Raw genomic sequence first — 57,671 nt, forward strand, 5'->3', positions numbered from 1 at the left:
TCCATATCTCTTTTTACATCGGCAGTAGCTTTTTCTTGATCGGGGGTATCTTCGTAGATGAAGCTGGCTTCCAATTCATTCTGAAGATAAGAATCTGGTGCAAAGGCAAATCCCCGTGCCGATTTTCTTTTGGCATAAAGTTTTATAAGGTCAAAAGCGATTTGTTTTACTTTGGCTTTAGTCTTGTTTTTAAGATTTTTCCACGCTGGTGAGCCTAATTTGGAAAGTGTGATTTCTCTACCTTCCGGTGGGTTGTATTTAGAGATCTTGTGCAAGGCGTGGATGCTCACATAGAGCAGGTCGCCGTTTTTGTAGCTTAGCTTAAAGCATTCCTGCACCTTACCATTATTATTCACTTTTACCAATCCCATGAATTTACCAATCCCGTGGTCTATATGCGTGATAAAATCTCCTACTTTCAGCGACATCAAGTCTTTTAAGGTCAATTGTTCGGATTTTGCAAAGGCATTTTTGGCTTTATATCGTTGGTATCGATCAAAGATTTGATGGTCTGTATAAACTGATATTTTGTACTTAGTATCTACGAAACCGGCGTGGAGTTCAGACTTAAAAGATTTGAACGGAACGATTTTCTTTAATTCTTCAAAAATATTTTTTAGGCGTTCTTCTTGTTTTTCCGATGAAAATGATATCCAAATGTCATAGTTGTCTTTAAGTTTTTGCTCCAAATCTTCGATAAGCATCTCGAAGTTTTTGTGAAAGATCGGTTGCGGAGTTTGGAATAATTGAATTTCTTGCCATTTTGATTGCAATGGCTGTACAGTAAAATCTATAATCCGAAAATTCTTTAGCTTACTAAGAAATAAGTCTTCCGAAATAAATAATTCCTCTGGTGTACGGTGCTTGATATCTTTATTCAGCTCGGTATATGCTTGTTCGGCTTTTTTATAAAAATCTCTGATATATTCTACGCTTAGGAACGCTTCTTTTGTTGTGATAATGCTGTTTTTTGGGAGAATATCAAAGAAAGAAACCTTAGTGCTGTTTGGTTTGAAATTCATATTAGAAACCAGCTGCATTTGATCTGTTTTTTCTACGGAAAGCTGGGTATCAATGTCAAATATTTTGATGCTTTCCACCTCATTCCCAAAGAAAGAAATCCGATAAGGGTGTTCGTTGGCATAAGAAAAAACATCTACAATACCACCTCTCATGGCAAACTCTCCAGGTTCCGAAACAAAGTCTGTTCGGGTAAATTGAAACTGATGAAGCAGCTCCTCCGTAAAATCAAAATCCAGCTGGTCTCCCACCTTTATATGATGAGAGATTTCATTTAGGTCTTCTTTTTTTAAGACTTTCTCCGCGAGAGCAGAGCTGTGTGCGATGATGATTTTAGGTGTTTTATCTGCATTCAGCCGGTGGAGTACTTCTGTTCTTAGCACCAAATTGGCATTTTGGGTTTTCTCGGTTTGGTAGGGGCTAAGGTGTGTCGCAGGGAAATAGAGTACTTGTTCTTTACCGATGAGCTCTTCCATTTCGGTGGTGATATACTGCGCTTCTTCTTTGTCATTGACGATAAAGAGAATGGTTTTCTTTTCGGCTAAGAATAATTCTGCGGTTATCAGCGTGGGAACAGAGCCGGCAGCTCCCTTTACGGTGATATGTGTGTGTTTATTTAATGCCCGAAACAGCTCTCCGCCAAACTCATTTTTTTGCAAATCGGGTAAGAGCGTCTCGTTGATTTTTTTCAATGCCATATCGTAACTTTAATAAACGAGAAATAACGCTATAAGGGCTTTCCCTCATAGCGTTTTGTTTTGCAAATATAAAGAATAACTGCTAATTCTAAAAAGGATATCCGAAAGCAAAATTCAAAGTAGGTTTTAGAGGCTTAAAGTATCTGAATTGCCATCTTTGCCCTTCCGGTTCGTTGGGGTCGTACATTTTGTAAGCTAAATCCACCCTTAGTAGAACATAGGCGACATTTATCCTTAGCCCAAAGCCGCTGCCTACTCCTAATTGTTTATAGAATTTGTTAAACTTAAATTCATCGTTCAGTCCTCTGTTTTTGAGAGACCAAATGTTTCCGGCATCGGTGAATATTGCCCCCTCAAACATATCCGAAAACGGATAGCGGTACTCTATGCTGGTGGTCAGCTTTACATTGTCCATAATGTAGGAGCGTATTTTTGAGTCTAACTGGGAATCTGCAGGACCTAAGCCGCTAAATGCTACCCACGCTCTGATATCATTAGAGCCGCCATTGAAATACGAGCGTACAAAAGGCATAGAAGAAGAGTTGCCATAAGGAATGCCTATCCCGATGAACTGCCTGATTGCGAGGGTCGTCTTTTGGTCATTAAGCGTAAAATTAAAATATTTTCTGGCATCTAAATCAAATTTCACAAACTGAGAAAAAGGAATCCCGAATATCGTTTTTTCTTTGCCGCTAAGCACACCTTGTTGTTTCCTATTTTGGGTTATTAGGTTTGGTATATTCCCTGCCAATTCTATTTTCCCATTAAAATAAAACGGATTTGTATAGCTTTTATTACCTCTTTCGTTGTAGAGGTAATTGTAGATGAGGGAAGTAATCAGCACATCTTGGGTTTGTCTGTCTTTATTGAGCAGAGATTGCACAAATGTATTGTACTCATCTATTTGTTCGGTGGGTAAGGAATTGATAAATCCGTTGTCCGAAAGGATATGAGAAGAGACTTCATCGTAGTTTTTGCCATTGATACCGTAAGATGGATTATAGCCGGCATAGAGGTTGAAAATTTTTTCTCGTATAAGATTATCTCCGGTGAAGAGTTCGTAGTATTTTTCTTTATTTTGGGTTAAGCTCAGCTGGGTATTAAAGAGGCTGAGTTTGTGCGAAATCACACTATTGACATCCATCGTGTAATTGAGTCCTGCATTGAAATTTATCCTTCCCATACCGATATTATTCTGCACAGAAGTTCCCAAGACGATGGAAGAGCTTGGTGTATATCTTTTTGGGACAAAATTATAGTACTTGAAAGGGACTAAAAGCCTTGGTATATCCAGTTCGACTTGTGCAGAGAGTTCGTAGGCATTGAAAAGTTTGTTGGGGTTTTTAGCGTTTTTAGTCGTACCTACAATTCCTGAAAAGCTGGTGCTGAGATTTTCTCCTCCTCCAAAGATATTTCTGGAAGTAAGCTCCAAAGAAGGGGAAAATCCGAAATTCAAAATTTGGGAATAATGCACATCCATAGCCGTTCTTAGTTCGTAGCGTTTCATAGGGCTGAGGATATATCGCACATTCAGAATGCTGTCGTTAGGTTTTCTTTGCAGATATTCTTTATAGCTAATGATGTTGAAATTGTTCATTCCCATTAAGTTTCTTTTGGTAAGGTCTAATCTGCTTTGATTATAGACTTCTCCGTGTTTTAGCGTTATCGGCAGCCAGAGTGCTCTTGTATTGTACTTGTTGTCGGCTTTATGGATAAATACGCTGTCTTTGGTTTGTTTTTCGTTGAATGTATAATCTTTAGTTTTCAGTGTGTCTTTTATATTTCTATCGTTAATGAGGTAAATGTCTATTTTTCCAATAGTTGTTTTTCTATAAGGCGTATCCAGAGAGTCCCGGTGAATGTCCATCGTAAGTGGAACATCTTTCTGGCTTTCAAGGGTATCTGCAGTAAAATAGATTTCATTGTTATTTCTATTGAAATTGTAGTACCCCTCTTGCTGCATTTGGGCATTTATCCGTTTGATTTCTTTTTCAAGATTGGTTTGGTCCAAGACCATACCTATTTTTATTTTGTTGTCTTTATAATTTCTTTCGTATAAAGCCCTAATATTTTTATCAGGAATATTGTAATAAAAATTTTTAATAATGGTAGGCGTGCCGGTTTTTACAGAATAGGTTACTTTGGCTTTTTTGGCCATTATATCTTTGTTAATATCGTAATGAGTTTCGGCATCCCAATAGCCTTTATAGACTAAAAATTGTTTGATGTTTTTGGCACTGTTTTCGGTTTTACTTTCGTTTAGGATTACCGGTACACTTCCTATAGAGTGCAGGAATCTGCTGATAAACATACTTTTACCCTTGTACTCGGGGTGTCCGTATTTTATAAAGAGAGAATCCCTTAGAGCTTGGTTTCTCATTTGGTTGGGATAAGTCATATACTCATTGATAATGGTATCGTACTTTGGATTTGCCAAATCATACGCCCATAGGGTAATAGGGAACAAGAAAAGAAATTTTTTATTAGGTTTTTGGGCGATATAATCCGGAATCTGACTGGAAAATATCTTTTTATCCGTATATTTGAATTTGTTTTTGGTAAGCAGGTACTCGCCTCTGGGTACTTTATTGGTGGTGCTGCAAGAGTTTGAGAAAATGATTACCATTATTGTAGATAACAGAAAAATATAATATTTTTGACAATATTTCAAAATATGCTTACGAATCATAAGATTAAGATTTTACAGTCTCTGGATAAAAAAAAATTTAGACAAAAATACAATTTGTTTTTGGTTGAGGGCAACAAAATTATCAAAGAACTTAAAAACTCGCCGTTTCAGGTTGAGGAAATCTATTCTACAAATCCGGCAGAGATAGATTTTTTCGGTGATAAAATAATTCCCATTAGCGATAGCGAACTAAAGAAAATTAGTTTTCTAAAAACCCCGAAAGACAGTGTGGCAGTCTGCCGCCTCAAAAGCTCTTCTATCCTTGATGCTTCTATCAATATAGTATTAGACGGCATACAAGATCCGGGTAATCTGGGGACTATCATTCGTCTGGCAGATTGGTTTGGCATAGAGCAAGTAATCTGCAGCAAAGATACTGTAGATGTCTATAATCCCAAGGTAATACAAGCTACAATGGGGTCTTTTACGAGAGTAAATGTATCCTACACGGCTCTAAGTGATTTTTTAACTGGCACAGAGGGCGTAAATATAGGTACGGATATGGAGGGAACCTCTCTTTTTGAGTTTGATTTTCCCAAGAAATTCAATCTTATTCTCGGCAACGAAGGGAACGGTATAAAACCTGAAACTTTATCAAGCCTCAGTCATAAAATTACAATCCCCCGATTTGGCAAAAACCAAAGTGCGGAAAGCCTCAATGTCTCTATGGCTGCGGCAATAATAACAGCACAGATTTTTGCTAAACATTAAGGAATATTTTTTTTGGAATTTTCTACGCGGTCTATAAAACTTCTTAGAAATATAGGGACAATGTATAGAATAGCTATACCCAAAATTCTTTTTGTCCAGCTTTTATGGTACAGCTGTTTTTTTACAAGGTTTCCGACAAAATTTACAGCACTGATTTTTAGAAAACTATCTAAAAAACTCTCGGATAGATTTTCGTTCTTTAGCGAAACCAATGCGTTTTTGTTTTTAGAAGAAATATTTTCTTTTACTTTATCAGAAATAAGATTTACTAAGTTTCCTGTGTTTAGAGCTAATTTGGATTTTCCATCATCATCTTTCCGCTCGGAGAGAAAGCGGTCTGTAAAACCATTGGTAAATACAGATAGAGAAGCTTTAGGATTCTTAAAAGTAATGAGGGATTCTATTTCTGCAATCTCATTTTTTAATGTCCGTTTTTGCTTTTTCAGGTCGTACAAACTTCTTATACTTCTCATATTCTATTATTTATTTAAAATTTTGAAAACGATATTGGCTAAGACTGATTTTACTGATTTTTTTGCTAAGATAAAAATGAGTAACAGCAATATATGTCCTCCGGATACAATAAGAAATCCATAAGAAATTTTAGCTAAATAAGAGCCGATAAGCAAAGCTAATCCTATATTAACCATTATAGAAAACAAAAGCACCATCATTGCCATAATGGCAGCAAAAACAATTCCGCTTATTTTTTCTGCCATCTTTTCTTTTGCTTCAAGTTTTGCCAGCTCTATTTTTTTTGAAATATAATCTTTAAAAATATTGAACATTCTAATCATTTTTTTTGTTAACAGTAGCAAAGATATAAAAAAAGGAGCTCAATACAAGCTCCTAAAAACTAAAACTACGATTAAAACCTAATTATTTAAGGTTGTCTAATTCAGATTCCACATCTTTCGCTACGGAAGAGGCTTTATCTTTTACTTTGTCCTTGTATTTGTCATAAGTATCTTTTACAGAAGATACTAAGTCGTCTACTTTGGATTTAGTCTTATCAGAATAGTCATTGTAGTGATCTATTGCTTTTTCTTTAGCCTGTTTATACTTTTCACTGGCTTGGTCTTTTAGGTCTTCGGCTTTTTTTCTTATTTTCTTTCTTGTTTTTTTACCTTCTTCCGGAGCGTAAAGCATTCCCAAGATTACTCCTGCCGCAGCACCGGCTAAAAGTCCTGCCAATATTCCTGATTTGTTTCCTTTTCTTGCCATGATTATTGATTTTATAAAATTATTATTATTAATTTTTAATTACCATACAAATTGCAATATCTGTGCCACATATCATTTTTTTTTACGAAATACTGGGGATTGTCATACATATGCTGGTAGTTGGTGTCGTCTCATTTTATATTGATATTGTTTTTTTTGTTCATTGAATATGAGCAAAGTTTTTTACTTGTTCAAGAGGATGGTTTTAATAAATAATACTCTTTGGATTTTGGATGCATTTTTTTTCAATTACTCAAAAATTCAAGATGGTATTCTATTGCAAATTGAAAAAATATTTTTACCTTTGCACCTCGTTAATCAACCTCTGACGAGAGCCGTGTATGTTGTTTAGCTTTTAACCTTTTTATTATTAAAAGAAATGGATTTAATTAAGTATGTACAAGACAAGTACATTGACAAAAAAGAGTTCCCAAAATTCAAAGCCGGTGATACCATCACGGTATACTATGAAATTAAAGAGGGACAAAAGACAAGAACACAGTTTTTTAAAGGTGTAGTTATTCAATTGAGAGGTAGCGGTGCTACAAAAACTTTTACTATCAGAAAAATGAGTGGTGATGTAGGTGTAGAAAGAGTATTCCCAATCAATATGCCAGCACTGCAAAAAATAACTCTTGATAGAAGAGGTAGCGTAAGAAGAGCAAGAATCTACTACTTCCGTAATCTTAGAGGTAAGAAAGCGAGAATTAAAGATAAAGCTTATACTGCTGCGAAGTAAGATAGGAAAAAACCAAAAAGCCTCTCAAATTGAGAGGGCTTTTTGGTTTTACAAAATTTGTCTTAAAATTTCTAATGATTTGGGCGAAGTAAAATCCGCAATATGATGCCCGCAATAGTCCATTAGAATGTCTATGATTTTTTTTCTGTGGGTGTTTTTTAATCCCATATTAAGAAAAGAGAAATCATCGATAGACCTTATGATTTGAGATAATTCTTCTCCTAATGTAAATGTACTGCTTTCATTTGTGAAAATACCGTTTTTTGTATCAAAATAAACAGCATCTGAAAAATCAAAACCGTAGCCTAAGTATTTTATAATTTTATAAAGATAAAAAGCTAAGGCGTTGTTCTGTGATAAATTTTTGCAATATTCTGACAATAAATCATAAACGATGCCATTGGGCTCTCCGTAGGGAATAACTTTAGCAATAAACTCTGCAGCCAGCATCATTTGTGCATTATTGATAATAGAGTATTCCAATTCCTTGGTGCTGTCGGAAACAGATATTTTAGTAATCTGCGGTAAGCCTTTCTGAGACTCGGATGCGGTAAAATCTATTCCCATAAGAGGACTTAGATAGCTTTTCTTTTTATTTTGTCTGAGGTAGATATTTTTTATAAAATAAGACTCTATGCCATTCTCTCTTTCAAAGATTTTTACAATGGCACTCACATCATTGTACTTGAGATAAGACAATATGAATCCGGATTTTGTAACAGTCATAATCAGTTAACCACTGCTATTTTAGCCGTAGCAGTTTCGGTACCGTCGCTATTGGTCATCAGCACGAAATAGATGCCGGATGCTACTTTTTGTCCGTTTTGATTTCTGAGATTCCACTCGTAGAAGCCTCCTCTTACCACACCTTGATGAACCAAATTTCCTGTGACATCGGTTATTCTTATATTGGTTTTATCTGCAAGTCCTCTTATTGTTACATTTCCTCTATACTGCTTGGTTACAACAGGATTAGGATAGACCAAAACATTATTGAAACTATTTCCTACTTCTTTAACATCCGAAGTATAAGCCACTATTCCGTCTTTTGTCGCAAAATAAACGATACCTTTCCGGTCGTCAATCTGAATGTCTGTAACATTATTGACCGGCAGAGGTGAGTTCTCTTTCGTAAAATGCTGAATGGTTTTTTGTCCGTCTGATGACAAGTAATATACACCACCGCCACTTACAGAGACCCATTTGTTGTTTCCTGAGTCTACGGCTATACTAAGAATTGATGCATTTCTGAAAAGTTCCTCCGGAATCCCCGATTGAATGATGACAATAGGTTCCAATTTTGCATTCTCAAGATTTCCATTAATATTATTAAGGATTTTTAAGCCTAATTTAGTTCCTATCCAGGTGGTATCGTTATTGTCAATAGCCACAGAGAGACTTCCCTCTGAGCTGTCTGTGGAATTAAATCCATTCTTTTGGTCGAGAATGGTGTAACGGTCGTCGTTTAAGTTTTCAGGCGTATTATTGTAGTCGTAAATCAGAAAGCTGGAAGTCCTTGCCATTGGACACCATAAAGTGCTGTTATGGACTAGCGGCCGTTCAAGGGAAATATTCTTTCCTCCTCCTAAATCATTATACTTATCAAAAGAATCTGTTTGTCTATCATAAATAAAAATTCCCGCTGCGGCATCATTGCCTATAAACGAAGCTGTATTGAATAATGTCCCACTTTCGGTAAAAGCCAATCCTACCGGTCTATTATGAAAATTATCGCCTCCTATTGAATATTGTTTACAATTTTGTATGTCATTCTGCTCTTTGTCATAAGTACATTTATATATCCCTTTACTCCCACTAAAAGTGTAATTAGTAAAGAAAATCTCACCGGATTTTACGGGATTTTCGGCGACATCCAATACATTAAAACTTCCGTTATTGCCAGTGAAATAAGAAGGATAAATCCATTGGCTTCCATTATAAAAATAAAAACCTAAATTATCCGGACTAAGAAACGGTGTGTTATAATCATTTCTATCCCCTGTGGATACTAATATCTTGTCGCCCGATAAAGACATTTTGTAAGCCTGATTGTTGTACGGTCCATCAGGTTTTATTTTCTCTGGCTGGGTATCCGAATATTTAACCATTCCCATATGCTTAGTTCCTGCAAAAATACCTTCATCTCCTGCATACGCTGCACTTAGAGACATTTCCGGAAAGGAATATTCGCCTATGGAACTTCCATTGGAGGCATTGAATAGATAAACTTTATGACTGTTGGCATCACTAACGATTAAGGAATCTCCTTTTAGCGATAAATCTGTAATATTCTGAAATGATTGAGATAAGGTAGATAAATTCTGAGATAGATAGACCGCTGTTTTTGTCGCAAATACGCTATGTTGTTCATTGCTTGCCGTAAGGATAAAGTTTCCGGTCTTTAGAGTCTGCCAAGTGCTGTAATCCGAAAAATTCACATCCAAAGTATGGGATATTACTCCTCTTTTAGTAGCGGCATACACGACATTATCTTTGACAAAAGCCGAAAGAGCAGGGGTATAGTTGGTGCTTTCTCTAAAAAATGCCGTATCCCCGAATTCTTTCTTTTTCAAATCAAAAACGGATACGCCGTAATTCGCCGAAATAATAGCTTTATCGCCATTTATAGAAATAGAATTTACCGCCTTGCTTCCAGTATAGCTTTGTGCGATGGGGATATCTACGATATAGAATATTCCGTCGGGATTGATAACATCCATAGCTCCGCTTTCATAGCCTATCAATGCGGTTTTTGTTTTCGGATTATAGCCAAATGCCGATATTTTCACCTCGTGAAGTCCATTGGCTTTAGATAATTTTGAAATTTCTCCTGTCTGGTTATTATAGAAAAATAAACCATTGGAGGATGCTGCTATTAGGCCGTTTTCGTTTTTTCTTATTTTCAAAATATTATTGTAAGAAAAAAGATCTGTCCACCGTTCTTGTTTTTGTGCAAAAGAGCAAAGCATTCCAAAACAAAATATAAATATTAAAAAGCGTTTCATTATATCCTTATTTTATCGTCGATAATTTGATTGTTCCAAGCGATATTTTTTACATTATGATGGCTATCGAAATAGAAATCTATTCGCCCTAACAGAAGTCCTGCCCAGCCCACTTGATTGACTAAAACTTTTTGGTTTTTTCTATTTCTGAAAACTTGTGGTTCCGGCAAAAATGTATGGGTATGCCCGCCTAATATGATGTCTATATTATCGGTCCGCTTAGCAAGCTCTACATCGCATATTTTCTCCGGCTGGTCGGGATATTGGTAGCCTATGTGGGAAAGACATACTACCAGATCACAATGCTTTTGGTTTCTGAGAAAATCCGAATAATGCTGTGCCACTTCCACGGGGTCGTTGTAAACCGTTTCGCCATAACTCTTTTTGCCCACCAACCCCTTGAGTTCTATACCAAGTCCGAAGAGACCTACCTTTATGCCGCCTTTATTAATGACTTTGTAGGGGATGGTCCGCCCATCTAATATCGTATTTTGGAAATCATAATTGGAACAGATGAATGGGAATTTGGCATTGGGCAAGACTTTAAGAAAGCCCTCAAGCCCGTTATCAAAATCGTGGTTTCCCATAGTAGAGGCCTCGTAGCCCATCATAGACATCAGCTTAAATTCCAGCTCTCCGCCAAACATATTGAAATAAGGCGTTCCCTGAAAAATATCTCCGCTGTCCAGCAGCAGTACATTCTTTTCTTTAGCCCTGATGTCGCTTATTAGTTTTGCTCTCCGTGCAAAGCCGCCTTGGTTGGGGTTTCGGGTGTAGCTGGCATCAAATGGCTCTATATGGCTGTGCTGGTCGTTAGTATGTAGTATGGTGAGTTTTTTTTCGGTGCCGAAATTATTTATTATTTCTGCTTTCAGAGTGTTTGGAATTAAGGACATAGCAAGAGCACCGCCGCCTATTGTCTTTATAAAATCTTTTCTTTTCATTGATCTTTTTTATTTAATAAAAGTTAGACGGATAGCAGTAGGAGGCACTACTTCCGGATGCTTCTTAAACTCACGAATAAAAATATCTCTAAGTTTTTCATTGGTGTCAATGATTTCTCCTTTTCCGAAAAACCACATATTGTCTCCTCCGAGTGCTAAATAATCATTAGTTGCGATATAATAATCTCTGCTTTCATCAATAGGTTTCCCGTCTATTAGTGCCTTCGTGATTTTTCCTTTCTCTACGCTGATGACAAGGTGTGAAATAGGATTGTTCTTTTTCGTTTTGGCATAATAATCAAAAAGCCCCTGAATGTCTTTACCCTTAAACTTAACAATAACGAGCTGGTTCTCAAAAGGCATTACTTCGTAAATATGCCTTAGCAGAATATCACCTCTGCCAATGGTGGAACGAATACTTCCGATATTGATTACGGCAGCATCTACAGATGGAATATTGTTTTTTTTTGCCCATTCCCGAGCTGCTGCATAAGTATAATCTGCCAAAAGATTTCCGAGTGTAGAATTGTCTCCATTTTTATCAAGATCCATAGAGGTATGAGAGATCTTTTCGTCCATTCTGCAATCCATTTCTTTTTTGTAAGGAGCTATGATACTGTTTATTTCGGTATCTTCCTCCATTCCCGGGTGTATGCTTATATTCTTATAAACCCTCTCACCTGTAACGATATGGCGGGGAGAGCAACTTATCTGTAAAAGGACGGCACAGATAAGAATAATTTGAGTTTTTGCTGTTGATAATTTGATTTTCATACCTGCAAATATAGCAAAAACAAAAACTTAAACAGAGAGTTTGGTGGTTAAATCTATGTTGGGTAATTCGGTATTATGTCATTGGCAAAAAAATATGCTTTGCATTCTGCTAAAACAATAAATTTTCCGTACATTTGGTGGAATATTATATTAGATTAAATAATGAAAGCACTAAAAGGTCTTGGCGTAGCACTTATTACGCCTTTCAAACAGGATTTGTCCATAGATTTTGATGCACTTACTCGCTTGGTAGAATACAATATAGAGAATGGTACCCACTTTTTTGTCGTTTTGGGAACAACGGCAGAAGCTGCCACTCTGTCTGCAGAGGAAAAAGACAAAGTAATACGGCATATTATAAAGGTCAATGATAACAGGCTTCCTTTGGTTTTAGGAATAGGCGGGAATAATACAATGGCTGTGAAGCATCAGATAGAAAGTACGGATTTATCGGCGTTCGAAGCGGTATTATCCGTATCCCCGTATTACAATAAGCCCAATCAAGAGGGACTCTACCAGCACTACCGTGTTTTGGCATCCACTGGGAAAAATATTATTATCTATAATGTACCCGGTAGAACAGGACAGAATATAGACGCCTCTACGACCCTAAGATTGGCTCAGGATTTTCCTAATCTTATTTGCATAAAAGAAGCGGGGCCTAATATCTCCCAATATTTTGATATTCTAAGAAAGAAACCGGAACATTTCTCGCTGCTTTCCGGTGATGATGAATTCACGCTGCCGGTAACTCTCGCAGGGGGCGATGGCGTTATCTCCGTAATAGGGCAGGCGTATCCAAAACATTTCTCCGAAATGCTGAAATTAGCCAAAGAAAACAAAGTACAAGAAGCTTACAAAATCCATAATAAACTGGTGGAAATAACAAGATTGATTTTTGCGGAAGGAAACCCTTGCGGCATAAAGGCCGTTCTCTCCGAAATGCAAATCATAGAAAACCATTTAAGACTGCCGTTAGTGAAAGCATCAGAAAGCCTTACCCAAAGGATAAAAACTGAAATGCAACATCTGGATAGCAGCCCTATGTCTGTATAACCATTGTAATGTTTAGAAATTATAAAACGATTGTTTATTAGGGAGATAGGTTGATTGGCTTTTAGCGTAAAAGTTATCGAATCAGTTAGATATAGTTTTAATTGGCTTTATTTTTATTACAAATCCTAAAAAAGCAAATGAATTGGGAAAGCTGATAATAAAATACGAATGCTTTTGTCCTAATACGGAATAATAAATTATCGAATGATGTGCAGGACTATTTTAGCAAAACAAGAAAACAATAAGCCGTAGGCGATGTTTATAAATATTATGAATCAAATTTTGCGAAAATAGGAATGGGGGGGGCTCTTTAGGTGTAATTATAGGGAGCCATATCGGAATTTTTTTTAGGACTATCAAGGATTTTGTTTAGCTGGAAATTAAGACTTTGGCATTCAATTGAAAAACCACAAAAGTACGATAATTTTCGTCTCCGACCACGGAGAATCTTTAGACGAAAAGAATCTATATATGCAGGGTTTACCGAAGAGCATTGCCCCGAAAGAACAATACGAAATTCCGTTTATTGTTTGGGTTTCCGATGCTTCTCAAAAACTGAAGCCAGAAAAGATGCTTTCACAGAATTATGTTTTTCACAGCGTTTTACACTTTTTGGGAATAGACAGTCCTATTTATAATGAAAAACTGAATATTTATTAATAAATTTGAAGCAAAGAAAGAGTAATAGGATTTTAACCCTAAAATAAGTATGTTTAAATTTTTAGTTTACATCGGTTTTATAATGAACTTTATAGCTGCGTCGGCACAGGAAAGAATACAAATTCAGAGCGATTTCTCATTTGAGGAAACCTCCGAACGCCTTACTCAAACTTTGGGTGAGAAAAACATTAAAATCTTTGCCGTCATTGACCACCACGCGGAAGCCTCCACTGCAGGGCTTACGCTCCTCCCTACTCGTTTAATTATTTTCGGCTCACCAAAAGTCGGCACTCTGCTGATGCAGGAACAGCAGTCCATTGGCTTAGATTTGCCTCTCAAAATGCTTATTACCGAAGATGTACACGGAAGAGTTTGGCTTACTTACATACCCGTCGTCCAGTTGCAACAAAGTTATGCCTTATCACCCTCTGCTGTGATTGAAAACATTGGAAAGCTCCAACAGCTTTTAGCCCAGAAAGCAACAAAAAATAATGGTTTGTAAAAATAAAATTTTGAAAATGATGAAATAGGGTAGTTTGGTTATCATAAAGAAAACAAAAGGGAAATAGCTCGACCTTTTTATCCCATTCATTATGTTTATCTTATGCTGATAAATTAAATATTTTCATAAAAATCAAAGAATTTAATGGTAGGACTCAAGACAATTTTAGTAAATGACTTTTATTTGTTAATGATTTGATTATTAGTTTATAAAAACCGAGAAACAGCATGAATTATCAGCCCCACTATACCGCCTACCAAGGTGCCGTTTACCCTAATGAACTGAAGGTCTTTACCCACTTCCAGCTCCAGTTTGTTGCTAAGCTCTTTCCCCTGCCAATTTTCCATAGTGGAACTGATGAGTTCTCCGAATTTATGCGTATTGCGCAAGAGGTAATGATAGGCCTTAGCCCTTACCCAGCAGTCTATTTTATATTGCAGGGCAGTATTGTTTTTGAGATTTTGGGATAGGGTGGCGATATTATTTCTAAGATAAGTTTTTAGTACCGTGTCATTAGAGCTTAGCTCTTGTACCAATGTTGATTTTATAGCATCCCAAATGTCTTTTGCATAGTCATTTACCTTGTCTTCGCGAAGAAGATAATCTTTCAGCTGATTAAGTTTTTTTTGCCATTTCTCTTCGTTTTTAATTTCGGAAGAAAAAGCAATGACTTTAGCCTCTATCTCTCGACGCAGCGGATGCTGTACATTGGTTTCCACCTCTTGAAAATATTTGGCAATGCCATTGGTGATTTTGTCGGCAAGAGTATCATCTATGAATTTTGGAATAATGCTGTAGCTCTCTTGTTTTACTTTTTCACGAATGAGCTCTTGATGTGCCAAAACATAATGTTTAATCTCTCTTACCGTAGAAGTGATAAGGTTCTGATGCTCCTGTTTTTCTACAAAAAACAAAATGCCGTTGCTTAAAACCGTATTCACATCAATTCCCGTAGCAAGCTCTTTCCCTTTTTGGGCAATAAAATCCGTAACGCTTTTGTCGTCTAATTTGTGAACAATATCCAAAATGATATCCGAGATATTTGCAATAACCAACGACTGGTTCTGCTCTTTCTCTATCCAGCTGCCCAGAAATTTTGCCAGATGTATCTTCTCTATGTACGGGCGAATATTTTCGGAGCTAAGGAAATTAGCAACTACAAAATTACCGAGATTATCTCCGATGCGTTTTTTGCTTTTTTCGATGAGATTAGTATGCGGTATTTTTAATCCCAGAGGATGATGAAATAATGCCGTTACTGCAAACTAATCTGCCAATGCTCCTACCATAGCTGCTTCTGAAAATGTACGAATATAGCCCGCCCAATATCCGGTGCCTCTTTTTTCGTAAAACGATGCGATGATAAAAACGGCAGCCATTAGCAAAAATAATCCTGTCGCAATCGTTTTGTACTTTCTGAGCTGTTTTATTTTCTCGGAATTATCCATTAGAATGATTTTGTCCTATTGAAAACGAATTGCTAAATCTGAGTCTTACCACGAAGTTTAGCGGCTTCGTTTCGCTCAATTTTATGCCCAGGTCTTGTCCATTTAGGATTTTCTCCTAAGGCTTTGTATTTGCTGTTTTCAGAAGAGACAACTTCTCTTTTAGGGTGTTTTTCAAATGGTTGCTGTGGGACAAGTCCCAGAAGGTCAAAAAGTTTTTTGTCTTCATTCACATCGGGGTTAGGCGTTGTGAGTAGTTTGTCTCCCGCAAAAATAGAATTGGCCCCTGCAAAGAAGCACAGTGCCTGACCTTCCTTCGAGAAGCCCGTACGCCCCGCCGATAACCGAACTTGTGTCTGTGGCAAGACAATCCTCGCGGTAGCTACCATTCGTACAAATTCAAAAATATTCACCGGCTCTTGGTCTTCCATAGGTGTTCCCTCTACAGCCACTAAAGCGTTTATAGGAACACTTTCGGGCTGTGGTGTCATATTGGCAAGTACTTTCAGCATTCCGCATCTGTCTTCTACACTTTCTCCCATTCCTATAATTCCTCCGGAGCATAGTGTTATGGAGGTTTTTCTTACATTTCCTATCGTCTCGAGGCGGTCCTCAAAAGCACGGGTAGAAATCACTTCTTTATAGTATTCTTCGGAGCTATCTATATTGTGGTTATAGGCGTATAATCCGGCTTCTTCCAGTCTTTTGGCTTGGTTTTCCGTGAGCATCCCCAGTGTACAGCACACCTCCATATCCAGTTTGGTTACTTCTCTTACCATATCGAGAACATGGTCGAAATCCGGACCGTCTTTTACATTCCGCCATGCTGCCCCTAAGCAAACACGAGAAATGCCATTTTGTTTAGCCCTTAGTGCTTGTGCTTTCACTTGGTTTACAGGCAACATATCGTGTATCTTCACTTCTGTATGGTATCGTGCTGCCTGAGGGCAATAGCCACAATCCTCGGGACAGCCGCCGGTTTTTACAGAGATGAGGGAGGATACTTGTATTTTATTGGGGTCGTGGTTTTCTCTATGAATTTTTGCAGCCTGATAGATAAGGTCAAAAAACGGTAAATGGTATATATCTAAAATTTCTTGGGTCGTCCAGTCTCTCTTCATTTTTTTGTTTTTAAGAGCCAAAAGTAATATTTTTTTACTTAATATTCGTTAGAAATTTTGTTGCTACCTATAATATAATTTTAGAAAAGAAAAAAATAAACTTGTTTTCACTTTTTAAAGTTTGTAAATAATTTTTATATAAAAAAACTGGTGTATCTTATTTTAACCTGCATAAAAACTTTAAAACTATAAATCAATATAATTTTACTTTACCTAAATGTAAATATAGAAATTAACATTTTTTTGATGTTCCGATGTTGCAAACCTACCTGAAGTATTGGTGAAACTATTATTTTAGCAGTCTAAAACCTATAATTTTGTTGAATGACAAAGATTAAATAAAATGAGAAAAATATTATTATTTCTGTTTGGGGTATTATTATTCTGTGAATAAAGACAATGGAGAAAATTAATGCAACATACGAAAAGAAAGTGGAAAAATTCGGAGATACTCACTGGTTTAGGAAAATACTGTACCCAAGAAAGAGCAAAATACAATAGGCTAAGAGTAGGAAGTATTTCATAAGTTTTTTTTACGAATCGGCTACAAATGTAATTATAATTTTACATACGAGCGAGTGAAGATATTTGTTCTAAAAATTAATTTGGAGAGGAAGTGTTTTTTTTGTAGTTTTGGCAAAAATTAACAAGAAAAAATTTGTAAGATTCAAAAAAATGATTAAACACACACACACACACACACACACTTATATATGATTATAAGCTAAGAAAATCAGCAAAAGAGTATTCTTTTGCCTCGGTGCGATTATATAATCCCTGCACAAAATTTTTATAAAAATTTTGTGCAGGGATTTTTTTGTGAAAAAAAGTTTAACGATAAAAAGATAAAAAATGTTATGAAAAAATATTTTTTAAGTTCATTGGTTTGTTTTTCATTGTCTTGTAAAAAAACAGAAAATGTAGAGAGGGGTACGGTAGAAACAGAAAATGTCAATTCTTTGGAAAATGTAGCGTATCCAGAAGAGGTAGATTCAATTTCAATAGTTCCACCTGTAAAAGATTCTATGGCTAATGAGCAAGTGCAAGATAGTCCAAAATCTTTTTTAAAGTATAGTTTTGTAGTAATAAAAACTTACACTTCCTTTGGGTATGGTTCTGGTCGAACAGAAACTTACGCCACTGGCATTTTCGAAACCTATGATGATATGTCGGAAGATGAGAAATATAAGATTTTAGATGAAGCACAATCTAAAATTTTTACGACAGGAAATGTGAAGTCAAGAAAAATAAAGTCTTACGACACTTATGCCGAGGCAAGTAGAGCAAGGGAAAAAATTTTAGGAATAAATTGATATGAGAAAAAAAATAGTCATCACGTCGTTTTTCTTCTTTATGACAGCCTTGTTTTTATCAGCTCAACAAAATAAACAATTCGTGAAAAGTTACACAAAAGCCCTTTCTAAAATATACGATGATGAAAGTTCTGAATGGGATGTAATTCAAAGATCTGATTTAAAAAACACTTTTGTTTTTAATTATAATAAAGGAAATGATATAAAAGTGTATTTTTCTAATGGTGAAGAAGAAATCTTGACTACGGTATCTAAAGTTGAGAGGTGTGATGATAGTCAATGTATTGGAATTCTTAGTGAAAAAGGTGACGAGGGAGTCTTGTGCCTCATAAATGGAGATGTTCTTTTAATCTATGGGAAATTAGCAATTTTGTACTACAATTAAAACTCATCAAAAAATGAAAAAAAACATTTTAATCATAATTTTAGGCATACTCCTTTGTGCAGGAGTTTACGGAGCATACGAGTATACTATGGGCGGGCGTTGCAACCCAAATGGGAAATGCAAAGCTTGTACTAATTGTAGCTATTGCAAACATTGCTCAAAAAATAAAGGAACTTGTAGCGTTTGCCGATAGAAAAATATTAAAATGGATAAAATAGTAAAAATTACTTTGGCTTTTTTGCTTTTTAAGTATGTTTAAAAAAAAATAATAAAATGGAAAAAGTATTAAGCAAAGGATTTGAGAAAAATGTTGAATAATTTGACCTACGAAAAGCTCTAAGCACCGACCGAAAAAAAACACGCGTGTTTTTTTGAAAAATGTAGTGTGTTTTTTTTAAAAAGACACGTGTTTTTCGAGAAGCGATAGTTATAAAATTAAAATCATAAAAAAGGGGAAGCCGAAAACCTTATAGAGTAGACGGTTTTTAAATTTATTTGATATGAAAAAACGAATTTTACTATTGGTTTTTATATTAGGAGCAAATAAGATTTTTTCACAATCACTACATTTGTATGGAGGAGAAGATCATAATGTGTACTTGGGTTGTTTAAATTGTAGTAGCTATGATTCTGATTCCATATGGAATCAGTATGGTGCATACGGGAATAGCTATAGCTCCATGTCCCTGTGGAACGAGTATGGAAACTATGGAAGTAACTATAGTTCCACTTCTCCTTGGAATAATTATGCTTCATATCCTCCGATAGTGGTGGATAAGGAAGGAAACTTTTATGGATATTTTACCATAAATGGCTATAAGGGTAATCGTGCGAATTTTCGTCTGGCTTTAATTCTCTACGGAAATTATGAAAGGATCAGGCAAGATGTTTCTGGATGGTATGAAAAGATATTTGAGTAAAAAGGCAGAGATATATGAAAAAGATAATCTTGTTATTGATAGTTGGGCTTTTGGTAGCTTGTTCGGGGAAATCAAAAAGGATAAGTAATGATAAGGGCGGATTTTATTCCGAAGACTATTTTGGAGAAGATTGGCAAGATGAGGGGGGGAGTTATAGCAATGGTACATACACAGCAACGGTAGATTATTATAATTCTAAAACAGGATATTCTGCAACTTATACCTTAGATGTAGAGGTGGAAGATGGACAGGTAGTACAGATTGATTTTCCCAATGGAGGGTATTTGGATGATGATCATATAGCCCCTGCTGATTTAGATGAACACGGAAAAACTACCATTTATGGAGAGGACGGAAAAGAGTACGAGATACAAATTGAATACTAAAAACATAGAATAAAAATGAAGAAAATAAATTTACTGTTAGCAGCCATGGGACTTTTGCATATGTCTTATGCCCAAACAGACTGTGAATCTTATTTATCAAAGGAGCAATATTCTGAGGCGTACCATTGCTATAAGCCTTATGCAGAAGCTCAATACTAGGGAGGGTTTATTATGTTAGTCAAGATTACCAAATGGTATGGTAGGGCCTGTGATAAAGGATTGCAAGATGGTTGTGATACGTATAAAGAAATCTAAAGCACTAGGATATTAAAAATGAAAAAAAACATTTTAATCATAATTTTAGGCATACTCCTTTGTGCAGGAGTTTACGGAGCATACGAGTATACTATGGGCGGGCGTTGCAACCCAAATGGGAAATGCAAAGCTTGTACTAATTGTAGCTATTGCAAACATTGCTCAAAAAATAAAGGAACTTGTAGCGTTTGCCGATAGAAAAATATTAAAATGGACAAAATAGTAAAAATTACTTTGGCTTTTTTGCTTTTTAAGTATGTTTAAAAAAAATAATAAAATGGAAAAAAGTATTAAGCAAAGGATTTGAGAAAAATGTTGAATAATTTGACCTACGAAAAGCTCTAAGTACCGATCGAAAAAAAACACGCGTGTTTTTTGGAAAAATGTAGTGTGTTTTTTTTAAAAAGACACGTGTTTTTCGAGAAGCGATAGTTTTGAAATTAAAATAATAAAAAAGAGGAAGCCGAAAATCTTATAGAGTAGGCGGTTTTTAAAATATAAATTATGGAATTTAAAGGAAGATCACGCAGACGCAGTTATTATCCGATAGTTTTTGGAATTGTTTTTCTGGCAACGATAATAAAAATGATAGTGGGGGTTGCATCTACCGCTACTGATGTTGCTCCTGTGATAGTGATTTCTTTTGTGATAGTGATTTCTTTATTTATGAAGTTATTATTATTGCGGTTAGTGTTCCCAGGTTGCACGATGCCGGGTACAGCGGTTGGTATGCCTTATTAGGATTGGTTCCGTTGATATCTTTAATCCCTGTGATAATGTGTATGATGCCGTCGGAGAAAAAAGATAATAAATGGGGTAAGTATGAAAGGTAAGAAGTTAGACTAAAGGTAATAGTGTATGAAAAGATTTTACATTGCAATTTTGTTTTTCTTTTGTGCTCTTTCTTTTGCTCAGTTTAAGCATTATAGTCTTTCAGGGGTAGGGAGTATAAGTATATCCGATGGAATGGAGAAGCAAAGCTCACTTTATAGAGCTAGGGTTGGGGTGCCAGAGGTTCCTGATAAGGTGGTTTTTCAACAGAAAGGATTAAATGACTTGGAAGCATCAGCTACTAATACCTATGCTAGAATAATTGTGGAAACAGAGTATGGTGATTTTGATAAATTATCTTCTGTTCCGGTGGAGCTGTCTCAGGAGGATAAAGAATATATAAGGTATGGCATTGCCAATACATTATCATTACAGGGACAGAAACTTATTAAGTTTTTGGGTATTAATTCAGTTGTTGTTAATCGTCAAGCTTGTATAAAGATTTCATATATTCGTCAGCTAAACGATAACCCACTTGTGAGGGTAGATTATTATTTATTTGAAAATGGAAATAAAATGCATAAGCTGGCAATTTCTTATAGGTTAAATGAAAGTGAGAGATGGAAATCTTTGCTGGAAAAATCTGTGAAATCGTTTAAAATAGAAAACCATAAGTGGTGATTTTTTAGAGTACGTTGTGTTTATTTCAAAAGAATTTTATACCGTACTCTTTTTGGGTGCTTTCCCAATAGCCATTATTACTTTTTTGGCAGGGTATTGGGTAGAGGCTTATAAAAAAATTCTCCTACAGAAGTAGAGAAACAAAAGAAACATCGACAAGGGATTTTAGAAAAAGAAATCCATGAATTGGAAGATGAAATTCTGCAATTAGATTCTGAATTGAGTAAAAACAAACAGCAAGAAAACGATTTAAGCACAGATATTAACACTCTAAAAACAGAAATTGATACTATTAACGCTGAAGAACAAAGTAAGAAACAAGAATTAGACAAAAAGTATAAGGATAAGATAGATAAATTAAAAAATATATTAGATAGTTATTTATCAAAAGTAGAAAAAGGAGGCGAAGATTTACTAAAAGCAGCATTGGAAGGGAAAATTAGTGTGTTCAAAAAAGGATTTTTCAGCTTTCTTACGGGCTATTATTCTGAAAATGAGTCTAAGAACAGAATACAAGCGATTGATGAAAAACTTGAAAAATGGTTTGATAATTAAGAGAGAAACAGACATTATGTGAAAATTTGTATTTGACCGAAATATAGATCTCTTCGAAATAAACCTTATTGGATAATACACTACGGAGATATAGGTTAATAGAAAATCATTTCCTACTTTTGCAGTATGAATTTTATCCGAAATAATACGGCTAATGCTCTTACTCTTGCAAATCTTTTCTCGGGGTGCGTGGGAGCTGTCCATCTAATAGATGGGGCTTATCAAGTAACGGCGGTTTGTCTGGTGCTTTCTCTTATTTTTGATTTTTTTGATGGTTTTGTGGCAAGGGCTCTGAATGCTAATTCGGAGCTCGGAGTGCAGCTGGATTCTTTGGCCGATATGGTGAGCTTTGGTGTAGTACCGGGGCTTGCGATGTATTATATGCTCACGCCTTTTGGCAATCATTTATTCGGTGTAGAATTACCTTTTGGTGTTAGATATTTGGGGCTGTTTATAACCTTGTTCTCTTGTCTTAGATTGGCTATTTTTAATATTGACACAGAGCAAAAATATTGTTTCAAAGGACTTAATACCCCGAGTAATACGGTACTGATATTTGGGCTTCTATATGCTTTTAAAGAAAATAATGCTTTTTCTTTTTTGATGAATAACGAAGTGCTGCTGGTTCTTCTTACGCTAGTTTCCTCTTGGCTTTTGGTAAGCCCGATAAAAATGATAGCGATGAAGCTGAAAACCAAAACTCTGAAAGATAATTATTCTAAAGTGTTCTTGCTCTTGGGCGGAGTCCTTATTCTGATATTTTTCGGTGTTGTAGGTATTCCATTATTGGTTATTTATTATATTATAATATCTCTTATTTTTCATAAAGAATTAAATTGAACAAATGAATCTTAAACTTACCAGACCGCTTTGTGTTTTTGATTTGGAAACTACCGGTACGAATGTTACCAAAGACCGTATCGTAGAGATATGTGTGCTAAAAGTAATGCCGGACGGCTCCCGCGAGTCCAAGACTTGGCTTGTAAATCCGGAGATGCCTATTTCGCAGGAGTCCTCTTCTGTACACGGTATTACAAACGAAGATGTAAAAGATGCCCCTACTTTCAAAATGATAGCTCCAAAGGTGATGGAGATGCTTTCAGGCTCGGATTTGGGCGGCTTTAATTCTAATCGCTTTGATGTGCCTCTACTTGTGGAGGAGCTTCTGAGGGCAGGCATAGACTTTGATATGAGTAAATTCCGGTTGGTAGATGCCCAAGTGATTTATCATAAAATGGAACCGCGAAATCTTACTGCAGCGTACAGGTATTATTGCGATAAAAATTTGGAGGGTGCTCACTCGGCAGAGGCTGATACATTAGCTACCTTTGAGATTTTGGACGCACAAGTAGGGAAATATGAAGAGGTACCCAACGATATTGCCGAATTAAGCGAATTTTCTTACCACCAAAAAAATGCTGACTTTGCAGGGTTTATTGCCTTTAATGATAATGGCGAAGAAATCTTTACTTTCGGTAAGCACAAAGGACGCTTGGTAACAGATGTCCTGAAACAAGAAGCCAGCTACTACAGCTGGATGCAGAACGCTGATTTTCCTCTTTATACCAAAAAAGTGCTTACGGGGATTTACTTGAAAATGAAATTTTAATCCAATATATATTTACTGATGAAGATTATTTGCATCGGAAGGAATTACACTGAACACGCCAAAGAATTAGGAAACGAAGTTCCCGAAAAACCGGTGATTTTCATTAAGCCGGATACTGCAATCCTCAAAGGAAATGACTTCTATATCCCCGAATTTTCTCAGGATATCCACTATGAGTTGGAAGTAGTGCTGAAGATAGCGAAAGGAGGGAAGTACATACGGCGTGAAAATGCAGGGAAACATTATCAAGAAATTGCATTGGGGATTGATTTTACTGCTAGAGATTTGCAATCGGAACTGAAGTCCAAAGGATTACCTTGGGAGCTAGCAAAAGGATTTGATGGCTCTGCGGTGGTGAGTCCGTTTTTTGATAAAACAAAATTTAATCTTTCATCATTAAATTTTCAATTGCAAAAAAATAAAACCCCAGTCCAAGACGGAAATACCGGCAATATGCTGTTTTCATTTGACGAGATTATAGCCTTTGTGTCCCAATATTTTACCCTTCGCGTAGGGGATTTGATTTTTACTGGAACCCCCAAAGGTGTAGGCAGGGTAGAGGAAAATGATGTATTGGAAGCGTATTTGGACTCGTGTAAAGTTTTGGATATTCGGATAATGTGAAAAAATCCCTAAATTTGTACCCTTAGAATAGGAACTAAAAAATGGAAGAAGAAAAGAAAGCACTCAATTTCATTGAGCAAATAATAGAACAGGATTTGGAAAACGGTTTGGCAAAAAACCAACTTAGATTTCGTTTTCCGCCTGAGCCCAACGGCTACCTTCATGTAGGGCATACCAAAGCAATTTGTATTAATTTCGGTTTGGGAGAGAAATACAATGCCCCTGTCAATCTCAGATTTGATGACACTAATCCCGAAAAGGAGGAGCAAGAGTTTGTGGATTCCATAAAAAAAGATGTGGAATGGCTCGGTTTCAAATGGGATAGGGAGGTCTATGCTTCCGATTATTTCCAACAGCTCTACGAATGGGCAGTGGAGATGATAAAGCAAGGGAAGGCTTATGTAGATGAACAGTCCTCGGAGGAGATTACAGCTCAGAGAAAAACGCCTTTCGAGGAGGGTGTGCCGTCGCCTTACAGAGACAGGCCAATAGAGGAGTCTTTGGCGCTTTTTGAGCGTATGAAAAACGGTGAATTTGAAGAGGGCGCAATGAGCCTTCGTGCCAAAGTGGATATGGCTTCGCCTAATATGAATATGAGGGATCCTGTGATGTACAGAATATTGAAACGCCCGCACCATAGAACGGGCAGCCAGTGGAAAATTTATCCTATGTACGATTGGGCACACGGAGAAAGTGATTATATAGAGCAAATCTCGCACTCGCTTTGTTCGCTGGAATTTGAAAACCACAGACCTCTTTATAATTGGTATTTGGAGCAAGTCGCTGATGAGACAAAACTTAAACCGAAACAAAGAGAGTTTGCCCGAATGAATGTGGCCTATATGATTACTTCTAAACGAAAACTTCAGCGTTTGGTCGCAGAGAAAGCGGTAACCGGCTGGGACGACCCCAGAATGCCTACCATATCGGGAATGAGAAGATTGGGCTACACCCCGAAAGCGATTAGAAACTTTATAGAAAGGGTAGGGGTGGCTAAAAGGGAAAACCTGATAGACATTCAGCTGTTGGAGTTTTTTGTAAGAGAAGATTTGAACAAAATAGCCAACCGAATGATGGCGGTGATAGACCCTGTAAAATTAGTCATAGAAAACTATCCTGATAACGAGGAGGAGTGGCTGGAAACGGAGAATAATCCGGAAGACGAAAATGCAGGTACGCGAAAAATTCCTTTTTCAAAAGAACTTTATATAGAAAGGGAGGATTTCCGAGAAGAAGCCAATAGAAAGTTTTTTAGGCTAAAATTGGGCGGCGAAGTGCGTCTGAAATCTGCCTATATCATCAAGGCAGAAAGGTTAGAGAAAGATGAAAATGGAAACATTACGACCATTTATGCCTCATACGATCCTAAGAGTAAATCGGGTAGCGGAACAGAGGAGAGCTTGAGAAAAGTGAAAGGAACATTGCACTGGGTATCTGCCAAGCATGCATTACCTGTGGAAGTTCGTATATACGACAGACTGTTTACCATTCCTCAGCCGGATGCAGAGAAAGAAAGGGATTTTATGGAATTTATCAATCCGAACTCTTTGGTAACGGTTCAAGGGTTTGCAGAGCCGTCTCTCAAGAATGCTAAAATAGGCGAGCCTTTGCAGTTCCAGAGAATAGGGTATTTTACCAAAGATGAAGATTCTACAGAGGAAAGAATGGTGTTTAATAGAACGGTAACATTAAAGGATTCGTTCAAAATATAAACAAACGCGCTGTAAGGACATAAAAAAAGCTGCCCGATTTTGGTAGCTTTTTATTTTAATATATGGGAGATTAAAGTTTACTTTTGACTTACAAAAAGTGAAGTTACGAAGGATAATATTACCCCAAAAAGCATTGCATACCAAAAGCTATCAAACTGTACCCCACTGATAAGATACCCTGCTAATACGATGATAATGGTATTGATAACAAGGGAGAATAAGCCTAAGGTAAGGATAGTGAGCGGCAGCCCAATGAAATCCAAAAAGGGTTTTACCACAGCATTGAGTACGCCCAAAACAATTATAAATAAAGCAGCCGTCCAAATACTGGCGATATGAACACCGGGAAGAAGCCTTTGCAACAAAAAAGCCACTACTGATGATACTAATAATCTTATAATCATAATTTAAAAATTTTTACTATAATTTTTTTATAGATTAAAAAACTATGCCAAAATTACTTGGATTCCATATTTTTCCATTGTTGTTTTTGTTTCTTCATTTAGATTTTTGTTTGTGATAATGAAATCAATGTCTTTTAACGGGCAAATATGACTAAGCCCTTTTTTTCCAAATTTAGAATGGTCGGCTAGAATATAAGTTTTACTGACATTTTTTATCATTAGTTTGTTAAGGTAAGCTTCAGCGTTATTGGAAGTTGATATTCCAAAGTCTAAATCCAAACCGTCTATACCTAAGAAAAGTTTATTTGCGGATATTTCTTGCATTAGTTCTTGAGCTACCGGACCTACGGTGGATTGAGATGATTTTCTGACATCACCACCGATTTGTATCACATTTACTTTTTCGTATTGACAAAGTGTAGAGGCTATCAATAATGAAGAAGTGATTACCGTAATGTTTTTGTCTTTAGGAAAATGTTCTACCATATTAAGAACTGTAGTTCCGGAGCCAAGTATAATTACATCGTTGTCTTCTATGAAGTTGGTAGCTTTCATTGAGATAAGATGTTTTTCGGATTTGTTTAGATGCTGTTTATGGCTCAAAGGTTTGTCCACTACATAGGGATTAACCAAGGTGGCTCCACCGTGATTTCTAAATAATAAACCTTTTTTTTCTAAAAGATTGAAGTCTTTTCGGATGGTAACTTCTGAAACATTTAGCTCTTTTGCTATGCCTGCTACCAAGACATAGTTTTCGTTTTTTAGCTTGTCCAATATGTATTGATGCCTTTTTACTAATCTCATAATAAAGAGTTTAATACTTTTGATAGTTCAAATATAATTATTTTTAATAAATAAAAGATGATTTATTTCATATTGTTTCGTTTGATTGTGTTTTGTTATCTTTGTGGGTGAAAAGTAAGTAAAGGTGTATTTTTATGAAAAGAGATGAAATTATTAGAAATTTTGAGAAGCAGAATGAAAGTGTATGGGATTTAGTCGTAATTGGCGGAGGGGCTACAGGTCTCGGTATTGCAATAGATTCGGTTTGTAGGGGGTATAAGACATTATTACTCGAGCAAAGTGATTTTGCTAAATCCACTTCTAGTAAAAGTACTAAATTGGTACACGGAGGTGTACGCTATATGGCACAAGGGTATATTGATTTGGTAAAAGAAGCGTGCAAAGAAAGAGGTTTGTTGCTAAAGAATGCACCGCATCTTACGAGAAATTTAACTTTTGTAATTCCTGTTTATTCTTGGAAAGACAGATGGATGTACACGATAGGATTGAAGTTTTACGATTTTTTAGCAGGAAAGTTAAGTTTGGGAAGCTCTTATTTTATAAATAAAAATAAAACCATTCAGCATTTGCCTACGGTGAAAAAAGAAAACTTGAAAGGAGGAATTGTCTATCACGATGGGCAGTTTGATGATGCTCGTTTAGCTCTTAATCTTGCTCAAACAGCTATAGAAAGAGGAGCAGTGGTATTAAATTATGCCAAAGTAACAGGTTTGTCTAAAGATTCAGAAGGGTATTTGAATGGGGTGGATTTCAGAGATGAAATATCTGGTGAAAAATATCAAGTAAAAACAAAAGCAGTCGTTAATGCTACAGGAGTATTTGCCGATGATATTAATAAAATGGATCACGGGACGGATAAAAAAACAATTAGTCCCAGCCAAGGTATTCACCTTATGATAGATAAAAAGTTTTGCCCTACAGATTCTGCTGTGATGATACCCAAAACAGATGATGGCAGAGTGTTGTTTGCTGTGCCTTGGCATAATAAAATTATTTTGGGAACTACGGATACTCCTGTAAAAAGAGAATCATTAGAGCCAATTCCGTCTGACAAAGAGATACAATTCATTCTGAATACGGCAAAAAATTATCTTAATCCGGCACCCACAAGAGCGGATATACAGAGTGTGTTTGCGGGACTAAGACCTTTGGCTGCAGCTGAAGAAGGGCAAAAAACTAAAGAAGTATCCAGAAGTCATAAAGTATTGGTCGCTCCTTCTCGCTTAGTAAGCATCGTAGGAGGTAAGTGGACTACTTACAGGAAAATGGCGGAGGATACTATGCAAAAAGTAGAAGAAACTATGCAGTGGAAAAAAACAAAATCTAATACAGAGCATCTGAAAATACACGGCTATAGAGAAGGGACTTCTCAAGATAATCCAATGTACTTCTACGGAAGTGATGAGAAGTATGTCCAAGAATTAACTACGAATACACCATATGGAAATGAAATGCTGAGTGAAGCATTAAATATTAAAAAAGTACAAGTGGTATGGGCGGTAAGAAATGAAATGGCAATGAATGTAGAGGATGTGTTGTCACGGAGAACCAGAGCACTGCTGCTCGATAGGGAAGAAGCACTAAGGATAGCACCGGAAGTAGCCGAGATTATGGCTGTAGAACTAGGAAAAGACCAAAAATGGGTGGATGCTCAAGTCTTAGAATTTAATCGATTAGCTTCTATTTATCAATAAATATAATGTTAAATATAAAACCAATAATAATGAAATCATTTTTAGAACCACCTAAGCATATTCTACTCTTATCCAAAGATAAGATAGACAGTGTTTATAAAAGTAAACGGATGCAAGTTTTTATAGGTATATTCATAGGCTATGCAGGATATTATCTTGTAAGGAAAAATTTTTCTTTAGCAATGCCTCATCTGGAGCAATCCGGATTTACTAAGGAGAGTTTAGGGCTAGTACTTTCGGCAAATGCTATTGCTTACGGGCTTTCTAAGTTTATTATGGGAGGGATTTCGGATAGGAGTGATGCTAGGAAATTCTTAGCCTTGGGGCTTATACTTTCTTCATTAGCAACTTTTTTGCTGGGAACGGCATTTGGGGTGTCTTCTATTGCAATTATGTTTATGCTTCAGTTTCTTATTGGTTGGTTTCAGGGAATGGGATGGCCGCCTTGTGGCAGGGTAATGACGCATTGGTTTTCTCAGAACGAGAGGGGAACAAAAATGTCTTTTTGGAATGTGGCACATAATGTAGGGGGAGGACTTATGGGGCCGCTAGTGATGTATGGTACATTATGGTTTGGATCTTGGCAGAAAGGTGCGTTTTGGTTTCCTGCGATAGTGGGAATTGTCATTGCTCTAATATCATTGTTATTGGTAAGAGATACGCCTCAGTCCTGCGGATTGCCACCTATTGAAGAATATAGAAACGATTATCCAAATAATTATTCCAAAACCTTTGAGGAAGAACTCTCCACTAAGGAAATCTTTTTGACTTATGTTCTTAGAAATAAAATGTTATGGTTTATAGCTATTGCTAATGCATTTGTATATTTAGTACGCTATGGAGTTCTTGATTGGGCACCTACTTATCTTGAGAGTGTAAAACATTACAATATAAAAGAAGTAGGCTGGGCCTATTCTGCTTACGAGTGGGCAGCTATTCCCGGGACTATTGTGTGTGGTTGGCTTAGTGATAAAGTATTCAGAGGCAAACGCTCTATTACTACAATTATCTATATGCTTTTAGTGATGGTATTTGTGTTTGTCTATTGGAAAAATATGGATAATAAATTCTTGGACGGAGTGGCTCTAATAGCCATAGGTTTTCTGGTGTATGGGCCTGTAATGCTCATAGGTGTGCAAGCATTGGATTTAGCACCTAAAAAAGCTGCAGGAGCCGCCGCAGGACTTACCGGTCTATTAGGGTACTTATTGGGTACAGCTATTTTAGCCAATATTACCATAGGGTATTTAGTGGAACATTATGGCTGGGATGCAGGGTTTATGTTGCTTATCGTAGCGTGTGTGCTTTCTATCGTATTTGTAGCATTCACTTATGGAGAAGAAAAAAGAACATTAGAAAACAGTAAAAAATAATTTTAACTTAATAAATTTTCATTATGCTAAAAAATGTATTAAAAGCAAGTTTAGCCGTATGTCTTGTAACTATGGTATCTTGTAACTCAGATCGGGAAGTGCAAAATCCTGATATTGATGCTAGTAAAGTGGAGGTAAAGCAACTTTCATCAGAAATGATTAAGGTACGTGATTATGTACCAGAGAATGCCGTTATTGCCCATAGGGGATCTACATTTTGGACACCTGAAGAGACAGAAGCCGCATACAGATGGGCTAGAGAAATAGGTGCCGATTATATGGAGGCAGACTTGCAAGTTTCTAAAGATGGCGTAGTTTTGGCTTTGCACGATGACAACCTAAGAAGAACCACTAATATTGAAACTGTCTATGGGGAACACTTGCCGGCAGATAGAAAACAATATTACTTAGAATTAGGTTACTCTTCTAAAGAAGCAGACGAAAAAGTGGAAGCAGATAGAAAATCTTTTATTCCTAATTTACCAAGTTCTTATACTTATTCCGAATTATTAAAACTTGATGCAGGTTCTTGGTTTAATGATGCTAATCCAGAAAGAGCACAAGCAGGATTTATAAAGCAGCATCAATATATCTCTTCATTAGAAGATTTGATTATGTATGCTAAAGGGTATAAATTAGAAAGAGATGCTTCTACAGGCGAAAGAGCAGCTACTAAAATGACCCTTACAAGCGAAACTATGAAACACCCATTGTCAGGTGCGGTAGAGAGAATCGTTAAATATGATACAAAATATGTAAAAGACGATCAAGACAGAGGAAACCGTCCAGGGATTTATATTGAGTTCAAAGAACCATGGCTTAATCCTTCTACTATGGAGAAAATGGTGTATGATGAGCTAGATAAATATGGAATGAATGTCATCACTAAACGCGAGGTGGATAATACCCCATTCTATGTTGATGGCAAAGTGAATGTAGGAAACACCAATGGTAAAGTAATTTTGCAGACATTCTCTCTTGAAAGTTTAGGAAGAATTAAAAATTTCTTCAAAGGTCAAGTGCCTACATGTTTCCTACTGTGGAAAGGAAATGGTGCTACGGATATCTCTGACGACTCACCTCAAGGGTATGCTTCTTTCATTAACTTAGGAGTAGATAATTTGGCTCATTTCATAGGTCCGTCTATTGCAGGAGCACCTAATAATTATCCTGAATTATTAAAACCGTGGCAAGCAAGTCTCATTAGACGCTCTAAAATGAAAATACACCCATATTCATTTGATACAACAGACCAAATGAAAAAATATTTTGGAGATTATAACTATGGTAATCAGATAGGAGATCTAGCGGCACCACCTTATTGCGATGCAATGTTTACCAATAGAGCAGAAGAAACGCTGCATTACTATATAGAAAAAAATGCTAGAAACTTGGCTGCATCCAAGAATGTAGAGGAAGCTACTGAACTTTTAAAAAGATTAGGATACTAAAAATGATTAACCCTATAAAAGAGAATTTCTCTAAACAACATTAATTTTAAATTTATGAAAAAGAATATTATACTGGCAGCAGTGCTTACATTAGGAGCAGTAGGACATATGTTTGCACAAGATAAAGCGGCTATTAAGCCCTATCATATTTACGAAGATAAAGATAATGATATTAGCATCACTTTGGGAGGGAGATTTTTTACCGACTTGTCATACAATACAAGTGATTTTACTCCGGTGAAATCAGGTACTAATATTGCAGATGCTCGTCTTAGGACTTCATTAACTTTTAAGAATTGGTACTTTTACGGTGATTTTGATTTTGGTGGAGGTAAGTTTCATCAAAGAAATTTATTCGTAAGGTATTATTTGAAGAATGATGAAGAAAGTTCTAAAAGTCTTAAATTTGGTTACTATGCAGAGCCATTTTCTATGAATCTTAATACAAGTGAATACGCGATGAAGTTCATCAATCGTCCTTCTACAGTATTTGCTTTAGGTAATTTTAGAGCTTTAGGTCTTACTTATAAATATTATAATAATCACTTCTTTTCAGATCAGGGTATTTTTACAGAAGATGTGTTAGAGAACAAAAAACCGGCAGGTAACCAAAGCTGGAATGTAACAGGCCGCTATGTATATATCCCTGTAAATACACCGGATCTTACACTACATATAGGTGGCTCATTGAGGTATAAGCAAAATAATGGAGGAGAATTGATTAATGAAGGTAAAACGCTGAAAACCAATCAGTATATCTCTTCTTCCTTAGAAATGGGAGATCATAACGGGCAATTCCTAAGTGCAAATATTCCTTGGGCTAATAAACTTTATAAAGTAGGCTTTGAAGGATTGGTAAGGATGCCTAGATTCTTTGCAAGAGGAGAGTACATTATGCAAAAAATAACCAAAAAGAGACCAGACCAAGAGCTTTTTGATGCTCAATTGGGTGGGCTTTGGAGCTGGACTACTCTTAAGAGTTGGCAAAAGGCTAACCCTCTAGACGATTCTAAGGCTAATGGTGGTTACTTAGAATTGGGCTATTTACTTAATGATAAGTCTCACTATAAATACAATAGAGAGTTTGCTCTTATAGGAGGTAATTATGATCCGGGAGCATTTGAGGTCGTTGCTAGATATAGTTACACTAACTTAAATGACATCAAGGAAGGGGATGTTTTTCTAAAAGGCAAAAACAAATTCTATCCTGGTGGAAAAATAATAGATTATCCTAATGAATCAATGAGTATTGCAGGAGGTAAGGCTCATTCTGCTACAGTCGGCATCAATTATACCATCAATAGACACGCTATAATTTCTGCAGACTATACTTATACTCGTTTAGACAATCCGTACTTTCCGAATGATAAAAACTTTAATTCTATACAAGCAAGAATGATGTTTTCTTTCTAATGTTATTAGAAGAGTTTAATAAAAGGAGGGTGCCCAAATTTTTGGGTACCCTCTTTTTTATTTGATTATAATAAAAACAGAGTATTCAAAAAAAGAGATCTCTATTTTATTTATTAGTCGTTAAAAAACTTTTTAGTAATCTTTTTATGTAGTTTTTAGCTTTTTGAAGAAATGAGGGGTTAGGTTTTGGAGGAGCTTCCTTAGAAACACGATTGAGTATATCAATCTTTCCATAGGCTACCGGAGATGGAATAAAAAGATCGTTGATAAAATTTTCAGGCTTGGGAAGAATGGGAAAGCCCAAGTGTAATCTGGTTGCAAGAGGTATATATTGATTGATCGGGCTGTTTGGGCAAACACTATAAAACTTGATATCATATTTTTTTTGTAAAAATAACAAAGCTTCGATATCATAATTGATAGAGTGCAGGTAACTTTTAGATAGCTCTTGGCTAAATTCAGGCTTTTTCTTCAAAAGATTACTTGATTTACTATTAAAGGCATAGTCTTTATCACCTATATAAAAGTCTATCCCGGCTATGTATATCTTTTTGTATCCTAAAGCAATAGCAATAGCACACATATAGATACCACTGGTTATTCTTCGGTCGTTATAAATCTCATTATATCTGAAAAAAGAATTGAAATCTTTAAGATTTTTAAAAATATCATAACCATAAATGCAATCTACAAAAATTTTATCAAAATTTTCTTTAGAATATCTGTCTGTATCGCAAAAGCCAAGAGTCGAGCATACAATGTTTTCTATATCGTATTCATTGTTACTTATTAGTTGTTTTGAAGTGTAGTATTGCTCAAAAAACAAAGAAGGATTATAGAAAGCGTATTTTACATCCTTTCCTAAAAAATATTTCTCTTCAAAATAAAACTGATTGCATCTAAAGATATCCAATTGATCGAGTTCTGGCAACAAGCTATAATCGATATTAGAAAGGCTGGGGCCGTTTCCTGCAACAACAGCTATTTTTTCTATTTTATCCTTCATTATATTATTGATTAGTTCTGTATTTTTAACAAAAGTATTCAAACATAATATCGTCTAAATTCAGCTATTCTTCTTCCGCAAAGATAATAATTTTGATTGATTTTGAGAGTGATAAATTGGGGTGTTTGTTCTTTTTAATTTTGAAAAAAAAGATAAAAAAGTATGGTGAAAGTTAAGAAAATGAGGCATATAAGAAACAATGTAGATGTTTAGTATGTAGGTAATTTGAACGAAATGTTTAGATGGGGCTTTTGGTATGATTTGCCGATAAATACGAGTATCTAATAATTTTTTTAGATTTGGTCTAATGCATTACGGTTTATGTATGTTAATGAAATATTAACTAAGGTGCGTATAATAAGGTTTTAGTTAAAAAATAATTAAAAGATAGTTAATGATTTGGTAACATATATTTGGAAGCTGTTGGGCTAATTTTGCAAAAAAACAAATGAAAAAAGTTTTACTTTCTGCTTTCTTATGTACTTCCTTTTGCTTGTATTCTCAGACGGGAACGCTGTCAGGGAATATTAACGACAATTCTAAAATAGCACTTCCGGGAGCCAAATTAGTCTTAATTCCAGGTGATCACTACACCACTTCGGATGAGAATGGGAATTTTGTTTTCTTAAATATTCCCACAGGACATTACGAACTTCATGCAGATTATTTAGGCTATGGGAAAAAGGTTTTTCAGGTGGATATTTCCGAGAATCGGGACACGCATCAGAATATAGTCTATACAATGGAAAAAGCAAAAAATGAGGGTAGGGTGAAAACGATTTCTGAGGTTCTAATTGTAGGGATTTCACGACAAAATCAAGCCAGAGCTCTAAGCAAACAAAAATCTAACTCTAATATTACTAACATCGTTTCTTCCGACCAGGTAGGAAAGTTTCCAGATTCCAATATTGGAGATGCCCTGAAAAGGGTTTCTGGCATTACGATGCAAAACGACCAAGGCGAGGCAAGAAATATCATCATAAGGGGGCTGGCACCGGAACTCAACTCGGTAACGCTGAACGGAAGCCGTATCCCATCTGCAGAAGGTGATAATAGAAATGTGCAGATGGACCTCATCCCATCGGATATGATCCAGATGATAGAAGTCAATAAAACTTTGACATCAGACCAAGATGCCGATGCCATAGGAGGATCGGTAAACCTAATCACAAAAACAGCAGCCAATAAAGAGCGTATTTCATTGTCTCTGGCTTCGGGCTATAATCCTATTAGAAATAAGGCTTTGTTTACCAATAGCTTCCTCTATAGTAATCGTTTTTTGGGGAAGAAATTAGGTTGGGTAATCAATACCTCTTATAATAATAACGACTACGGCTCTAATAATGCAGAAGCTATCTGGTCTCAAGATAAAAATGGGAAAGTGTATGTCTCTCAGTTAGATATCAGAAAATATGATGTGAGAAGAGAGCGAAAAAGTATAGGAACGGACTTTGATTTTAAAATCAATACCCGTAATAATGTTCGCTTTTCGGCAATGTACAATTGGCGGGACGACTGGGAAAACAGATATCGTATGCGTATAAAAAAAATTAAACCTTTGGCTAATGATGCTGGGTATGAAGGAAGAATAGAAAGACAAACAAAGGCGGGAATTCTGAATCATAAAAATAAAGGAGCTCGTCTGGAGCGTCAGATTATGCAAAACTACTCATTGAGAGGAGAGCATATTTTGGGAAGTAAAATGGAACTAAACTGGACCGCGGCTTACTCCAAAGCAGAGGAACAAAGACCAAATGAGAGATATATGTCTTTCAGTACCGATAAGAAAAAATTGGTTCGTTTTGACGAGGATTTTGGTACAGAGATGCAGCCATTGTACACTCCGGTAACAGAACCTGCTCTTGAACAATACAAATGGGATAAACTAACCGAGCAAAATGCAATTACTTACGAAGAAGAGATTACTGGTAAAGTAAATATGAGAATTCCTCTTTCTGTAATTGACGGGCAAAAAGGAAGACTTAGATTTGGTGCAAAAACAAGACTTAAACTAAAAAAACGCGATAAAGATTTCTTTAATTATCAGCCCAAATCTCCGAACAGCATAGGCACTTTGGCAGAAATATCCCCTGCATTTTGCGGAAACGAAGGTTGGAATCCTATATCTAAGTATGTGCCGGGATATTTTCCGTCTCGAACTTATATAGGGGGATTAGACCTTAATAATTCTGAACTGTTTACTAAGGAAGACCAGCCTGCGGAATACTTGTCGGCAAACTATAGTGCTAAGGAAAATATCTATGCAGGATACCTTAGATGGGACCAAAATATTACTCGGAATTTCTCTTTCATTACGGGGCTTAGGGTAGAAAATACTCAGACAGATTATGCGGGAAATATTATCCAGAGTGAAGACAAGCTGAAAGGAAGCAGAGAGGTTAAAAACAGCTATACCAACTACTTGCCGAATATCAGCTTCAAATATACGCCGAAAGAAAACCTTGTCCTAAGAATGGCTTACACCACCGCGATAGCAAGACCCAACTACTACCGTCTGTCGCCATTTGTAAATGTAATTCCTACGGACAAAGAAGTAGTGGCAGGAAATCCGAACCTCAAATCCTCTTACTCTCATAATTATGATTTTATGGCAGAGTATTATTTCAAATCAGTAGGGATTATTTCTTTGGGAGGTTTTTATAAAAAAATCAACAATTTTATATACGACTATCGAGACAGCCAGTACAACTATGATAAGTTTGCAAAAGATTTCTCGGATATTGAAAATCAGTTAGACCCGGGTGAAGTCTATTCTTATTCCCAATCTAGAAACGGGCAGAGCGTTTCGGTTTACGGTTTTGAGGCTTCCCTGCAAAGACAGCTGGATTTCTTGCCGGGGCTATTGTCTCACTTGGGCGTGTATCTCAATTATACTTATACGAAATCTGTTGCTAAGGGAATTTATTCCAGCGGAGGAGTACTTAGAGAGGGGCTGATGCTGCCTGGTACGGCACCTAATATTTTTAATGCTTCATTGTCTTGGGAAAACAAACGTTTTTTGGCAAGAGTTTCTCTCAATCACACTTCTGCTTATTTAGACGAGTTGGGAGACAGCTCTTTTTACGACAGATATTATGATAAGCAGACATTTTTAGACGCCAATGCTTCTTTTGCAATCACTCGCCGTATGAGGGTTTTCGTAGAGGCTAATAATCTTACAAACCAGCCACTAAGATATTATCAAGGACAGTATGCGAGAACAATGCAGATGGAATACTATAAGCCGCGTTATACTATGGGACTTAAATTTGATTTTTAATGAAAATAAAAATGCTTGAAATGAGATATAATTTATGGATAAATTTAACAGTATTGTGTTCATTATGTGCTTGTAAATCACAACAGTATAAGATAAAGCCGGCAGTCGTTACCCAAAAGGTAAACTACGATACAGACGACCCTGCCATATGGATAAACCCGAATGACCCTTCGAAAAGTTTGATTGTGGGAACGGACAAAGATACCAATGGCGGTCTTTTTGTATTTGACTTAGATGGGAAAATAGTTCGTAAGGTATTAGGACTGAAAAGACCCAACAATGTAGATATAGAATACGGTTTTATGCTAAAAAACAAGACGGTAGATATTGCCCTTACGACGGAGAGAGAGACCAATAAAGTGAGGATATTTACTCTACCTGATATGGAAGAAGTGGGGGATTTTAGTGTATTTGACGGAGAAAAGCAAAAGGGTCCCATGGGGATAGCTATGTATAAAAATCCTAAAACTAAAGAAATATATGCCGTTGTAGGTCGGAAGTCGGGACCGTCCGACAATTACCTCTGGGAATACAAATTGGTCGAGAACAATGGGTGTATAACGGGGGAATTCGTACGCAAGTTTGGTAAATACAGTGGCAAAAAAGAGATAGAATCCATAGCGGTAGATGATGCACTGGGCTATGTGTATTATTCAGATGAAAAATACGGCGTACACCAATACTATGCCGATCCATCTATGGGAAATCAGGAGTTGTCAGTTTTTGGAATAGGTGATTTTGTTTCCGATGTAGAAGGGATTTCCATCTATCCCACTTCTGATAAGACAGGCTATATATTGGTCTCAAACCAGCAGGCAGACACATTCAATGTTTATAGGAGAGAAGTTCCTGAATCCGGAAGAATTGCGGAAATTCCGGTAATGACTTCCGAGAGTGATGGATCGGAAGTATCTCCGGTTCATTTCAGCGAGCGTTTCCCAAAAGGAATATTTGTGGCAATGAGCAACGGAAAAGTGTTCCATATCTACGATTGGCAAGATATAGAGCGAGAAATAAAACGCCAAATTCAAAAGAATAAATCTGGGATGTAATAAAGTCTATTATATTGATTTCATTAGTTTTAGAGCCTGTTAATTTTTAGCAGGCTTTAATTTTAATGATTGGTGTGGTTTTTCGTAGAAATGTTTTTCCGGGGGCTTCTGGAGTTTTTGTCTCTATTTTTTTAGCTTTTGTTTTTGTCCCAAAATCTATATTCTCCATTTCGATAGTGTGTAAAAATATGTTGTAGCCCGTTGCTTAGTATGATTTCTGGCGCTTGGATTACGCTGTTGTATCTTGCGGCTTGTTCGAAAGTAGCTTCGGAAAGTGTGATATTGGGTGCTTTGCATTCTAATAGAATAAAAGGCTCTGTTTTTTGGGTTACTAATAAATCTATTCTTTTGGAGGTATTGTTGATGTTTATTTTTTGCTCCAATATCAGTGCTGATAGGGCATAGCCTTCGGTGTAATGGAAGTGATGAACCCAATGTTGCCTTACCCATTCTTCCGGCGTAAGGACTATCCAAGATTTTCTTAGTATGTCGTAAATAAAAAATGTATCTTTGTCTCTCTTAATATTAAAATTAAAATCGGAGTCAAAATTAAGTTTTGGAAGTTGCATCTTATGAAAGAATTAAAATCAATCCTCAAAAGTATTAAAAATAAAGAATTTCAGCCTATTTATTTTTTTTACGGCAACGAGCCTTACTTTATAGATTTGGCGGTAAAGCACTTTGAGACAGATGCTTTGGACGAAACCGAAAAAGCATTTGACCAGAAAGTTTTTTATGGTAAAGACATTAGCCTTGAAGAAGTAATAGCGGTAGCAAGGCAATATCCTATGATAGCCCAGAAACAATTGGTTATCTACAAAGAAGCTCAAATGTCAACGCTCAAGCCTTCGGACAAAAAAGCCGTAGAAGCCTATGTGAATAATCCGAGTGATACCACGATACTCGTCATCGCTTACAAAGATGAAAGCGATGGAGGCAGGAAGAAAGAGGGAGGTAAAACTTTGTCTAAATTATTCGGGAAACATAAAATGCTCTACGAGAGTAGTAAGGTGAAAGAGTGGCAGCTGGCGGCTCATATTCAGGGGGAGATAGCACAGATGAATCTGGAAAGTGATCCTGATATTCCACAGCTACTGGCGGATTATATGGGGGATAACCTGTCTCGGATTGCCAATGAATTAGAAAAGCTGAGACTCGTGATGAAACCCGGTGATAAAATCACCAAAGATATTGTAGAAAAACATATTGGTATTAGTAAGCTCTACAATCATTTTGAGCTTCAGAGGGCTATTGCTGCTAGGAATTACGAAAAAGCAATGCGTATTGCGTTCTATATGGCTAAAGATCCAAAGTCTAATTTTTCGCTTACCATTGGCACACTGTATTCTTTTTTCTCTAAGCTTACGATATGCTGCAGTATGAAGGGAAGCTCGGACAGCGAGATAATGAGTGCTATAAAAATGTCCCCCAACCAATCCTACTTTTACAAAGAATACAAGGAGGCAGCAACTAAGTACAGCTTGAAGGATTGTACCCGCATCATCAGCATTCTGAGGGAAATGGATATGAAAAACAAAGGAATGGGAGGTACTCTAAACGAAGAGGATATTTACAAAGAACTGACCTATAAAATTCTTAACATAGATAAAATAAAAGTGAAAGTATTATAACTTTGCCAATGATTAAATAAATGAAGTAAGATGCGTGTATTGAAAGTATTTACAATAATAGGTGCCGTATTATTTGGACTCTATGCCCTGGCGATGTATTTCGTAGATGAAAGTAAGTCTTTTAGAATAGAAAAGGAAATAGATTATCCTGTGGAAAAGATATTCCCCCAGTTTGATAATTTCCAGAATATGGTAAGGTGGAACAGTTATTTAATCAAAAAGAAAAATGTCAATTATCAATTTTTTACCCCTTATCAAGGAGAGGGAAGTTCGGTGAGTTTTGGGAATGTCAAAGAGAGTATGGGGCAAGTCTATATCCGCTACGAAAACCCTATGCATACGATAAAATATGACTTTTTTTTTAAGAATAACGAGGCTCCTACGCGTATCCAAGTGAAGTTTATCCCAAAAGGAAATAAAACCTTACTCGATTGGAAGATAGAAACCCCGAAAATTCCTCTTCTGAAACGCTATGTCAATTTATTTTTCGTACAAACATTCGAAGAAGAAGTTAATAAAAGTTTGACCCAGCTAAGCCTCCTATTGGGGAATAAGGTAGAGCAGGGGCTGTCGCTTAAAAATATTAAAACAGATTCCATAATGGTGGAGCAGCAAAACAGCGAAATATTAGTAGGAATAAATGTAAATGCCCAAAATAAAACAAAAGATGGAGGTTTGCTGAAAAGCATTATAGAAGCTAATGGGAAAGTCATAGATTTTGTTACGAATAAGTTGGATAAAACAACGGACGAGTACGGAGTACCGATACTCATCATCAATCCTAATAATTTTAAGGATAAAGAACTGAGTTATTTCTACGGCGTTCCGCTTTCCAAGCGTGTCAATTTTTCGGATAATGAATTTACCTATCAGCAGCTTAATCCTTCCAAAGCATTTGTTATTTATTACAAAGGGAATTACGACAATAGAATGTCTGCCATCAAAAAATTATTAGATAAAAGTAAAAAGGACAGTCTGCATAGCGGATTTTTACAGGAGACATTCATCAAAGCACCCGAGCTTAATAAAGATGTTTTTATTAAATTATCTCTCCCTGTATCCCCTTAATTTTTAGTGAATTATATATTTTTTTTAATTTTGGGTGATAATGGTGTAATAAATAAGTTTTTTTTAATACTTTTGTGGTTATAAAATAATTAGTATAAATTTCAAACAGATAATCTGTAATAATGGATAAATTTTCATTTCTAAATGCTGCTCACGCACAGCTCGTGGAGGATATGTATCAGCAGTACTTGAAGTATCCGGATAGCCTTGAGCCGTCTTGGAAAGCTTTTTTTCAAGGATTTGATTTCGCATTGGAGAACTTCGGAGAAGAAGATTCTTTTGTGGAAATGGTTAATCAGTCCGCACCGGACAAAATAGCTTCCGGAAAAATACCGGAGGACATAGAAAAGGAATTCAAAATAGTCAATCTCATCGAAGCGTACAGAATGAGAGGACATCTTTTCACCAAAACCAATCCTGTAAGGGAAAGAAGACACTATAGCCCAAACCTTGATATAGAGAACTTTGGACTTTCCAAGGAAGATCTTCAGAAAAAATTTAATTCTGCCACAGAAGTGGGCTTGCCGGGTGCAGCTACTTTATCGGAAATTATCAGACATTTAGAAACCATCTATTGTGATTCTATAGGGGTTGAGTATATGCATATGCGGAATGTAGAGGAGAAAGACTTTATCCGCCAGTGGCTTAATGTGAATGAAAACCACGCTAAATTATCAGAAAACGAAAAGATAGAAATTTTATCTAAGCTCAATCAAGCGGTAGCTTTTGAGAACTATCTTCATACTAAGTTTGTGGGGCAAAAGCGTTTCTCTTTAGAGGGCGGGGAGTCTCTTATTCCTGCATTGGACCAGCTGATAAGCCGTTCCGTAAAGCACGGGGTAGATGAGGTGGTTTTAGGTATGGCACACCGCGGAAGGCTCAATGTGTTATCTAATATTTTTGGAAAATCTTATAAACAGATATTCTCTGAATTTGAAGGGAAAGAGTTCGAGGAAGATGTATTCTCCGGTGATGTGAAATACCATTTAGGTTCGTCCAAGAAAATTAAAACAGAGTCGGGAGAAGAGGTGATGATAAACCTTACCCCAAACCCTTCTCACTTAGAGACTGTGGCATCTTTGGTAGAAGGTATTACAAGGGCTAAAGTAGATCATACTTATGGAAATAATTTCAAGAAAGTTTTACCGATTGTTATCCACGGAGATGCAGCCATAGCAGGGCAGGGAATTGTGTATGAGGTTGCCCAGATGATGACATTGGACGGTTACAAGACAGGAGGTACTGTTCATATAGTGGTGAATAACCAGATTGGTTTTACCACAAACTACCTTGATGCAAGATCGTCTACATATTGTACGGATATTGCTAAGGTGACGGATTCGCCGGTAATGCATGTGAATGCAGATGATGTAGAGGCGGTTGTACACGCTATTCGTTTTGCGGCGGATTATAGGGCTCAGTTCGGAAAAGATGTTTATATAGACCTTTTAGGTTATAGAAAATATGGGCATAACGAGGGCGACGAACCTCGTTTTACACAGCCTAAATTATACAGCGTAATAGCAAAACACGCCAATCCGAGAGAAATCTATAAAGATCAGCTCATCAAAGAAGGCATCGTTTCAGATGAAAAAATGAAACAAATGGAGGCGGAGTTCAAATCTTTATTGGATAAAAATTTTGACGCTTCCAAAGAGATTGAAAAAAATACTTTAGATATCTTTATGGAAGAGGTATGGAGAGATTTCAGTACACATTCCAAAGGCGATGTATTCCAAACGGTGGATACTTCATTTGATGTAGCAAAATTGAGAGAGCTTGCCGTTCAGATTTCTACTTTGCCTAAGGATAAATCCTTTATCAGAAAAATCAATAGACTCTTTGACCAAAGGCTTAAAATGGTCGAAGATAATAAATTAGATTGGGCGATGGCAGAGCTTTTGGCATACGCTTCGCTACTTTCGGAAGGGGATAATGTAAGAATATCCGGAGAAGATGTAGAGCGGGGAACATTCTCTCACCGCCACGCCGTAGTAAAAACGGAAGATGCCGAAGAGGAATATGTGCCGCTGAAGCATGTGAATAGCGCGTGCAGATTTGATATTTACAATTCTTTGTTGTCGGAATATGCAGTGCTGGGATTTGATTACGGTTATGCTATGGCATCGCCTAATACACTTACGATTTGGGAAGCCCAGTTCGGAGATTTTGTGAATGGAGCACAGATTATCGTGGATCAATATTTGGTAGCAGCAGAGGAAAAATGGAAAATGCAAAATGGTTTGGTGATGTTGCTTCCGCACGGATCGGAAGGACAGGGGGCAGAGCATTCATCGGCAAGATTGGAGCGTTTCCTCACCCTTTGTGCTAACAATAATATTTTTGTGGCGAATTGTACGGAGCCTGCCAACTATTTCCACTTACTAAGAAGACAGATGCGGCTGCCATTTAGAAAACCATTGGTGGTGATGTCTCCAAAATCTTTGCTAAGACACCCTCGCGTGATTTCTTCGATTGAAGAGCTGGCAAACGGAACATTCCGCCCTGTGATAGATGATGCTAATGTAAACCCTGAAAAAGTGGAACGCTTGGTATTCTGTACGGGTAAAATCTACTACGAATTGTTGGCTAAAAAAGAAGAATTAAATGCCGAGAATGTCGCGTTGGTAAGATTGGAACAAATCTATCCATTGGATATGACTTCCATTAGTGCTATTTTAGACAAGTATAAAAATAGAAAAGACTTTGTTTGGGTACAAGAAGAACCCGAAAATATGGGGGCGTGGAGTTTTATCTTGAGAAATTTCAGAGAGCAAAATATCCAAGTGATTTCACCTGTACCAAGTGCCGCACCTGCTCCGGGTAGCCACAAAAAGTTTGAAATTACACAAGAAGGAATTATTGATAAAACATTTGAGCTTTAAGCCATAGATAGCTTCTTTAATAATGAAAAGGGTCATCGTTTTAATATTGTCTTTTATGCATCTCTTGGGATTTTCCCAAGTGAATAGAGATGATGTTATATCTCAGTTTAGAGATTATAAAAAAATGATTGCTCAGCAGAACTTCGAAGAAGCACTCGATAAGTATACCCCCGAAAATGTATTCTCTTTTATTTCAAAGGAAAAGTTGATAAAATCGATGAAAGAGAGGCTTAGTAATCCTCAAATCAAAGTTGATATCTACGAACCTACGGATATTCATCTGCGGGACCAATCCATTAAAGTAGATGAAACAGATTATATCATATTCAGTTTTACTCAATATGTAGGAATGACATTTAAGGATAAGAGTATCGACCTTAAAAGTATGATTCCTGTTTTTGAGACTAAAATTGGTAAAGGGAATGTTACTTATGATGAAAAATTAGATTGCATTAAACTAAAATCTAATAGAGATATGGTGGCAAGCTCTAAAGATGGTAAGAATTGGAAATTTATAATGGTATACCAGTCGCCTCATTTACGCAAGGTTTTACCGAAAGAAGTATTAAATCAATTAAATTTAAAATAAAAAATATATCTCAATATGTCAGTTTTAGAAATGAAAGTCCCTTCACCGGGAGAATCAATCACAGAAGTAGAAATCGCAACTTGGCTTGTAAAGGATGGTGACTATGTAGAAAAAGACCAGCCTATAGCAGAAGTAGATTCGGATAAAGCAACTCTGGAGCTTCCAGCTGAGGAGAGCGGGGTTATTACCCTGAAAGCAGAAGAGGGAGATACTGTAGAAGTAGGGCAGGTCGTATGCCTTATCGATATGAGTGCTTCTAAACCAGAAGGTGCAGCTGCTACAAAAGAAACGCCTAAAGAGGAAAAGAAAGAAGAACCTAAACAAGAAACACCTAAGGCAGAGGCTCCGGCACCGAAAACTTATGCTACCGGTACCCCTTCGCCTGCGGCTAAGAAAATTTTAGACGAAAAAGGAGTAGATGCCTCTCAAGTAAAAGGTAGTGGAAGAGATGGTAGAATCACAAAAGATGATGCGGAAAGAGCAGGAGTTCCGGCAATGGGTTCTGTATTTTCATCTACCGGATCAAGAGCATCAAAGGCTGCTAAGTTGTCTTCATTAAGAAGAAAATTAGCCCAGCGTTTGGTATCTGTAAAAAATGAAACAGCGATGCTTACGACCTTTAATGAGGTAGATATGAGCGAAATATTCAGAATTAGAAAACAGTACAAAGAAGAGTTTGCTGCTAAGCACGGCGTAGGGCTTGGGTTTATGTCTTTCTTTACAAAAGCTGTTACCAGAGCATTACAGATGTATCCCGAGGTAAACTCTATGCTCGATGGAAACCAAATGATTTCTTATGATTTCTGCGATATTTCGGTAGCGGTTTCAGGCCCTAAGGGACTTATGGTTCCTGTGGTAAGAAATGCCGAAACAATGTCTTTCAGAGGTATTGAAGCAAAAATAAAAGAACTTGCGGAGAAAGCAAGAAATGGAAAAATTACCGTAGATGAAATGACGGGCGGAACTTTTACTATTACCAATGGCGGTGTGTTTGGTTCTATGCTTTCTACGCCTATTATCAATCCGCCTCAGTCTGCAATCTTGGGTATGCACAACATCATCCAAAGACCTGTAGCAGTAGATGGACAAGTGGTCATCCGCCCGATGATGTATTTGGCATTGTCTTATGATCATAGAGTTATTGACGGAAGAGAGTCTGTAGGATTTTTAGTAGCCGTAAAAGAAGGTATTGATAATCCTGTAGAAGTTCTTATGGGCGGAGATGAAAGACGAGCATTAGAATTATAAAAAGAATCAATAAAAACAAGAATAATTTGGGGTATTAGTAATTTTACTGATACCCTTTTTTATGGTATTATTACTGATTTTAATAAATAATTTTAATAAGAATAAACCGCCCAATGAATGCTTTTTGGGGTAAATTGATAAAAATGAATAAATATTCCATACCTGCAAATTTCTATTTGCAACAGTTTACAATATGGTAGGGGGCGTCTATGAGGGTGTTAATATGTATTATATTCATAATGTTTTTGGTAAGATATAGATGGAGATATATAAATTCATTCTAAATAATATTATTATGATAAATATCACAGTATGTTAATTAAATGTTAAGAGATGTTTTTAATACCTTTGTGCCATAAAAGTTAAATATTAAAATTTAATACAATGAAAAAGTTATTTTTAGTTGGTGCTTTAGCACTTTTCGGAGCAATGAGTGCTCAAGAGTACAAACCAATGGCTGGTGATGTTACTACTGAATTTGGTCTTGCTGGAGGTCTATTGAATACTTCTGTGAGTTTGCCTGATCAAGGTTTTGGTGTTGGTCCAATGATTAAAGCCAGATATTTCAAGACTGATGATGTGGCTTATAGAATGGGAGTTGTAGTATCTAATACTAATGAATCTAATGATAATGAAGATTCTTCATCAAATGGATTTGCTTTAGGATTAAGCTTCGGTGCTGAAAAACACTTTAAGGGTACTGAAAGATTATCACCTTATGTAGGTGGAGACTTCATTTTAGGGTTTGCATCTACAAGTTCAGAGGCTGGAAATGTAAAAACAACTGGACCTAATGGATTTGGTTTAGGAGTAAGAGGTGTATTCGGTGCAGATTACTACTTCGCAAAAAGAGTTTATCTTGGCGTAGAAGCAGGATTAGGACTTCTTTACTCTACTACAGGAAGTACTAGAGTAGATTCAAAAGAAGTATCTAAAGGAACTAGTACTTTCAAAATTGTACCAGATATGGTAACAGGAGTTAGACTTGGTTATGCATTCTAATCATTATTCTATACATTCATAATAATAGAAAAGAAAGGCTGCTCTTTAAGGGCAGCCTTTTTTGTGTACTATGAATAGTTATTTTAGTCTATCCTATCCTATTATTTTTTATATCCTCTATTACTTCTGGGTTTAATAGGGTAGACGTATCGCCAAAATTACTGAAATCTCCCTCTGCAATTTTTCGCAAAATACGACGCATTATTTTTCCACTGCGTGTTTTTGGTAGAGCTTGTACAAATTGTATTTTGTCCAATTTCGCAATAGGGCCTATAGTGTCAGAAATTAACAAGTTGATTTCTTTTTTTAGATTTTCTCTATCTCTGCTTTCACCAGTGTCTTTCAAGATGATATAGCCATATAGGGCGTTGCCTTTTACCTCGTGGGGGTATCCTACTATCGCAGATTCTGCTACAGCAGGGTGAAGACCTATACTGTCTTCTATAGGTGCGGTACCTAAGTTGTGTCCGGATACGATGATTACATCGTCCATTCGTCCGGTTATTCGGTAGTAGCCGACTTCATCACGTAAAGCACCATCACCGGTAAAGTATTTTCCGGGGAATGCCGAAAAATAAGTCTGTTTGTAGCGTTCGTGGTCGCCCCATATTGTTCTGGCGATACCCGGCCAAGGGAAACGGATACATAGGCTACCGTCTGTTTGGTTGCCTGTAATTTCGTTGCGTTTTTCGTCCATCAGAACGGGCTGTATTCCAGGAAGGGGAAGCGTGGCGTAGGTTGGCTTGGTGGGTGTAACAAAAGGAACTGGTGCAATCATAATGCCGCCGGTTTCGGTTTGCCACCAAGTATCTACGATAGGGCATTTCTTTTTGCCCACATGGTCATTATACCAATGCCAAGCCTCATCATTGATAGGTTCGCCTACGGAGCCAATCACTCTAAGGCTGGACAGGTCGTGTTTCTCTACCCAGTCAGAAGATTCTTTTGCTAAAGAACGAATGGCGGTAGGTGCTGTATAGAATTGTGTTACTTTGTGTTTTTCTATTACTTCCCAGAATCTATCCGGCTGCGGATAGGTAGGTACTCCTTCGAAAATTACGGTAGTAGCACCATTGGCTAAAGGTCCGTACAGGATATACGAATGCCCGGTAATCCAGCCTATATCCGCGGTACACCAGTAGATGTCGTTTTCTTTGTAGTTGAATACATTTTTGAAAGTGTAGGCACTATATACCATATATCCGGCACAGGTATGCAGCATACCTTTCGGCTTACCGGTAGAGCCGGAAGTGTATAGGATGAAAAGAGGGTCTTCGGCATCCATTATTTGAGGCACATTTTCTATAGGAGCAGCATCGTATAGGGGCTGTAGCCAAAGATCGCGGCCTTCTTTCATATTCACCTCGTTGTGAGTTCTTTTTACGACAAGTACATGTTGTACAGAAGGTGTCTTTTCAAGAGCTTCATCGATAATAGATTTTAAGTTCAAAACCTTGCTGCCTCTATAGCTGCCGTCTGAGCAAATGAGTAATTTTGCTTCACAGTCATTTACGCGAGATGCAACTGCAGAGGCAGAAAACCCTGCAAAAATAACGGAGTGTATAGCTCCAATTCTTGCACAAGCCAGCATACAAATGGCTAACTCGGGAATCATAGGGAGATAAATACATACGCGGTCACCTTTTTCTATTCCTTGGCTACGAAGTACATTAGCCATCTTTCCTACTCTATCGTATAACTCGTTGTAAGTGATGTATTGAGTAGGTTCGTCCGGATTATTGGGTTCCCAAATGATAGCGTTTTTATGTCCTCTCTCTGCAAGATGTCTGTCTATACAGTTTTTGGTAATGTTGAGCTTAGCACCTTTGAACCATTTTATCTTGGCTTCGTGCATATCATAATCTACTACTTTACTCCATCTCTGATACCAAACAAAGTTTTCGTCAGCAATTTTGTCCCAAAATTTCTTAGGGTTTTTAATGGATTTTTTGTAAATTTTAAAGTATTCCGGTAAATTTTCAATGAGATAATTATTCATAAGATATTCTTTGTTTTTAAATATCTTCAAATATAGCAAAAAAAATGAATATCCAAATTATAAATTTATTCTCTAATGAAATTCTCTAATATCACCTTTCCGTAGGGGGTTAGTACACTTTCGGGGTGAAATTGTACGGTGTGTAAATTGTGGTATTTATGCTGCAATGCCATAATGATTCCATCGTTATCTACTGCGGTTATCTCTAATTCTTCAGGAATATTATCGGGGTTTACCGCCCAAGAATGGTATCTTCCTACTTTGATGGTTTTTGGTAGATTTTGAAACAGCAAGCTCTTGGATTTAAGTATATGGGCATCCGAAGCGACACCATGATAAATTTTATCTAAATGAACAAGGCTGCCGCCAAAGGCTTCTGCGATGGCCTGATGCCCAAGACAGACACCGAGTATAGGTATTTTGCCCGAATAAAACTTAATGATGTCCAATAACATTCCTGCCTCGGAAGGGATTCCTGGTCCAGGGGAAAGTACAATCTTGTCAAAAATTGAAATTTCACTGAGAGATACTTTATCGTTCTTGCAGACAACAACCTCTTCTTTTGCTATTTCTTCTATTATTTGCACAAGATTGTAGGTAAAGCTGTCGTAATTGTCTAAGACAAAAATTTTCATTGTTTAATACGAAAAGACTCTATGAAAATTAGAAACAGTTATTCTAAGGATCTATTGTTTAATGATTTGTTTTACACTTTGTGTATTATCGCTAAGAGTGTATCTCACGAGGTATTTTCCCGGCTGAAGTCTGTCCAAGCGTGCCTCTACATAAGTTTGGTTTACAGTTAGTTCCATTGCTTTTACTCCTATAATAGAATAGAATGATATATTCTTTATTTTTATAGAAGGATCATTTGCTTTAAGCATTATAATATCTTTGGCAGGATTGGGATAAGCCATCAAAACAGGAGGGTCGTTATTCAAAAGTACCGCACTTTTAGAGGGAATATGCTGTCCCATAAGTCCTTTACTCAAAAATAAAATACAGATGGAAAAAATATATAATAAATTTCTTTTCATTAGCTTAAAACATCGATGTTTACAAACACTCTACAAAAGTACTAAAATTATTTTACCTTTACAATAGGTTATATATTAAAGTCTTGTTAAATTTGCAAACAAAAATTATTCCAAATGATTATTTATTCAAGAAATAGAAGACTAAGAGTCAATGAAAGTATCCGCAGACTCGTGAGGGAGAGCCATCTAAGTACTGCAGATTTTGTGATACCGATGTTCGTAATGGAAGGGGAGGGAAGACAGGAGCCTATTCCTTCTATGCCCGGAATGTATAGAAGAAGTATTGATTTGTTGGTTAAGGAATGCCAAGAGCTTTATTCTCTGGGAGTGAAGTCGGTAAATCTCTATATGAAAGTTTCTGAAAGCTTAAAAGACAATACCGGTAAGGAGGCATGGAACTCCGACGGACTTATGCAAAATGCCATAAGAGCCATAAAATCTGCATCACCGGATATGGTAGTGATGCCGGATGTAGCTTTGGATCCTTATTCTATCTATGGGCATGATGGTATCATTAGAAACGGAAAAGTAGATAATGATGCTACGGTAGAGGCTTTGGTGAGAATGTCTATATCTCAGGCGGAGGCAGGAGCAGATATTTTGGCACCGAGTGATATGATGGACGGTAGGGTTTTGGCAATAAGAGAAGGATTGGAGGAAAATGGCTTTACCGATGTAGGGATTTTATCTTATGCCGCTAAGTATGCCAGCTCTTTCTATGGGCCGTTCAGAAGTGCTTTGGATAGTGCGCCGAAAGAAGAACAGAATATACCTAAGGATAAGAAAACTTATCAAATGGACTTTCATAATAGTAGAGAAGCTCTGAATGAAGTTCTGAAAGATGTAGAGGAGGGGGCAGATATCATTATGATAAAACCGGGGATGCCTTATTTGGATATTGTAGCTAAAGTTCGGGAACTTATAGATATTCCTATTGCAGTATATCAGGTGAGCGGGGAATATGCTATGCTGAAAGCAGCGGCACAAAATGGTTGGCTGGATAACGACAAAGTGCTTTTGGAAAGCTTAGTTTGTTTCAAAAGAGCAGGAGCAGATATGATATTCACATATGCGGCTAAGGAAGCGGCTATTTTGCTTAATCAATAGAATGTTAATGGTAATTCCTGAAATATATTTATCTTTGTAAGATATGATTCTAAAGGGAGAAAACTTAATAAAGGAATACGGTCCTAAAAAAGTAGTAAAAGGCGTTTCCATAGAGGTGAAACAAGGGGAAATAGTTGGGCTTTTGGGGCCTAATGGAGCAGGTAAAACAACCACTTTCTATATGATAGTGGGGCTTATAAAACCTACTCAGGGGAAAGTATTTTTGGATACTATGGATATTACCAAAGATGCTATGTACCGCCGTGCACAAAAGGGAATAGGCTATTTGGCACAAGAGCCTTCTGTGTTTAGGAATCTGTCTGTAGAAGATAATATTTTAGGCGTATTGCAGATGACAAAGCTCTCTGCTAAAGAGCAACGCAAAAAGTGCGATGAGCTTATAGAGGAGTTTTCGCTGGAGCATGTCCGGAAAAACAGAGGTAATCTACTGTCGGGAGGAGAGAGACGGAGGACAGAGATTGCGAGATGTTTGGCAACGAGCCCCAAGTTTATCCTATTAGATGAGCCTTTTGCAGGAGTAGATCCTATTGCCGTAGAGGATATCCAGAAGATTGTCCGTTCTTTGGTAAAGAAAAATATAGGTATACTCATTACAGACCATAATGTACAGCAGACACTCGCTATTACCAACAAAACTTATATTATGTTTGAAGGTAAAATCTTGAAAGAAGGAATTCCGGAAGATTTAGCAAACGATCCGGAAGTGAGAAAAGCTTATCTGGGAGAAAACTTTAGATTTGAGAAAATATAAAAATTTGTGTATTTGCAAGAAAAATAGTATATTGGCATCTGTTAATCAATAAAAGTGAATTATTATGGATACAATGACAAGAGTTTCAGTTTTTGAGGGAGACCAGCTTCCTGAAGTACAATTGGTAAAATCAAAGCTCGAAGAAGCGGGTATAAGTGCAGAGATAGATAACTCTTACCTCTCTTTTCTTTCTACACCTACAGCAACTTCTATGTGTGTGAAAGTAATGCTGAAAGACGAGCAAAAAGCACTTCAAATTATCGATAAATATTTACAAGATAAAGAATAAAAATAGTTTTGAATTATTTTTATTTGTTGCGAAGAGCTGTTTTTTTTTGAATTCTAAAAAGCTGGAATAATGCTGTGAAGTTTATGATAAAAAATACGGTTGCAATTTTAATAGTGCCTGAAGCTAAATTTTTAGCCATAAATAATGGCGGAATGAAAAAAAAGTCTTAAATTTGCGGAATTAAAATATTAACAGGGACGAGTTCCCACAAAAACAATTATTATATGTCAGTAAAAATCAGATTACAAAGACACGGAAAGAAAGGGAAACCTTTTTTCCACATCGTAGTTGCCGATGCTAGAGCAAGAAGAGATGGTAGATTCATCCAAAAAATCGGAACTTACAATCCGATAACCAACCCAGCCACTATCGATCTAGATATAGATGCCGCTGTAGAATGGCTAAACAAAGGTGCACAGCCTACAGATACAGCTCGTGCAATTCTTTCTTACAAAGGAGCTCTTTACAAAAAACACTTGCAGGGCGGTGTAGCTAAAGGTGCGTTCGATGAAGCTGAAGCAGAAAAGAGATTTAATGCTTGGCTGGAAGAAAAAAACTCTAAAGTTCAAGGGAAAAAAGATGGTCTGGCTAAATCAAAAGAAGAAGCTAAAAAAGCAGCTTTGGAGGCAGAACACAAAGTGAATGAAGCTAGAGTAAATGTAAGAAAACAAGCCGAGGAAGAAGCTAAAGCTGCTGCAGAAGCTGAAAATGCGGCTGAAGAAGCACCTGCTTCGGAAGGTGAAGCTGCTGAAGAAAACACAGAAGCTTAATATCAAAAACCGATGCGGAAAGAAGATTGCTATTTTCTTGGCAAAATTACTCGTAAGCACGGTCTAATGGGAAGTGTGGTCTTAAAATTAGATACAGACCAACCTCATTTTTACAATAAATTGGAATCAATATTCGTGGAAATAAACGGACTATTGGTTCCTTTTTTTATTGAAAAACAGCAATGGCAGAGAGCAGACTCTAAAATTATTACTTTTAAAAATATTGCAAAAAATATGGTGGAACAGTCTCTTGGGAAGTCTGTCTATTTGCCGCTCGCTACTTTACCTCGTCTGGAAGGTAAACAGTTCTATTATCATGAAGTGATGGGGTTTTCTATCTTCGACGAAAAAGATACCTTATGCGGTATTATAACTTCTATCAATGACCAAACAGCACAGCATTACTTTATTTTGGATTTGAAGGGGAAAGAAGTCATTATCCCAATAATAAAAGATTGGATTTTAGAAGTAGATAGGGATAAGCATTTTCTAAAAATGAACCTTCCTGAAGGTCTTTTAGAAATTTTTGATTAAAACCGTTTTTTTATATTATTTCAACTAATATTAAATATCTCTATTTTATTCATATTTAGGGATAATTAACATAAAAATATGCCGGCAAAAATATTAAAAATATATCCTGATAATCCTCAGGAGAAAGCTATAGAAGAAGTGGTGAAATGCCTAAGAAGCGGAGGGCTGATCATCTATCCATCCGATACGGTATATGCATTGGGCTGTGATATCAATCATCTGAAAGCGATGGAAAGACTTGCTGCTTTGAAGAAAATAAGATTAGATAAATCTAAATTCTCGATTATCTGCAATGATTTAAGTCATTTGTCGGGGTTTACGAAACCTATTGACAATAGCGTGTTTAGACTTCTTAAAAGTCATATTCCTGGACCGTTTACTTTTATATTAGAAGCAAATAAAAATTTACCATTGGCATACAAAGGTCACAAGACAGTGGGGATAAGAGTGCCGGACCATACTATTCCGCAATTGCTTATAGAAAAATTAGGAAATCCCATAGCATCTACTTCTATCCGAGATAAAGATGAGATTATAGAATACCTTACAGATCCTGAATTGATAGCAGAGAAGTATTACAATGTGGTAGATTTGATTATTGACGGGGGCTATGGTGATAATGTCGCTTCTACCATTGTAGATTTGACTTCCGGAAGTCCTGAGATTGTAAGACAAGGTAAAGGAGAGCTTTAATTCTAAAATATTATACAAATGAAAATATTATCTTCACCGGCAAAGTTAATGACAGTAGAGGATTATCCTAAAAATGCTAAAACGACTGTACCTCATTTTATAAAAGAAGCTGAATTTATACAATCTTTTCTCAAAGAGAAAACACCGCAGTATTTATCAGAGCTTATGGAAATTTCGGATAAGCTGGCAGATGAAAATTGGGAGCGTAATCAAAAGTGGGTTCCAAATCCCCAAAAGAATGAGTGTGCTCCGGCTCTGTATGCATTTACGGGCGAAGTTTATAGGGGGTTAGACGCTTTGTCTCTCGATACTGATGCTGTGGCGTATTTACAAGAAAATTATAGAATTCTGTCCGGATTGTATGGCTTATTGAAACCTTCGGATAAAGTGATGCTTTATCGTTTAGAGATGGGAAGAGCTTTTGAATTCGACAAATACAAAAATCTTTATGCTTTTTGGAAAGAAAAAATAACACAGCAGCTCAACCGAGAATTAAATAAAGGCGAGATAATATTAAACCTTGCGAGTACAGAGTATTTTAAGTCTGTGGATAAGAAAAATCTAAATGCAGAAGTGGTAGATTTCAAATTTTATGAACTAAAAAGCGGAAAGCCTAAAACCATTGTAGTCTATACCAAACACGCTAGGGGATTAGTGATTCGCTATTGTGCAGAGACAAACGCCCAAACTCTGGAAGATGTGAAAGCGTTTAACTACGATGGCTATATCTTAGATGATAATCTTTCTACGGATAAAGAATTAGTATTTTGTAGATAATAATTTAAGTTCAAGATAACTTAAGAAGATTTATGGTTTTGTAAATCACTATTAATCAATGAAAAAAAACAAGTATATATTGCTCATTCAAGAATTTCAGAGGCAAAATTTAGAGAAATTTTAGATCTATTTTGTATTAATATTAAAGCCCTAAATAAGTGATATTTTTGTGATATTTCCACCTGATAATCAATAAAATATTTGATAAAATAAGAGAGCGAATTACAGAAGAATGCGAGAAAGATAAAGGTGAAGTAGAACTTGACGAGAGTTATTTCGGAGTCAAACGGAGTTCGCGAGAAAAGAGGAAAAGCAAAAGGCAAAATACCTGTTTTGGATATGTTGAAAAGATAAGGAAAGGATATGCTTAAATTATATAAAAAAAACTATAAATGACTGAAATACTATGTTTTATAAATCAAAATATAGATGAAAAACCAACGCTTTATACGGCAGATTCAAAATCTACGACGGACTTGCCGATTTTGGATACAAGAAGCATTATCATATTAGGCATAATGATAATGAATTTGCTTTGGGGTGAAATTATATCAATCGAATAGAAAACTTTGGAGGCTTTGTAAGGTGCGGTTGTCTCGGTTTAGAGGCATTCATAAACACAAATTTTACTACCTAAAGGAATATAAATTTAGGTACAATAACAGAGATAAAAAATTGTATTTTTGTCTGTAAAAATTGATACAAAAAAGCCGCTTAAATTATGTTGAACCTTGTTTATTTTAGCCCTTATGAAAAAAATACTTTTGCTGTCGGATACTCATTCCTACATAGATGATAGAGTTTTAGATTATACCCAGAACTGTGATGAAATATGGCATTGCGGCGATTTTGGAAGTGTCAAAGTAGTAGAAGTGTTAGAAAGAATAAAACCACTGCGAGGGGTCTATGGCAATATAGATGGACACGATATAAAAGCGTGTTTCCCGGAAGTTTTGGTATTTGAATGTGAGAAGGTAAAGGTGCTGATGATACATATTGGCGGCTATCCTAAGAGGTATTCGGCATTAGCAAAAAAAGAACTATTAAAATACAAGCCACAGCTATTCATCAGTGGGCATTCTCATATCCTTAAAATAATGTATGATAAGGATTTCAATCTTCTACATCTCAACCCCGGTGCTGCCGGAAAACAAGGCTGGCACAAAATGAGAACGATGCTGCGTTTTTGTATTGACAATGAAGAAATAAAAGATCTTGAAGTCATAGAATTGGGGGCAAAATAATAAAGACGATGAAAATAGGTGACAAAGTTTCCGTGATTGACGACAATCTAAAAGGTACAATCACAGCGATAAACGGAGATACCATTACGCTAAAAGACGAGCATGGCTTTCAGTATCATTACCATAGAAAATATTTGGTAGTTGTTGTCGAAGATTTGTACCAAGATATCATTCCGAGTAAAAAGAAGGAATACATACCACCTAAATCCCAAAAATCTAAGAACAAACATCTTACATTGGATTTACATTTTGACAAATTGGTAGAACATCCGGATAAATACGATAGCGTTGATCGGCTGTTTATCCAAAAAGAAAAACTTATGGAAACAATAGAGTTTTGTGAAACTAACCATATTCCAAAACTTGAAATCATACATGGTATAGGCAGCGGCACTCTGCAAAAAATGGTTTATGAGGTTTTGGAGAGCAAAGGCAATGTAGAATTTGACCGTTCGGATTTTTTCTATCATCAGTCGGGGACTATTATGGTGAGCTTTGTTAAGTCAAAAATTTTTTAGTTTTTTTGAGGATAAGAAATATTTTTTATTTTTGTAAAATGTTAGTTTTAAACAATAGATATTATGGTAGGAACAATTATTCTTTCTGTTATTTTTATTGCAGGGATTGTATAGATTGGCTATGATCTGCTTAGCAAATTCATCAACAAAAGAACATTCAAAGAATACGAAAAAGAGTACAAAGTATTATTATTCTTAGTTTTGGTATCCGGACTATGTGACAAAATCTATCGTATTATCGAACATTTTTAGTTAATAAAATAATTTTTGGTTTTTTTATTTTCTGCCGCCTAAATTTTTCTGGCGGCTTTTTTATGCTTTTGGATTGAAAATTAATAACTAACTTTGCAAAAGTTCATTCTTAAGTATGAGGAATTTAATTTTACTTTTTACCAAAGATGGTTTGCAATATCAGATTGCAAAAGGAAAAAATATAATTGATGAAAAAGCCTTTTTCAAAACGAGAGAATCTTCCGGTAACTTTATCGATGGAGAACTGTCTAAGGCACTCTGTGAAACAGATTTGAAAGAAGTTTATGTAATCTCGGCTATTAATCATTTTTCACTCACTCCGGAAGGATTTGATAGGCACGATATCGGAATGAAAATGATCAGTCTGAATGCCCAAATAGATACAGAGAAAGAAGAACTTATGCTCTCTATAAATAAAAAATACGGAGTACAGTTTTATTATACTTTTCCAAAAAAAATGTACTTGAAGATAAAAGAAAAAAAACTACCTGTTCATTTTAATTTTTCCGGAGAAAAATTTCTCAACAGAATACAGGTTTCCAGCAAAAAAGAAATCCATATCAATCTCTACCATCATCAGTGTGAGTTTTTGGCATTGAGTGGCAGGCGGATTATTTTGTATAACAATCTTGATATCAATTCAGAAGTGGATTTTCTTTATTTTATTATGTTTACTCTTAGTAAAATAGGTTTTGGAATTAGTGAGACTTATTTCTATGTCTATGGTGAGACTACGGAAAACGATACTTTCATCTCTGAGCTGAAAAAGTTTGTAAAACATCTGAAAATTGTATTTGATAATATTCATAAAAAAAACTTCATTATGGGTTAATCATTAGCTTAAAAAATAAAACTAAAAAAGGACGCAAAAGTTTAATCTGCGTCCTTTTTCTATTATGAAAATGAGAGGTTAAAATCCACCTATATTGGCTCCTCCTATACTATTACTGCTTCCTCCGAATGTAAAAGTTGCGGAAAAC

Annotated in this window: 60 protein-coding genes and 1 pseudogene (2 of these 61 running past the window's edge); 41 read left to right on the top strand and 20 right to left on the bottom strand. The window is 36.4% G+C overall.

Annotated features, from left to right (window positions below; genetic code table 11):
* Both mfd and tamL read right to left on the bottom strand, forming a co-directional pair.
* Positions 1-1,718, bottom strand: partial view of a transcription-repair coupling factor gene (mfd, locus tag BLS89_RS00725; RefSeq protein ID WP_092735592.1) — the 5' portion only. 1,642 nt of this gene lie to the left of the window's left edge; the window shows 1,718 of its 3,360 coding nt (coding positions 1-1,718); the start codon lies at positions 1,716-1,718; its stop codon lies off the left edge, out of view.
* An 88-nt stretch (positions 1,719-1,806) separates the two neighbouring features.
* Positions 1,807-4,407, bottom strand: a complete 2,601-nt coding sequence (gene tamL / locus BLS89_RS00730; RefSeq protein ID WP_092735593.1) for a translocation and assembly module lipoprotein TamL — start codon at positions 4,405-4,407, stop codon at positions 1,807-1,809.
* Here tamL and BLS89_RS00735 point away from each other — a divergent pair.
* Positions 4,393-5,118, top strand: a complete 726-nt coding sequence (locus BLS89_RS00735; RefSeq protein WP_092735594.1) for a TrmH family RNA methyltransferase — start codon at positions 4,393-4,395, stop codon at positions 5,116-5,118. The genes tamL and BLS89_RS00735 overlap by 15 nt on opposite strands.
* Here BLS89_RS00735 and BLS89_RS00740 read toward each other — a convergent pair.
* The 3 genes from BLS89_RS00740 to BLS89_RS00750 all read right to left on the bottom strand — a co-directional run bounded on the left by BLS89_RS00740 (position 5,115) and on the right by BLS89_RS00750 (position 6,342).
* Complete coding sequence (locus BLS89_RS00740) at positions 5,115-5,591, bottom strand: hypothetical protein (RefSeq protein ID WP_092735595.1); 477 nt, start codon at positions 5,589-5,591, stop codon at positions 5,115-5,117. The genes BLS89_RS00735 and BLS89_RS00740 overlap by 4 nt on opposite strands.
* 6 nt (positions 5,592-5,597) lie before the next feature.
* Complete coding sequence (locus BLS89_RS00745; protein WP_176763199.1) at positions 5,598-5,906, bottom strand: phage holin family protein; 309 nt, start codon at positions 5,904-5,906, stop codon at positions 5,598-5,600.
* Positions 5,907-5,997: 91 nt separating this feature from the next.
* Complete coding sequence (locus BLS89_RS00750) at positions 5,998-6,342, bottom strand: YtxH domain-containing protein (RefSeq protein WP_092735597.1); 345 nt, start codon at positions 6,340-6,342, stop codon at positions 5,998-6,000.
* Positions 6,343-6,721: 379 nt separating this feature from the next.
* Between BLS89_RS00750 and rplS the strand changes: the two genes are divergently transcribed.
* The gene (gene rplS, locus BLS89_RS00760; RefSeq protein WP_092735599.1) at positions 6,722-7,081 is read left to right on the top strand and encodes a 50S ribosomal protein L19; all 360 of its coding nucleotides are present in this window, start codon (positions 6,722-6,724) and stop codon (positions 7,079-7,081) included.
* A gap of 48 nt (positions 7,082-7,129) precedes the next feature.
* Here the strand turns inward: rplS and recO are convergent, their stop codons facing one another.
* From recO to BLS89_RS00780, 4 genes are read right to left on the bottom strand one after another with little or no spacing between them, the layout of a single operon-like run.
* Positions 7,130-7,807: a DNA repair protein RecO gene (gene recO / locus BLS89_RS00765; protein WP_092735600.1), complete on the bottom strand. Its 678-nt coding sequence runs from the start codon at positions 7,805-7,807 to the stop codon at positions 7,130-7,132.
* A gap of 2 nt (positions 7,808-7,809) precedes the next feature.
* A complete protein-coding gene (gene porZ, locus BLS89_RS00770) occupies positions 7,810-10,086 on the bottom strand; it encodes a type IX secretion system anionic LPS delivery protein PorZ (protein ID WP_143017700.1) in 2,277 nt (758 codons plus the stop codon).
* The gene (locus BLS89_RS00775; protein ID WP_092735602.1) at positions 10,086-11,030 is read right to left on the bottom strand and encodes a bifunctional metallophosphatase/5'-nucleotidase; all 945 of its coding nucleotides are present in this window, start codon (positions 11,028-11,030) and stop codon (positions 10,086-10,088) included. The genes porZ and BLS89_RS00775 overlap by 1 nt, the downstream gene beginning before the upstream one ends.
* A 9-nt stretch (positions 11,031-11,039) precedes the next feature.
* Positions 11,040-11,804: a 5'-nucleotidase C-terminal domain-containing protein gene (locus tag BLS89_RS00780; RefSeq protein ID WP_092735603.1), complete on the bottom strand. Its 765-nt coding sequence runs from the start codon at positions 11,802-11,804 to the stop codon at positions 11,040-11,042.
* 162 nt (positions 11,805-11,966) lie between these two features.
* Between BLS89_RS00780 and dapA the strand changes: the two genes are divergently transcribed.
* The 3 genes and pseudogenes from dapA to BLS89_RS00795 all read left to right on the top strand — a co-directional run bounded on the left by dapA (position 11,967) and on the right by BLS89_RS00795 (position 14,022).
* Positions 11,967-12,860 carry a 4-hydroxy-tetrahydrodipicolinate synthase gene (gene dapA, locus BLS89_RS00785; RefSeq protein ID WP_092735604.1) on the top strand — a complete coding sequence of 298 codons (894 nt, stop codon included), beginning with the start codon at positions 11,967-11,969 and terminating at the stop codon, positions 12,858-12,860.
* 396 nt (positions 12,861-13,256) lie between these two features.
* Positions 13,257-13,520 (top strand): annotated as a pseudogene (locus BLS89_RS00790) (sulfatase-like hydrolase/transferase); the annotation flags it as partial.
* A gap of 82 nt (positions 13,521-13,602) precedes the next feature.
* Positions 13,603-14,022 carry a DUF302 domain-containing protein gene (locus tag BLS89_RS00795; protein ID WP_176763200.1) on the top strand — a complete coding sequence of 140 codons (420 nt, stop codon included), beginning with the start codon at positions 13,603-13,605 and terminating at the stop codon, positions 14,020-14,022.
* A 206-nt stretch (positions 14,023-14,228) separates the two neighbouring features.
* Here BLS89_RS00795 and BLS89_RS00800 read toward each other — a convergent pair whose 3' ends face one another.
* From BLS89_RS00800 to bioB, 3 genes are read right to left on the bottom strand one after another with little or no spacing between them, the layout of a single operon-like run.
* Positions 14,229-15,257, bottom strand: a complete 1,029-nt coding sequence (locus BLS89_RS00800; RefSeq protein ID WP_317039404.1) for a DUF445 domain-containing protein — start codon at positions 15,255-15,257, stop codon at positions 14,229-14,231.
* Between the two features lie 30 nt (positions 15,258-15,287).
* Positions 15,288-15,470, bottom strand: coding sequence for a hypothetical protein (locus BLS89_RS10850; RefSeq protein WP_245688744.1), 183 nt, complete (start codon positions 15,468-15,470; stop codon positions 15,288-15,290).
* 32 nt (positions 15,471-15,502) lie between these two features.
* Entirely contained in the window at positions 15,503-16,588 is a 1,086-nt protein-coding gene (gene bioB, locus BLS89_RS00805) for a biotin synthase BioB (RefSeq protein ID WP_092735607.1), read from the bottom strand.
* An 857-nt stretch (positions 16,589-17,445) separates the two neighbouring features.
* Between bioB and BLS89_RS00810 the strand changes: the two genes are divergently transcribed.
* From BLS89_RS00810 to BLS89_RS00860, 13 genes are all read left to right on the top strand, one after another.
* The gene (locus BLS89_RS00810; RefSeq protein WP_143017701.1) at positions 17,446-17,901 is read left to right on the top strand and encodes a hypothetical protein; all 456 of its coding nucleotides are present in this window, start codon (positions 17,446-17,448) and stop codon (positions 17,899-17,901) included.
* A gap of 1 nt (position 17,902) precedes the next feature.
* Positions 17,903-18,286, top strand: coding sequence for a hypothetical protein (locus tag BLS89_RS00815; RefSeq protein ID WP_092735609.1), 384 nt, complete (start codon positions 17,903-17,905; stop codon positions 18,284-18,286).
* Positions 18,287-18,966: 680 nt separating this feature from the next.
* On the top strand, positions 18,967-19,206 hold the full coding sequence (locus BLS89_RS10855; RefSeq protein WP_245688745.1) for a hypothetical protein: 240 nt from the start codon (positions 18,967-18,969) through the stop codon (positions 19,204-19,206).
* 14 nt (positions 19,207-19,220) lie between these two features.
* Positions 19,221-19,592, top strand: coding sequence for a peptidase associated/transthyretin-like domain-containing protein (locus tag BLS89_RS00825; protein ID WP_092735611.1), 372 nt, complete (start codon positions 19,221-19,223; stop codon positions 19,590-19,592).
* Between the two features lie 15 nt (positions 19,593-19,607).
* Positions 19,608-19,751, top strand: coding sequence for a hypothetical protein (locus BLS89_RS10520; protein ID WP_176763201.1), 144 nt, complete (start codon positions 19,608-19,610; stop codon positions 19,749-19,751).
* Between the two features lie 600 nt (positions 19,752-20,351).
* A complete protein-coding gene (locus tag BLS89_RS10360) occupies positions 20,352-20,588 on the top strand; it encodes a hypothetical protein (protein WP_143017702.1) in 237 nt (78 codons plus the stop codon).
* Positions 20,549-20,680: a DUF805 domain-containing protein gene (locus BLS89_RS11305; RefSeq protein ID WP_176763202.1), complete on the top strand. Its 132-nt coding sequence runs from the start codon at positions 20,549-20,551 to the stop codon at positions 20,678-20,680. The genes BLS89_RS10360 and BLS89_RS11305 overlap by 40 nt, the downstream gene beginning before the upstream one ends.
* A gap of 25 nt (positions 20,681-20,705) precedes the next feature.
* Entirely contained in the window at positions 20,706-21,299 is a 594-nt protein-coding gene (locus BLS89_RS00835; protein WP_092735613.1) for a hypothetical protein, read from the top strand.
* 186 nt (positions 21,300-21,485) lie between these two features.
* Positions 21,486-21,854: a hypothetical protein gene (locus BLS89_RS00840; protein ID WP_092735614.1), complete on the top strand. Its 369-nt coding sequence runs from the start codon at positions 21,486-21,488 to the stop codon at positions 21,852-21,854.
* Positions 21,855-21,980: 126 nt separating this feature from the next.
* Complete coding sequence (locus BLS89_RS00845; protein WP_092735615.1) at positions 21,981-22,694, top strand: CDP-alcohol phosphatidyltransferase family protein; 714 nt, start codon at positions 21,981-21,983, stop codon at positions 22,692-22,694.
* A 4-nt stretch (positions 22,695-22,698) separates the two neighbouring features.
* Entirely contained in the window at positions 22,699-23,463 is a 765-nt protein-coding gene (locus BLS89_RS00850) for a 3'-5' exonuclease (protein ID WP_092735616.1), read from the top strand.
* Positions 23,464-23,481: 18 nt separating this feature from the next.
* Positions 23,482-24,087: a fumarylacetoacetate hydrolase family protein gene (locus BLS89_RS00855; RefSeq protein ID WP_092735617.1), complete on the top strand. Its 606-nt coding sequence runs from the start codon at positions 23,482-23,484 to the stop codon at positions 24,085-24,087.
* Positions 24,088-24,128: 41 nt separating this feature from the next.
* Positions 24,129-25,799 (top strand): glutamine--tRNA ligase/YqeY domain fusion protein, encoded by a 1,671-nt coding sequence (locus BLS89_RS00860; protein ID WP_092735618.1) that lies wholly within the window; start codon positions 24,129-24,131, stop codon positions 25,797-25,799.
* 77 nt (positions 25,800-25,876) lie between these two features.
* Here the strand turns inward: BLS89_RS00860 and BLS89_RS00865 are convergent, their stop codons facing one another.
* Positions 25,877-26,203 carry a phage holin family protein gene (locus tag BLS89_RS00865; RefSeq protein WP_092735619.1) on the bottom strand — a complete coding sequence of 109 codons (327 nt, stop codon included), beginning with the start codon at positions 26,201-26,203 and terminating at the stop codon, positions 25,877-25,879.
* A 42-nt stretch (positions 26,204-26,245) separates the two neighbouring features.
* Positions 26,246-27,007 carry a DeoR/GlpR family DNA-binding transcription regulator gene (locus BLS89_RS00870; protein WP_092735620.1) on the bottom strand — a complete coding sequence of 254 codons (762 nt, stop codon included), beginning with the start codon at positions 27,005-27,007 and terminating at the stop codon, positions 26,246-26,248.
* A 134-nt stretch (positions 27,008-27,141) separates the two neighbouring features.
* Between BLS89_RS00870 and BLS89_RS00875 the strand changes: the two genes are divergently transcribed.
* From BLS89_RS00875 to BLS89_RS00890, 4 genes are read left to right on the top strand one after another with little or no spacing between them, the layout of a single operon-like run.
* Positions 27,142-28,701 carry a glycerol-3-phosphate dehydrogenase/oxidase gene (locus BLS89_RS00875; protein ID WP_092735621.1) on the top strand — a complete coding sequence of 520 codons (1,560 nt, stop codon included), beginning with the start codon at positions 27,142-27,144 and terminating at the stop codon, positions 28,699-28,701.
* A gap of 29 nt (positions 28,702-28,730) precedes the next feature.
* A complete protein-coding gene (glpT, locus tag BLS89_RS00880; RefSeq protein ID WP_092735739.1) occupies positions 28,731-30,074 on the top strand; it encodes a glycerol-3-phosphate transporter in 1,344 nt (447 codons plus the stop codon).
* A gap of 23 nt (positions 30,075-30,097) precedes the next feature.
* Entirely contained in the window at positions 30,098-31,525 is a 1,428-nt protein-coding gene (locus BLS89_RS00885; protein ID WP_092735622.1) for a glycerophosphodiester phosphodiesterase family protein, read from the top strand.
* Positions 31,526-31,579: 54 nt separating this feature from the next.
* Entirely contained in the window at positions 31,580-32,938 is a 1,359-nt protein-coding gene (locus BLS89_RS00890; RefSeq protein WP_092735623.1) for a porin, read from the top strand.
* 106 nt (positions 32,939-33,044) lie between these two features.
* Here BLS89_RS00890 and BLS89_RS00895 read toward each other — a convergent pair whose 3' ends face one another.
* Positions 33,045-33,944, bottom strand: a complete 900-nt coding sequence (locus BLS89_RS00895) for an alpha-2,3-sialyltransferase (RefSeq protein WP_092735624.1) — start codon at positions 33,942-33,944, stop codon at positions 33,045-33,047.
* A gap of 448 nt (positions 33,945-34,392) precedes the next feature.
* On the opposite strand from BLS89_RS00895, the gene BLS89_RS00900 reads away from it, so the two are divergent.
* Positions 34,393-37,224, top strand: coding sequence for a TonB-dependent receptor (locus BLS89_RS00900; RefSeq protein ID WP_092735625.1), 2,832 nt, complete (start codon positions 34,393-34,395; stop codon positions 37,222-37,224).
* Positions 37,225-37,244: 20 nt separating this feature from the next.
* Entirely contained in the window at positions 37,245-38,276 is a 1,032-nt protein-coding gene (locus BLS89_RS00905; protein WP_245688747.1) for a phytase, read from the top strand.
* 131 nt (positions 38,277-38,407) lie between these two features.
* Here the strand turns inward: BLS89_RS00905 and BLS89_RS00910 are convergent, their stop codons facing one another.
* Positions 38,408-38,845, bottom strand: coding sequence for a type I restriction enzyme HsdR N-terminal domain-containing protein (locus tag BLS89_RS00910; RefSeq protein ID WP_092735627.1), 438 nt, complete (start codon positions 38,843-38,845; stop codon positions 38,408-38,410).
* Positions 38,846-38,848: 3 nt separating this feature from the next.
* Here BLS89_RS00910 and holA point away from each other — a divergent pair, with 3 nt between their 5' ends.
* The 6 genes from holA (at position 38,849) to BLS89_RS00940 (ending at position 46,699) form a co-directional block, all read left to right on the top strand.
* Positions 38,849-39,907 (top strand): DNA polymerase III subunit delta, encoded by a 1,059-nt coding sequence (gene holA, locus BLS89_RS00915; protein ID WP_092735628.1) that lies wholly within the window; start codon positions 38,849-38,851, stop codon positions 39,905-39,907.
* Between the two features lie 30 nt (positions 39,908-39,937).
* Entirely contained in the window at positions 39,938-40,975 is a 1,038-nt protein-coding gene (locus BLS89_RS00920) for an SRPBCC family protein (protein ID WP_092735629.1), read from the top strand.
* Positions 40,976-41,097: 122 nt separating this feature from the next.
* A complete protein-coding gene (locus BLS89_RS00925) occupies positions 41,098-43,860 on the top strand; it encodes a 2-oxoglutarate dehydrogenase E1 component (RefSeq protein ID WP_092735630.1) in 2,763 nt (920 codons plus the stop codon).
* Between the two features lie 22 nt (positions 43,861-43,882).
* Positions 43,883-44,449: a hypothetical protein gene (locus BLS89_RS00930; protein WP_092735631.1), complete on the top strand. Its 567-nt coding sequence runs from the start codon at positions 43,883-43,885 to the stop codon at positions 44,447-44,449.
* Positions 44,450-44,464: 15 nt separating this feature from the next.
* Positions 44,465-45,697 carry a 2-oxoglutarate dehydrogenase complex dihydrolipoyllysine-residue succinyltransferase gene (gene odhB / locus BLS89_RS00935; protein ID WP_092735632.1) on the top strand — a complete coding sequence of 411 codons (1,233 nt, stop codon included), beginning with the start codon at positions 44,465-44,467 and terminating at the stop codon, positions 45,695-45,697.
* Positions 45,698-46,081: 384 nt separating this feature from the next.
* On the top strand, positions 46,082-46,699 hold the full coding sequence (locus BLS89_RS00940) for a hypothetical protein (protein ID WP_092735633.1): 618 nt from the start codon (positions 46,082-46,084) through the stop codon (positions 46,697-46,699).
* An 88-nt stretch (positions 46,700-46,787) separates the two neighbouring features.
* Here the strand turns inward: BLS89_RS00940 and acs are convergent, their stop codons facing one another.
* From acs to BLS89_RS00955, 3 genes are read right to left on the bottom strand one after another with little or no spacing between them, the layout of a single operon-like run.
* Positions 46,788-48,722 (bottom strand): acetate--CoA ligase, encoded by a 1,935-nt coding sequence (gene acs, locus BLS89_RS00945; RefSeq protein ID WP_262501454.1) that lies wholly within the window; start codon positions 48,720-48,722, stop codon positions 46,788-46,790.
* A 41-nt stretch (positions 48,723-48,763) separates the two neighbouring features.
* Entirely contained in the window at positions 48,764-49,333 is a 570-nt protein-coding gene (locus BLS89_RS00950) for an anthranilate synthase component II (RefSeq protein ID WP_092735634.1), read from the bottom strand.
* Positions 49,334-49,384: 51 nt separating this feature from the next.
* Positions 49,385-49,690, bottom strand: a complete 306-nt coding sequence (locus BLS89_RS00955) for a T9SS type A sorting domain-containing protein (RefSeq protein WP_245688749.1) — start codon at positions 49,688-49,690, stop codon at positions 49,385-49,387.
* 159 nt (positions 49,691-49,849) lie between these two features.
* Between BLS89_RS00955 and hemB the strand changes: the two genes are divergently transcribed.
* The 11 genes from hemB (at position 49,850) to BLS89_RS01005 (ending at position 57,523) form a co-directional block, all read left to right on the top strand.
* Positions 49,850-50,842 (top strand): porphobilinogen synthase, encoded by a 993-nt coding sequence (hemB, locus tag BLS89_RS00960; RefSeq protein WP_092735636.1) that lies wholly within the window; start codon positions 49,850-49,852, stop codon positions 50,840-50,842.
* 43 nt (positions 50,843-50,885) lie between these two features.
* On the top strand, positions 50,886-51,614 hold the full coding sequence (gene lptB / locus BLS89_RS00965; protein WP_092735637.1) for an LPS export ABC transporter ATP-binding protein: 729 nt from the start codon (positions 50,886-50,888) through the stop codon (positions 51,612-51,614).
* A 64-nt stretch (positions 51,615-51,678) separates the two neighbouring features.
* Entirely contained in the window at positions 51,679-51,903 is a 225-nt protein-coding gene (locus BLS89_RS00970; protein WP_092735638.1) for a DUF2007 domain-containing protein, read from the top strand.
* 224 nt (positions 51,904-52,127) lie between these two features.
* Complete coding sequence (locus BLS89_RS00975; protein WP_092735639.1) at positions 52,128-52,673, top strand: 30S ribosomal protein S16; 546 nt, start codon at positions 52,128-52,130, stop codon at positions 52,671-52,673.
* A 12-nt stretch (positions 52,674-52,685) separates the two neighbouring features.
* Positions 52,686-53,207, top strand: a complete 522-nt coding sequence (gene rimM, locus BLS89_RS00980) for a ribosome maturation factor RimM (protein ID WP_092735640.1) — start codon at positions 52,686-52,688, stop codon at positions 53,205-53,207.
* A gap of 78 nt (positions 53,208-53,285) precedes the next feature.
* Entirely contained in the window at positions 53,286-53,900 is a 615-nt protein-coding gene (locus BLS89_RS00985) for an L-threonylcarbamoyladenylate synthase (protein ID WP_092735641.1), read from the top strand.
* Between the two features lie 18 nt (positions 53,901-53,918).
* Entirely contained in the window at positions 53,919-54,677 is a 759-nt protein-coding gene (gene yaaA, locus BLS89_RS00990) for a peroxide stress protein YaaA (protein ID WP_092735642.1), read from the top strand.
* Positions 54,678-55,069: 392 nt separating this feature from the next.
* Complete coding sequence (locus tag BLS89_RS11310; protein ID WP_245688751.1) at positions 55,070-55,240, top strand: hypothetical protein; 171 nt, start codon at positions 55,070-55,072, stop codon at positions 55,238-55,240.
* A gap of 186 nt (positions 55,241-55,426) precedes the next feature.
* Positions 55,427-55,921 (top strand): metallophosphoesterase family protein, encoded by a 495-nt coding sequence (locus BLS89_RS00995; RefSeq protein WP_092735643.1) that lies wholly within the window; start codon positions 55,427-55,429, stop codon positions 55,919-55,921.
* Positions 55,922-55,929: 8 nt separating this feature from the next.
* Positions 55,930-56,439, top strand: coding sequence for a Smr/MutS family protein (locus tag BLS89_RS01000; RefSeq protein ID WP_092735644.1), 510 nt, complete (start codon positions 55,930-55,932; stop codon positions 56,437-56,439).
* A gap of 367 nt (positions 56,440-56,806) precedes the next feature.
* Entirely contained in the window at positions 56,807-57,523 is a 717-nt protein-coding gene (locus BLS89_RS01005; RefSeq protein WP_092735645.1) for a DUF3822 family protein, read from the top strand.
* Positions 57,524-57,601: 78 nt separating this feature from the next.
* Here BLS89_RS01005 and sov read toward each other — a convergent pair whose 3' ends face one another.
* Positions 57,602-57,671, bottom strand: partial view of a T9SS outer membrane translocon Sov/SprA gene (sov, locus tag BLS89_RS01010; protein ID WP_176763212.1) — the end only. 7,025 nt of this gene lie beyond the right edge of the window; only the last 70 of its 7,095 coding nucleotides appear in the window; its start codon lies beyond the right edge, outside the window; the stop codon is at positions 57,602-57,604.

Origin of the sequence: Riemerella columbipharyngis, assembly GCF_900101995.1 — a bacterium.
GTDB classification, from domain to species: Bacteria; Bacteroidota; Bacteroidia; order Flavobacteriales; family Weeksellaceae; genus Riemerella; species Riemerella columbipharyngis.

Excerpts from the sequence above, each read along its gene's own strand:
- BLS89_RS10360 (WP_143017702.1), top strand. The coding sequence starts at position 20,352 with ATGGAATTTAAAGGAAGATCACGCAGACGCAGTTATTATCCGATAGTT.
- BLS89_RS00795 (WP_176763200.1), top strand. The coding sequence starts at position 13,603 with ATGAACTTTATAGCTGCGTCGGCACAGGAAAGAATACAAATTCAGAGC.
- recO (WP_092735600.1), bottom strand. The coding sequence starts at position 7,807 with ATGACTGTTACAAAATCCGGATTCATATTGTCTTATCTCAAGTACAAT.
- rplS (WP_092735599.1), top strand. The coding sequence starts at position 6,722 with ATGGATTTAATTAAGTATGTACAAGACAAGTACATTGACAAAAAAGAG.
- BLS89_RS00875 (WP_092735621.1), top strand. The coding sequence starts at position 27,142 with ATGAAAAGAGATGAAATTATTAGAAATTTTGAGAAGCAGAATGAAAGT.
- BLS89_RS10855 (WP_245688745.1), top strand. The coding sequence starts at position 18,967 with ATGTCCCTGTGGAACGAGTATGGAAACTATGGAAGTAACTATAGTTCC.
- glpT (WP_092735739.1), top strand. The coding sequence starts at position 28,731 with ATGAAATCATTTTTAGAACCACCTAAGCATATTCTACTCTTATCCAAA.
- BLS89_RS00890 (WP_092735623.1), top strand. The coding sequence starts at position 31,580 with ATGAAAAAGAATATTATACTGGCAGCAGTGCTTACATTAGGAGCAGTA.
- BLS89_RS00775 (WP_092735602.1), bottom strand. The coding sequence starts at position 11,030 with ATGAAAAGAAAAGATTTTATAAAGACAATAGGCGGCGGTGCTCTTGCT.
- BLS89_RS00825 (WP_092735611.1), top strand. The coding sequence starts at position 19,221 with ATGAAAAAGATAATCTTGTTATTGATAGTTGGGCTTTTGGTAGCTTGT.
- BLS89_RS00985 (WP_092735641.1), top strand. The coding sequence starts at position 53,286 with ATGCCGGCAAAAATATTAAAAATATATCCTGATAATCCTCAGGAGAAA.
- hemB (WP_092735636.1), top strand. The coding sequence starts at position 49,850 with ATGATTATTTATTCAAGAAATAGAAGACTAAGAGTCAATGAAAGTATC.
- BLS89_RS10850 (WP_245688744.1), bottom strand. The coding sequence starts at position 15,470 with ATGGATAATTCCGAGAAAATAAAACAGCTCAGAAAGTACAAAACGATT.
- BLS89_RS00845 (WP_092735615.1), top strand. The coding sequence starts at position 21,981 with ATGAATTTTATCCGAAATAATACGGCTAATGCTCTTACTCTTGCAAAT.
- BLS89_RS01000 (WP_092735644.1), top strand. The coding sequence starts at position 55,930 with ATGAAAATAGGTGACAAAGTTTCCGTGATTGACGACAATCTAAAAGGT.
- BLS89_RS11310 (WP_245688751.1), top strand. The coding sequence starts at position 55,070 with ATGACTGAAATACTATGTTTTATAAATCAAAATATAGATGAAAAACCA.
- porZ (WP_143017700.1), bottom strand. The coding sequence starts at position 10,086 with ATGAAACGCTTTTTAATATTTATATTTTGTTTTGGAATGCTTTGCTCT.
- BLS89_RS00930 (WP_092735631.1), top strand. The coding sequence starts at position 43,883 with ATGAAAAGGGTCATCGTTTTAATATTGTCTTTTATGCATCTCTTGGGA.
- BLS89_RS00745 (WP_176763199.1), bottom strand. The coding sequence starts at position 5,906 with ATGTTCAATATTTTTAAAGATTATATTTCAAAAAAAATAGAGCTGGCA.
- BLS89_RS00900 (WP_092735625.1), top strand. The coding sequence starts at position 34,393 with ATGAAAAAAGTTTTACTTTCTGCTTTCTTATGTACTTCCTTTTGCTTG.
- BLS89_RS00735 (WP_092735594.1), top strand. The coding sequence starts at position 4,393 with ATGCTTACGAATCATAAGATTAAGATTTTACAGTCTCTGGATAAAAAA.
- dapA (WP_092735604.1), top strand. The coding sequence starts at position 11,967 with ATGAAAGCACTAAAAGGTCTTGGCGTAGCACTTATTACGCCTTTCAAA.
- BLS89_RS00910 (WP_092735627.1), bottom strand. The coding sequence starts at position 38,845 with ATGCAACTTCCAAAACTTAATTTTGACTCCGATTTTAATTTTAATATT.
- BLS89_RS00950 (WP_092735634.1), bottom strand. The coding sequence starts at position 49,333 with ATGAAAATTTTTGTCTTAGACAATTACGACAGCTTTACCTACAATCTT.
- BLS89_RS00970 (WP_092735638.1), top strand. The coding sequence starts at position 51,679 with ATGGATACAATGACAAGAGTTTCAGTTTTTGAGGGAGACCAGCTTCCT.
- BLS89_RS00865 (WP_092735619.1), bottom strand. The coding sequence starts at position 26,203 with ATGATTATAAGATTATTAGTATCATCAGTAGTGGCTTTTTTGTTGCAA.
- BLS89_RS00885 (WP_092735622.1), top strand. The coding sequence starts at position 30,098 with ATGCTAAAAAATGTATTAAAAGCAAGTTTAGCCGTATGTCTTGTAACT.
- BLS89_RS00855 (WP_092735617.1), top strand. The coding sequence starts at position 23,482 with ATGAAGATTATTTGCATCGGAAGGAATTACACTGAACACGCCAAAGAA.
- BLS89_RS00870 (WP_092735620.1), bottom strand. The coding sequence starts at position 27,007 with ATGAGATTAGTAAAAAGGCATCAATACATATTGGACAAGCTAAAAAAC.
- odhB (WP_092735632.1), top strand. The coding sequence starts at position 44,465 with ATGTCAGTTTTAGAAATGAAAGTCCCTTCACCGGGAGAATCAATCACA.
- BLS89_RS00750 (WP_092735597.1), bottom strand. The coding sequence starts at position 6,342 with ATGGCAAGAAAAGGAAACAAATCAGGAATATTGGCAGGACTTTTAGCC.
- BLS89_RS00860 (WP_092735618.1), top strand. The coding sequence starts at position 24,129 with ATGGAAGAAGAAAAGAAAGCACTCAATTTCATTGAGCAAATAATAGAA.
- BLS89_RS00920 (WP_092735629.1), top strand. The coding sequence starts at position 39,938 with ATGCGTGTATTGAAAGTATTTACAATAATAGGTGCCGTATTATTTGGA.
- BLS89_RS00905 (WP_245688747.1), top strand. The coding sequence starts at position 37,245 with ATGAGATATAATTTATGGATAAATTTAACAGTATTGTGTTCATTATGT.
- yaaA (WP_092735642.1), top strand. The coding sequence starts at position 53,919 with ATGAAAATATTATCTTCACCGGCAAAGTTAATGACAGTAGAGGATTAT.
- BLS89_RS00850 (WP_092735616.1), top strand. The coding sequence starts at position 22,699 with ATGAATCTTAAACTTACCAGACCGCTTTGTGTTTTTGATTTGGAAACT.
- BLS89_RS01005 (WP_092735645.1), top strand. The coding sequence starts at position 56,807 with ATGAGGAATTTAATTTTACTTTTTACCAAAGATGGTTTGCAATATCAG.
- BLS89_RS00975 (WP_092735639.1), top strand. The coding sequence starts at position 52,128 with ATGTCAGTAAAAATCAGATTACAAAGACACGGAAAGAAAGGGAAACCT.
- holA (WP_092735628.1), top strand. The coding sequence starts at position 38,849 with ATGAAAGAATTAAAATCAATCCTCAAAAGTATTAAAAATAAAGAATTT.
- BLS89_RS00810 (WP_143017701.1), top strand. The coding sequence starts at position 17,446 with ATGAAAAAATATTTTTTAAGTTCATTGGTTTGTTTTTCATTGTCTTGT.
- BLS89_RS00895 (WP_092735624.1), bottom strand. The coding sequence starts at position 33,944 with ATGAAGGATAAAATAGAAAAAATAGCTGTTGTTGCAGGAAACGGCCCC.
- bioB (WP_092735607.1), bottom strand. The coding sequence starts at position 16,588 with ATGAAGAGAGACTGGACGACCCAAGAAATTTTAGATATATACCATTTA.
- BLS89_RS00835 (WP_092735613.1), top strand. The coding sequence starts at position 20,706 with ATGAAAAGATTTTACATTGCAATTTTGTTTTTCTTTTGTGCTCTTTCT.
- BLS89_RS00815 (WP_092735609.1), top strand. The coding sequence starts at position 17,903 with ATGAGAAAAAAAATAGTCATCACGTCGTTTTTCTTCTTTATGACAGCC.
- BLS89_RS00995 (WP_092735643.1), top strand. The coding sequence starts at position 55,427 with ATGAAAAAAATACTTTTGCTGTCGGATACTCATTCCTACATAGATGAT.
- BLS89_RS00925 (WP_092735630.1), top strand. The coding sequence starts at position 41,098 with ATGGATAAATTTTCATTTCTAAATGCTGCTCACGCACAGCTCGTGGAG.
- lptB (WP_092735637.1), top strand. The coding sequence starts at position 50,886 with ATGATTCTAAAGGGAGAAAACTTAATAAAGGAATACGGTCCTAAAAAA.
- BLS89_RS00940 (WP_092735633.1), top strand. The coding sequence starts at position 46,082 with ATGAAAAAGTTATTTTTAGTTGGTGCTTTAGCACTTTTCGGAGCAATG.
- tamL (WP_092735593.1), bottom strand. The coding sequence starts at position 4,407 with ATGATTCGTAAGCATATTTTGAAATATTGTCAAAAATATTATATTTTT.
- BLS89_RS10520 (WP_176763201.1), top strand. The coding sequence starts at position 19,608 with ATGAAGAAAATAAATTTACTGTTAGCAGCCATGGGACTTTTGCATATG.
- rimM (WP_092735640.1), top strand. The coding sequence starts at position 52,686 with ATGCGGAAAGAAGATTGCTATTTTCTTGGCAAAATTACTCGTAAGCAC.
- BLS89_RS00780 (WP_092735603.1), bottom strand. The coding sequence starts at position 11,804 with ATGAAAATCAAATTATCAACAGCAAAAACTCAAATTATTCTTATCTGT.
- BLS89_RS00740 (WP_092735595.1), bottom strand. The coding sequence starts at position 5,591 with ATGAGAAGTATAAGAAGTTTGTACGACCTGAAAAAGCAAAAACGGACA.